51 protein-coding genes, 1 tRNA gene and 1 riboswitch (1 of these 53 only partly in view) are annotated in these 56205 nt (G+C 68.7%); of the genes, 26 read left to right on the top strand and 26 right to left on the bottom strand.

From position 1 onward, the window contains the following. Positions 1 to 27: 27 nt before the first annotated feature. Complete coding sequence (locus ACIBW9_RS13320) at positions 28 to 2691, top strand: transglycosylase domain-containing protein (RefSeq protein ID WP_398954364.1); 2664 nt, start codon at positions 28 to 30, stop codon at positions 2689 to 2691. Positions 2692 to 2822: 131 nt separating this feature from the next. Next, complete coding sequence (locus ACIBW9_RS13315; protein ID WP_398954362.1) at positions 2823 to 4331, top strand: glycosyltransferase family 87 protein; 1509 nt, start codon at positions 2823 to 2825, stop codon at positions 4329 to 4331. A gap of 114 nt (positions 4332 to 4445) precedes the next feature. Here the strand turns inward: ACIBW9_RS13315 and ACIBW9_RS13310 are convergent, their stop codons facing one another. From ACIBW9_RS13310 to ACIBW9_RS13300, 3 genes are all read right to left on the bottom strand, one after another. Beyond that, entirely contained in the window at positions 4446 to 5477 is a 1032-nt protein-coding gene (locus ACIBW9_RS13310; RefSeq protein WP_398954360.1) for an alanine racemase, read from the bottom strand. Between the two features lie 74 nt (positions 5478 to 5551). After that, positions 5552 to 6673, bottom strand: coding sequence for a peptidoglycan bridge formation glycyltransferase FemX (femX, locus tag ACIBW9_RS13305; RefSeq protein WP_115907084.1), 1122 nt, complete (start codon positions 6671 to 6673; stop codon positions 5552 to 5554). 179 nt (positions 6674 to 6852) lie between these two features. Then, on the bottom strand, positions 6853 to 7167 hold the full coding sequence (locus tag ACIBW9_RS13300) for a hypothetical protein (RefSeq protein WP_398954356.1): 315 nt from the start codon (positions 7165 to 7167) through the stop codon (positions 6853 to 6855). A gap of 285 nt (positions 7168 to 7452) precedes the next feature. On the opposite strand from ACIBW9_RS13300, the gene rpsF reads away from it, so the two are divergent. The 4 genes from rpsF (at position 7453) to rplI (ending at position 9171) form a co-directional block, all read left to right on the top strand. After that, positions 7453 to 7743 (top strand): 30S ribosomal protein S6, encoded by a 291-nt coding sequence (rpsF, locus tag ACIBW9_RS13295; RefSeq protein WP_115907086.1) that lies wholly within the window; start codon positions 7453 to 7455, stop codon positions 7741 to 7743. An 81-nt stretch (positions 7744 to 7824) separates the two neighbouring features. Continuing rightward, on the top strand, positions 7825 to 8412 hold the full coding sequence (locus ACIBW9_RS13290) for a single-stranded DNA-binding protein (RefSeq protein WP_398954354.1): 588 nt from the start codon (positions 7825 to 7827) through the stop codon (positions 8410 to 8412). 57 nt (positions 8413 to 8469) lie between these two features. Then, a complete protein-coding gene (gene rpsR, locus ACIBW9_RS13285) occupies positions 8470 to 8706 on the top strand; it encodes a 30S ribosomal protein S18 (RefSeq protein WP_003949403.1) in 237 nt (78 codons plus the stop codon). Positions 8707 to 8724: 18 nt separating this feature from the next. Then, positions 8725 to 9171, top strand: coding sequence for a 50S ribosomal protein L9 (gene rplI / locus ACIBW9_RS13280; protein WP_189984877.1), 447 nt, complete (start codon positions 8725 to 8727; stop codon positions 9169 to 9171). 129 nt (positions 9172 to 9300) lie between these two features. On the opposite strand, the gene ACIBW9_RS13275 is transcribed toward rplI, so the two are convergent. Beyond that, complete coding sequence (locus ACIBW9_RS13275) at positions 9301 to 10638, bottom strand: MATE family efflux transporter (protein WP_398954351.1); 1338 nt, start codon at positions 10636 to 10638, stop codon at positions 9301 to 9303. A 461-nt stretch (positions 10639 to 11099) separates the two neighbouring features. Between ACIBW9_RS13275 and dnaB the strand changes: the two genes are divergently transcribed. Beyond that, positions 11100 to 12578 carry a replicative DNA helicase gene (dnaB, locus tag ACIBW9_RS13270; protein WP_398954349.1) on the top strand — a complete coding sequence of 493 codons (1479 nt, stop codon included), beginning with the start codon at positions 11100 to 11102 and terminating at the stop codon, positions 12576 to 12578. A 68-nt stretch (positions 12579 to 12646) separates the two neighbouring features. Then, positions 12647 to 14029, top strand: a complete 1383-nt coding sequence (locus tag ACIBW9_RS13265; protein WP_398954347.1) for a serine hydrolase domain-containing protein — start codon at positions 12647 to 12649, stop codon at positions 14027 to 14029. A gap of 59 nt (positions 14030 to 14088) precedes the next feature. Here ACIBW9_RS13265 and ACIBW9_RS13260 read toward each other — a convergent pair whose 3' ends face one another. After that, entirely contained in the window at positions 14089 to 14541 is a 453-nt protein-coding gene (locus ACIBW9_RS13260) for a GNAT family N-acetyltransferase (RefSeq protein WP_398954345.1), read from the bottom strand. 37 nt (positions 14542 to 14578) lie between these two features. Then, complete coding sequence (locus ACIBW9_RS13255) at positions 14579 to 15445, bottom strand: GNAT family N-acetyltransferase (RefSeq protein WP_398954343.1); 867 nt, start codon at positions 15443 to 15445, stop codon at positions 14579 to 14581. Between the two features lie 196 nt (positions 15446 to 15641). On the opposite strand from ACIBW9_RS13255, the gene ACIBW9_RS13250 reads away from it, so the two are divergent. Both ACIBW9_RS13250 and ACIBW9_RS13245 read left to right on the top strand, forming a co-directional pair. After that, positions 15642 to 16274, top strand: a complete 633-nt coding sequence (locus ACIBW9_RS13250) for an HAD family hydrolase (protein ID WP_398954341.1) — start codon at positions 15642 to 15644, stop codon at positions 16272 to 16274. A 391-nt stretch (positions 16275 to 16665) separates the two neighbouring features. Further along, positions 16666 to 18066, top strand: a complete 1401-nt coding sequence (locus ACIBW9_RS13245) for a globin domain-containing protein (RefSeq protein WP_398954339.1) — start codon at positions 16666 to 16668, stop codon at positions 18064 to 18066. Between the two features lie 14 nt (positions 18067 to 18080). Here ACIBW9_RS13245 and ACIBW9_RS13240 read toward each other — a convergent pair whose 3' ends face one another. From ACIBW9_RS13240 to ACIBW9_RS13220, 5 genes are all read right to left on the bottom strand, one after another. Beyond that, positions 18081 to 18563 (bottom strand): NUDIX domain-containing protein, encoded by a 483-nt coding sequence (locus tag ACIBW9_RS13240; protein WP_398954337.1) that lies wholly within the window; start codon positions 18561 to 18563, stop codon positions 18081 to 18083. An 88-nt stretch (positions 18564 to 18651) separates the two neighbouring features. Beyond that, positions 18652 to 19557 carry a LysR family transcriptional regulator gene (locus ACIBW9_RS13235; RefSeq protein WP_398954335.1) on the bottom strand — a complete coding sequence of 302 codons (906 nt, stop codon included), beginning with the start codon at positions 19555 to 19557 and terminating at the stop codon, positions 18652 to 18654. Between the two features lie 242 nt (positions 19558 to 19799). Continuing rightward, on the bottom strand, positions 19800 to 20951 hold the full coding sequence (locus tag ACIBW9_RS13230; protein ID WP_398954333.1) for a cystathionine gamma-lyase: 1152 nt from the start codon (positions 20949 to 20951) through the stop codon (positions 19800 to 19802). Continuing rightward, positions 20948 to 21439 (bottom strand): low molecular weight protein-tyrosine-phosphatase, encoded by a 492-nt coding sequence (locus tag ACIBW9_RS13225; protein ID WP_398954331.1) that lies wholly within the window; start codon positions 21437 to 21439, stop codon positions 20948 to 20950. Before ACIBW9_RS13225 ends, ACIBW9_RS13230 begins: the two co-directional genes overlap by 4 nt. A gap of 7 nt (positions 21440 to 21446) precedes the next feature. After that, positions 21447 to 21824: a phage holin family protein gene (locus tag ACIBW9_RS13220; protein ID WP_398954329.1), complete on the bottom strand. Its 378-nt coding sequence runs from the start codon at positions 21822 to 21824 to the stop codon at positions 21447 to 21449. A gap of 59 nt (positions 21825 to 21883) precedes the next feature. On the opposite strand from ACIBW9_RS13220, the gene ACIBW9_RS13215 reads away from it, so the two are divergent. From ACIBW9_RS13215 to ACIBW9_RS13200, 4 genes are all read left to right on the top strand, one after another. Continuing rightward, entirely contained in the window at positions 21884 to 22201 is a 318-nt protein-coding gene (locus ACIBW9_RS13215) for a cupin domain-containing protein (protein WP_016437004.1), read from the top strand. A gap of 149 nt (positions 22202 to 22350) precedes the next feature. Further along, the gene (locus ACIBW9_RS13210; RefSeq protein ID WP_030938815.1) at positions 22351 to 22563 is read left to right on the top strand and encodes a DUF5326 family protein; all 213 of its coding nucleotides are present in this window, start codon (positions 22351 to 22353) and stop codon (positions 22561 to 22563) included. A gap of 306 nt (positions 22564 to 22869) precedes the next feature. Then, on the top strand, positions 22870 to 23697 hold the full coding sequence (locus ACIBW9_RS13205; RefSeq protein ID WP_398954326.1) for an IclR family transcriptional regulator: 828 nt from the start codon (positions 22870 to 22872) through the stop codon (positions 23695 to 23697). Between the two features lie 98 nt (positions 23698 to 23795). Further along, positions 23796 to 24233: an SsgA family sporulation/cell division regulator gene (locus tag ACIBW9_RS13200; protein ID WP_398954324.1), complete on the top strand. Its 438-nt coding sequence runs from the start codon at positions 23796 to 23798 to the stop codon at positions 24231 to 24233. A gap of 143 nt (positions 24234 to 24376) precedes the next feature. Here ACIBW9_RS13200 and ACIBW9_RS13195 read toward each other — a convergent pair whose 3' ends face one another. Then, positions 24377 to 25801 carry a YibE/F family protein gene (locus ACIBW9_RS13195; protein WP_398954322.1) on the bottom strand — a complete coding sequence of 475 codons (1425 nt, stop codon included), beginning with the start codon at positions 25799 to 25801 and terminating at the stop codon, positions 24377 to 24379. A 71-nt stretch (positions 25802 to 25872) separates the two neighbouring features. Next, positions 25873 to 26062: riboswitch (TPP riboswitch) on the top strand. On the opposite strand from ACIBW9_RS13195, the gene thiC reads away from it, so the two are divergent. Continuing rightward, entirely contained in the window at positions 26055 to 27857 is a 1803-nt protein-coding gene (gene thiC, locus ACIBW9_RS13190; protein ID WP_398954320.1) for a phosphomethylpyrimidine synthase ThiC, read from the top strand. It overlaps the preceding riboswitch by 8 nt. A 157-nt stretch (positions 27858 to 28014) precedes the next feature. On the opposite strand, the gene ACIBW9_RS13185 is transcribed toward thiC, so the two are convergent. From ACIBW9_RS13185 to ACIBW9_RS13175, 3 genes are all read right to left on the bottom strand, one after another. Beyond that, a complete protein-coding gene (locus ACIBW9_RS13185) occupies positions 28015 to 28884 on the bottom strand; it encodes a hypothetical protein (RefSeq protein WP_398954318.1) in 870 nt (289 codons plus the stop codon). Positions 28885 to 29077: 193 nt separating this feature from the next. After that, positions 29078 to 30160 carry a metallophosphoesterase gene (locus ACIBW9_RS13180; RefSeq protein WP_398954316.1) on the bottom strand — a complete coding sequence of 361 codons (1083 nt, stop codon included), beginning with the start codon at positions 30158 to 30160 and terminating at the stop codon, positions 29078 to 29080. Between the two features lie 201 nt (positions 30161 to 30361). Beyond that, on the bottom strand, positions 30362 to 31474 hold the full coding sequence (locus ACIBW9_RS13175) for a LacI family DNA-binding transcriptional regulator (RefSeq protein ID WP_115907106.1): 1113 nt from the start codon (positions 31472 to 31474) through the stop codon (positions 30362 to 30364). A 397-nt stretch (positions 31475 to 31871) separates the two neighbouring features. On the opposite strand from ACIBW9_RS13175, the gene hisC reads away from it, so the two are divergent. After that, a complete protein-coding gene (gene hisC / locus ACIBW9_RS13170) occupies positions 31872 to 32951 on the top strand; it encodes a histidinol-phosphate transaminase (RefSeq protein WP_398954313.1) in 1080 nt (359 codons plus the stop codon). 7 nt (positions 32952 to 32958) lie between these two features. Here the strand turns inward: hisC and ACIBW9_RS13165 are convergent, their stop codons facing one another. After that, positions 32959 to 33333 (bottom strand): cyclophilin-like fold protein, encoded by a 375-nt coding sequence (locus tag ACIBW9_RS13165; RefSeq protein WP_398954311.1) that lies wholly within the window; start codon positions 33331 to 33333, stop codon positions 32959 to 32961. Positions 33334 to 33479: 146 nt separating this feature from the next. Here ACIBW9_RS13165 and ACIBW9_RS13160 point away from each other — a divergent pair, with 146 nt between their 5' ends. The 4 genes from ACIBW9_RS13160 to ACIBW9_RS13145 all read left to right on the top strand — a co-directional run bounded on the left by ACIBW9_RS13160 (position 33480) and on the right by ACIBW9_RS13145 (position 40783). Then, complete coding sequence (locus ACIBW9_RS13160) at positions 33480 to 34988, top strand: cytochrome ubiquinol oxidase subunit I (RefSeq protein WP_398954309.1); 1509 nt, start codon at positions 33480 to 33482, stop codon at positions 34986 to 34988. Between the two features lie 18 nt (positions 34989 to 35006). Continuing rightward, positions 35007 to 36011, top strand: coding sequence for a cytochrome d ubiquinol oxidase subunit II (gene cydB / locus ACIBW9_RS13155; RefSeq protein WP_398954307.1), 1005 nt, complete (start codon positions 35007 to 35009; stop codon positions 36009 to 36011). A 59-nt stretch (positions 36012 to 36070) separates the two neighbouring features. Continuing rightward, positions 36071 to 39583: a thiol reductant ABC exporter subunit CydD gene (gene cydD / locus ACIBW9_RS13150; protein WP_398954304.1), complete on the top strand. Its 3513-nt coding sequence runs from the start codon at positions 36071 to 36073 to the stop codon at positions 39581 to 39583. Between the two features lie 141 nt (positions 39584 to 39724). Further along, positions 39725 to 40783 (top strand): peptidoglycan DD-metalloendopeptidase family protein, encoded by a 1059-nt coding sequence (locus ACIBW9_RS13145; protein WP_398954302.1) that lies wholly within the window; start codon positions 39725 to 39727, stop codon positions 40781 to 40783. Between the two features lie 15 nt (positions 40784 to 40798). Here ACIBW9_RS13145 and ACIBW9_RS13140 read toward each other — a convergent pair whose 3' ends face one another. The 6 genes from ACIBW9_RS13140 to ACIBW9_RS13115 all read right to left on the bottom strand — a co-directional run bounded on the left by ACIBW9_RS13140 (position 40799) and on the right by ACIBW9_RS13115 (position 47026). Beyond that, positions 40799 to 41686: an HAD hydrolase family protein gene (locus ACIBW9_RS13140; RefSeq protein ID WP_398954300.1), complete on the bottom strand. Its 888-nt coding sequence runs from the start codon at positions 41684 to 41686 to the stop codon at positions 40799 to 40801. A 75-nt stretch (positions 41687 to 41761) separates the two neighbouring features. Further along, positions 41762 to 42673, bottom strand: coding sequence for an LLM class flavin-dependent oxidoreductase (locus tag ACIBW9_RS13135; RefSeq protein ID WP_398954298.1), 912 nt, complete (start codon positions 42671 to 42673; stop codon positions 41762 to 41764). A gap of 93 nt (positions 42674 to 42766) precedes the next feature. Then, positions 42767 to 43315, bottom strand: coding sequence for an RNA 2'-phosphotransferase (locus ACIBW9_RS13130; RefSeq protein WP_398954296.1), 549 nt, complete (start codon positions 43313 to 43315; stop codon positions 42767 to 42769). 123 nt (positions 43316 to 43438) lie between these two features. Continuing rightward, a complete protein-coding gene (locus tag ACIBW9_RS13125) occupies positions 43439 to 44371 on the bottom strand; it encodes a MerR family transcriptional regulator (protein WP_398954294.1) in 933 nt (310 codons plus the stop codon). Positions 44372 to 44414: 43 nt separating this feature from the next. After that, positions 44415 to 46187 (bottom strand): SDR family oxidoreductase, encoded by a 1773-nt coding sequence (locus ACIBW9_RS13120; RefSeq protein WP_398954292.1) that lies wholly within the window; start codon positions 46185 to 46187, stop codon positions 44415 to 44417. After that, positions 46184 to 47026: a M24 family metallopeptidase gene (locus tag ACIBW9_RS13115; protein WP_398954290.1), complete on the bottom strand. Its 843-nt coding sequence runs from the start codon at positions 47024 to 47026 to the stop codon at positions 46184 to 46186. The genes ACIBW9_RS13120 and ACIBW9_RS13115 overlap by 4 nt, the downstream gene beginning before the upstream one ends. A 234-nt stretch (positions 47027 to 47260) precedes the next feature. On the opposite strand from ACIBW9_RS13115, the gene ACIBW9_RS13110 reads away from it, so the two are divergent. From ACIBW9_RS13110 to ACIBW9_RS13085, 6 genes are all read left to right on the top strand, one after another. Beyond that, positions 47261 to 48226 (top strand): ABC transporter ATP-binding protein, encoded by a 966-nt coding sequence (locus ACIBW9_RS13110; protein ID WP_398955211.1) that lies wholly within the window; start codon positions 47261 to 47263, stop codon positions 48224 to 48226. Then, on the top strand, positions 48216 to 49124 hold the full coding sequence (locus tag ACIBW9_RS13105; RefSeq protein ID WP_398954288.1) for an ABC transporter permease subunit: 909 nt from the start codon (positions 48216 to 48218) through the stop codon (positions 49122 to 49124). Before ACIBW9_RS13110 ends, ACIBW9_RS13105 begins: the two co-directional genes overlap by 11 nt. Beyond that, complete coding sequence (locus ACIBW9_RS13100; protein WP_398954285.1) at positions 49121 to 50032, top strand: ABC transporter ATP-binding protein; 912 nt, start codon at positions 49121 to 49123, stop codon at positions 50030 to 50032. Before ACIBW9_RS13105 ends, ACIBW9_RS13100 begins: the two co-directional genes overlap by 4 nt. An 11-nt stretch (positions 50033 to 50043) precedes the next feature. After that, positions 50044 to 50763 carry an ABC transporter permease subunit gene (locus ACIBW9_RS13095; RefSeq protein ID WP_398954283.1) on the top strand — a complete coding sequence of 240 codons (720 nt, stop codon included), beginning with the start codon at positions 50044 to 50046 and terminating at the stop codon, positions 50761 to 50763. A gap of 103 nt (positions 50764 to 50866) precedes the next feature. Next, positions 50867 to 51067, top strand: coding sequence for a hypothetical protein (locus ACIBW9_RS13090; protein WP_344403250.1), 201 nt, complete (start codon positions 50867 to 50869; stop codon positions 51065 to 51067). A 293-nt stretch (positions 51068 to 51360) separates the two neighbouring features. Further along, positions 51361 to 51463: transfer RNA gene (locus ACIBW9_RS13085), tRNA-OTHER, on the top strand. A gap of 15 nt (positions 51464 to 51478) precedes the next feature. On the opposite strand, the gene ACIBW9_RS13080 is transcribed toward ACIBW9_RS13085, so the two are convergent. The 4 genes from ACIBW9_RS13080 to efeB form a co-directional block, all read right to left on the bottom strand. Next, complete coding sequence (locus tag ACIBW9_RS13080) at positions 51479 to 52297, bottom strand: HAD family hydrolase (RefSeq protein WP_398954280.1); 819 nt, start codon at positions 52295 to 52297, stop codon at positions 51479 to 51481. Further along, a complete protein-coding gene (gene serS, locus ACIBW9_RS13075) occupies positions 52294 to 53571 on the bottom strand; it encodes a serine--tRNA ligase (protein WP_398954278.1) in 1278 nt (425 codons plus the stop codon). The genes ACIBW9_RS13080 and serS overlap by 4 nt, the downstream gene beginning before the upstream one ends. Positions 53572 to 54115: 544 nt before the next feature. After that, complete coding sequence (gene pheA / locus ACIBW9_RS13070; RefSeq protein ID WP_398954276.1) at positions 54116 to 55048, bottom strand: prephenate dehydratase; 933 nt, start codon at positions 55046 to 55048, stop codon at positions 54116 to 54118. A gap of 34 nt (positions 55049 to 55082) precedes the next feature. Further along, a protein-coding gene (efeB, locus tag ACIBW9_RS13065) for an iron uptake transporter deferrochelatase/peroxidase subunit (RefSeq protein WP_398954273.1) crosses the window boundary here: on the bottom strand, positions 55083 to 56205 show its 3' portion. 182 nt of this gene lie beyond the right edge of the window; the window shows 1123 of its 1305 coding nt (coding positions 183–1305); its start codon lies beyond the right edge, outside the window — the gene reads right to left on this strand; it ends in the stop codon at positions 55083 to 55085.

Below are 56205 nucleotides of genomic sequence, written 5' to 3'. Positions count from 1 at the left end.
TGCGCCTGCCCGAGGAGTAGTCCTTCGATGAGCGAGCACCGTCGCAAACCGCCGCAGCCGCAGGGAGGCGGACGTGCCGCGGCCCGACGCGGCCAGTCCGGCTCGTCCTCCGGCCGCCGCGCGGCACCGCGAGGCGCAACCGGGTCCCCGGCCGATTACGGACTGGGCCAGGGGTCGACTGACGAGGAGCGGTCGTACGGCGGCCGCGCCGAAGCCCGCCGCGCGGCACAGAGAAGCGGAGGCGGCCGTCGCAGAGCGGCCGACCCCGGCCGCGGCGGACGACCTGGCGGCCCCAGCGGGCCGGGGCGGGGCAGAGGGCGAGCACCCGATCCCGGCAGGAAGCGTCTGATCGACTATCCGCGCGCGGGCAAGTACGGCGTGGCGCGCTGGGTGCCGTCGTGGAAGCTGGTGGCGGGCCTTTTCATCGGCTTCATCGGAAGCCTGGTGGCCGTGGCGGGCATCGGGTACGCGATGGTGAGCGTCCCGAACGTCGCCGACACCGCGAAGGCGCAGAACAACGTCTTCTACTGGTCCGACAAGACCGAGATGGTCGCCACGGGTGGTGAGACGAACCGCCAGATCGTCAACCTCTCGCAGATCCCCAAGGCGATGCAGTACGCCGTCGTCTCGCAGGAGAACAAGACCTTCTACACCGACAGCGGCATCGACCCGAAGGGCATCGCCCGCGCCGTGTTCAACATGGCTCGGGGCGGCGAGACGCAGGGTGGTTCCACCATCACCCAGCAGTACGTCAAGAACGCACGGCTGGACGACCAGTCACAGACGATCACGCGTAAGTTCAAGGAGATCTTCATCTCCATAAAGGTGGGCGCCACGGTCTCGAAGGACGAGATCATGCAGGGCTACCTGAACTCCGCGTACTACGGGCGCAACGCCTACGGCATCCAGGCGGCCGCCCGTGCGTACTTCAACAAGAACTCCGTCCAGCTGAACCCGGGCGAGTGCGCGTTCCTGGCGGCGATGCTCAAGGGCGCCACGTACTACGACCCGGCGGGCGCCACCTCCATCGACCCGGCGGCCACCCAGGAGGCCAACAGCAAGCGGGCGCTGCGCCAGATGCAGAACACCCTCGACAAGATGGTCCAGTACCACCACCTGGACGCGGCGACCCGAGCGAAGTACACCACGCTCCCCGACGTGAAGAACCCACGGTCGAACACCCAGCTCGCCGGCCAGATCGGCTACCTCGTGGACCTGGCGAAGGCGTATCTGATCAACAACACCAACATCACCGCCAACGACCTGCAGCGGGGCGGCTACTCGATCTACACGACCTTCGACAAGAACAAGGTCAAGGAGCTCGAGACTTCGGTCAAGAACGTCCAGAAGGCCAATATCAAGCCCAAGGATCGCCCCAAGACGGACACCCACGTCCAGTTCGGCGGTGCTTCCGTGGACCCGACGACTGGCGCAATCAAGGCCATCTACGGCGGCGAGGACGCCACCAAGCACTTCACCAACAACGCCGACGTCACCGGCGCCCAGGTCGGTTCGACGTTCAAGCCGTTCGTTCTGGCGGCGGCGATGAAGTGGGGCGTGAGGGACAGGAGCCTCGGACCGGAGCAGGCGCAGGACGAACGCACCCCGGTCTCTCCGAAGAGCCTGTACAGCGGCAAGAACAAGCTCAAGATCGAGGACTACGACAAGACGGTCTGGAAGAACGAGAAGGGCGAGGAGTGGCTGCAGACCAACGACGGCAACGAGTCGTACGGCAGTCCGCCCAAGTACCAGATCGACCTGCGTGAGGCGATGCGGGAGTCGGTGAACTCCGCCTATGTGCAGCTCGGCATGGACGTCGGGCTGGACAAGGTGAAGGAGGCGGCCATGGATGCCGGCCTGAAGGAGAACAGCCTGGCCGGTACCAACTACCCGTCCTTCTCCATCGGTATTTCCGACCCGAGCGCTATCCGCATGGCGGGTGCTTACGCCACCTTCGCGGCCAGCGGCGAGCATCGTGATCCGTTCTCCGTCACGAAGGTCGAGAGCAAGGACGGCACGATCTACACCCATGAGGACAAGCCCAACGAGGCCTTCACGTCCAAGGTCGCCGACAACGTCACCGACGTGCTGAAGACCGTGGTCGACAAGGGCACGGGTACCGCCGCCCAACTGCCCGGGCGGCAGGTGGCCGGCAAGACGGGTACCACCGACGGCAACAAGTCCGCCTGGTTCGTGGGTTACACCCCGCAGCTGTCCACGTCGATCACGATGTTCCGCTACAACGACGACGAGTCGGAGAAGAACCGCACCTTCCTGGAGATGTATGGGACGGGCGGGCAGAAGAAGATCCACGGTGCCTCGTTCCCGGCTGAAATCTGGCACGACTACATGGCGGAGGCGCTGAAGAACGAGCCGGTGAAGGACTTCCCGACGCCGGAGCCGATTGGCACGATCGTCAACGCCGCGCCCAGCCCGACGGCCGTTCCGACGCCCACTGCGACCCTTACGAGCCCGTCGCCGAGTCCGACGCCCAGTGAGACCTTGACGAGCCCGTCTCCCTCACCGAGCCAGTCCTGCAAGTTCAGCTGGCAGTGCACGGACACCGGCGGTACGGACACCGGTGGCACCGACGGGGGCGTGACCCCCACGCCGACGGCCACGGACACGTCCGGGACCGGCAACAGCAGAGGCAACGGCAACGGCGGGCTCTTCGGAGGCCCGGCCGGCTAGTCGTCGCAGCACCCGACACGGGCGTTTCACGTGAAACATGTCGATGTTTCACGTGAAACAGGGGCCGCCGCACCTGAGTGGTTGCGGCGGCCCTCGGCGTATTCCTAGACACGTACGGCAGGATGTGCGGCATGGCCAGCGCAGAATCGACGCAAGCGAGCGTGCACGAGCAGGACCCGGTGCGGCCGACCAAGGAGGACGAGGTCGCCGCGTCCGGCAGCGAGCTGATCGGCGGCCCCCTCGGACGGCGCGCCCTGCTCGGGACGTCCTGGTGGACTCCGGTGCGGGTCGTCGCGCTCGTGGCGATCGGCATGTTCGCCCTCGGACTGATCCAGAAGGCGCCCTGCTACAACGGCGCCTGGTTCTTCGGCGCCAGCTCGCAGTACACGAAGGCGTGCTACTCGGATATTCCGCATCTCTATCAGGGGCGCGGTTTCGCCGACGGGCTTGTGCCCTACTTCGACAAGCTCTCCGGCGACATGCCGTACCTCGAGTACCCCGTGCTGACCGGGGTGTTCATGGAAGTCGCCTCCTGGCTCACGCCGGGCAGCGGCAGCATCCAGGACCAGGAGCAGTGGTACTGGATGGTCAACGCCGGGATGCTGATGGTGTGCGCGGCCGTGATCGCGGTCTGCGTGACCCGTACGCACGCCCGGCGCCCCTGGGACGGACTGCTGGTCGCCCTGGCGCCCGCCTTCGCGCTGACCGCCACCATCAACTGGGACCTGCTGGCGGTCGCTCTCACGGCCGCGGCGATGCTGATGTGGTCCCGGAGCCGCCCACTCGCGTTCGGTGTCCTCCTGGGGCTTGCCACGGCGGCCAAGCTCTATCCCGTGTTCCTGCTCGGCCCGCTGTTCCTGCTGTGCTGGCGTGCGGGAAAGTGGCGGGACTTCGGCAAGGCCGTGGCAGGGACAGTCGTCGCCTGGTTCGTCGTGAACCTGCCGGTGATGCTCTTCGCCTGGGACGGCTGGTCGCAGTTCTACAAGTTCAGCCACGACCGGGGCGTGGACTTCGGGTCGTTCTGGCTGATCATGGCTCAGAACTCGACCGATCCGCTCAGCACCGACACCGTCAACAATCTGGCCACGGCGCTGGTGGTGCTGTGTTTCGTGGGTCTTGCCGTGCTCACGATGACCGCTCCGCGTCGCCCGCGCTTCGCCCAGCTCGCCTTCCTGATCGTCGCGGCGTTCATCCTCACCAACAAGGTCTACTCCCCGCAGTACGTCCTGTGGCTGGTCCCGCTCGCTGTGCTGGCCCGGCCGAAGTGGCGGGACTTCCTGATCTGGCAGGCGTGCGAGGTCGCGTACTTCCTGGGCATCTGGATGTATCTCGCGTACACGACCAGCGGCGACGCTCACAAGGGGCTGCCGCAGGACGGCTACCACTGGGCCATCGGCGTGCACCTGCTGGGGACGCTCTATCTGTGCGGTGTCGTCGTGCGCGACATCCTCATGCCGGAGCGGGATCCGGTGCGCCGGGCCGGGGACGACGACCCGTCTGGGGGTGTGCTCGACGGCGCGGAGGACGTCTTCGCTCTTGGCGCTGCGGCCCATCCGCCGCGGCACGCGGCCCACTTCGACGGGCCGCAGGTGGAGTGGGGCAGCCGAGAAGGGGCACCTTCCACCGACGGTTCGCTCTGAGCGAACAGACGTCGGTGACGGCGGGTGCCCGAAGAGAGACCGCCTCGCTCGATGCGCGAAATGGCCGTACACGGAGCTGCCGTGTACGGCCTTTTGGTTGGCTGACGCCTTCGCTCAGCGGTCGACGAGGCGGTCGAACTGCGTGGTGGTGTGCCGCAGATGGGCCACCAGCTCCTCCCCGACCTTCGGTTCGGGTGCGTCCGCCGGCACGAACAGGATGGAGACCTGCATGTGCGGCGGCTCCGCGAACCAGCGCTGCTTCCCGCCCCAGACGAACGGAGAAAGGTTCCGGTTCACCGTGGCGAGGCCGGCCCGCGCGACGCCCTTCGCACGCGGCATGACGCCGTGCAGCGCCTTCGGGGCCTCCAGACCCACCCCGTGCGACGTGCCGCCCGCCACGACCACCAGGAAGCCGTCGGAGGCGGCCTTCTGCTGGCGATAGCCGAAACGGTCCCCCTTGGCGACCCGCGTGACGTCCAGAACCGCGCCACGGTACTCGGTGGCCTCGTGGTCCCCCAGCCACAGCCGGGTGCCGATGCGGGCTCGGAAGCGCGTCTGCGGGAACTGCTGCTGCAGCCGGTGCAGTTCGTCGGCCTTGAGGTGGCTGACGAACATCGTGTGCAGGGGCAGGCGGGCGGCACGCAGGTGGTCCATCCAACCGATGACCTCCTCGACGGCGTCGGAGCCGTCCGTGCGGTCCAGCGGCAGGTGGATGGCGAAGCCCTCGAGGCGGATGTTCTCAATGGCCGCGTGCAGCTGCGGCAGGTCCTGGGCGCTGATGCCGTGCCGCTTCATCGAGGACATCACCTCGATGACCACACGGGCTCCTACGAGGCCGTACACGCCGTCCACCGACGACACCGAGCGGATGACCCGGTCGGGAAGCGGGACGGGCTCCTCGCCGCGCCGGTACGGCGTCAGCACCAGCAGGTCACCGCCGAAGAAGTCCTTGATGCGCGCGGCCTCGTACGTGGTGCCGACGGCGAGGACGTCCGAGCCCAGCCGGGTGGCCTCCTCCGCCAGCCGCTCGTGCCCGAAGCCGTAGCCGTTGCCCTTACAGACCGGGACAAGGCCTGGGAACTGGTCCTGCACGTGCTTGTGGTGCGCACGCCAGCGCGCGGTGTCGACGTAGAGCGTGAGCGCCATGGCCGGACCTGGAACCTTTCTCGTGGCTGCGGTGTATCAGAGGTATGGGAGCTATTGAAGCGAAGAACGCGACGTCAGCGGCGCGACATGTAGATGTCGAGCGCCTTGTGGAGCAGCTTGTTGAGCGGGAAGTCCCACTCGCCGAGGTACTCGGCGGCCTGGCCGCCCGTGCCCACCTTGAACTGGATCAGGCCGAAGAGGTGGTCGGTCTCGTCCAGGGAGTCGGAGATGCCGCGCAGGTCGTAGACGGTCGCGCCGAGTGCGTATGCGTCGCGCAGCATCCGCCACTGCATCGCGTTCGAGGGCCGGACCTCACGGCCGATGTTGTCGGAGGCGCCGTAGGAGTACCAGACGTGCCCGCCGACGATCAGCATCGTCGCCGCCGACAGATTCACGCCGTTGTGCCGGGCGAAGTACAGCCGCATGCGGTTGGGGTCCTCGGTGTTGAGAGCCGTCCACATGCGCTGGAAGTACGACAGCGGGCGCGGCCGGAAATGGTCACGCACGGCCGTGATCTCGTACAGCCTCTGCCATTCCTCGAGGTCCTGGTAACCGCCCTGGACGACCTCGACGCCGGCCTTCTCGGCCTTTTTGATGTTGCGGCGCCACAGCTGGTTGAAGTTCTTGTGCACCTCTTCGAGGGAGCGGTTGGCCAGCGGCACCTGGAAGACATAGCGGGGCTGTACGTCGCCGAAGCCGGCCCCGCCGTCCTCGCCCTGCTGCCAGCCCATACGGCGCAGCTTGTCGGCGACCTCGAAGGCGCGTGGCTCGATGAAGTCGGCCTCGATGTCACGCAGCCGCTTCACGTCCGGGCTCTGGATGCCCTGCTTGATCGAGCCCGCCTCCCAGCGCCGGATGATCACCGGCGGGCCCATCTTCACGGAGAAGGCACCCTGCTGCTTGAGGTGCGCGAGCATCGGTTCCAGCCATTCGGTCAGGTTCGGTGCGAACCAGTTGATGACCGGGCCTTCGGGCAGATAGGCCAAGTAGCGCTTGATCTTGGGCAGTTGGCGATAGAGGACGAGGCCCGCACCGACCATCTCGCCGGTGCGTTCGTCGAACCAGCCGAGGCTCTCGGAGCGCCACTCCGCCTTGACATCGGCCCAGGCCGGAACCTGCATGTGGCTCGCCGAGGGCAGGCTCTGGATGTACGCCAGATGCTGCTCGCGGCTGATCGTCCTCAGGGTCAGGCTCATTCGGGGCGCTCCTCGGGCTGGTGTGTCCCCATGGGTACAGGGGCTCCGGCTCTCGCGCCGAAGCCTACTGCGCCTTGCGAGCGCCCCGACTGGGCGTACGGAAGCTGCGCCCCGGCTTGTTGGCCGCCGGGGCGTTCAGTGGTGCTTTGTCCGGAGTTGGAGAGCCGGTGTCCCTGGCTTCAGCCGATGACCCCGCCGAAGAGGCCGCCGTGCGCCATGCCGAGGAAGAAGCCGACCGCAGCGGCCCCCAGACCCAGGATGAGTCCGAAGCGCTCGCGGGTCGTTTCCGAGATCCACTGGCCGTACGCACCGGTGAGGATCCCCACCAGACCGGCCCAGGAGCTGAGCAGGTGCAGGTTGTGGAAGAAGCCCGTCACGAACGCCGTCACGCCGACAACCAGGGTCACCGCGAGCAGCGTGTCCTGGAGGGGGTGGGGTTTTCCGTCCGTGGCGAAAAGGCCTCCGACGGTGTTGGGTCGCAATGCCTGTGCCATGGGGCACCTCCTGCGGAAGACGGCGCATCGTAGCGCCATGCACACCCGATGTGTACAGATTGACGGTCCTCGCGGCCGGATTTCAACCGGAAGCAGGTGTGCAGGTAGTCTGTAGCGTCTGCACCGGTGTCTGCCCAGGCAGAGCCAGGGAACCGTCCAGGCCAGACCGGGGATGTCGCTCGCGACCCCCGATTGTCAGTGGCGGCCGATACCGTTGCGTACGCATCACGACCCTCCTGCCACGGAACGACCGTGGCCGCTGAGTCCAAAGGAGGTGGGTTCCACATGCGTCACTACGAGGTGATGGTCATCCTCGACCCCGATCTGGAGGAGCGCGCTGTCGCCCCCCTGATCGAGAACTTCCTCACCGTCGTCCGTGAGGGCAACGGCAAGGTCGAGAAGGTCGACACCTGGGGCCGTCGTCGTCTCTCGTACGAGATCAAGAAGAAGCCCGAGGGCATCTACTCGGTCATCGACCTGCAGGCCGAGCCTGCGGTCGTCAAGGAGCTCGACCGCCAGATGAACCTGAACGAGTCGGTCCTCCGGACCAAGGTCCTCCGCCCCGAGACCCACTGAGCTCTCCCGCTCAGCTGATCTCGGGATCCGAGTAGCAGCACCACAAAGCAGCCAGCAGCAAACCCGCCGAGAGGTTCCCCCATGGCAGGCGAGACCGTCATCACGGTCGTCGGCAATCTTGTCGACGACCCCGAGCTGCGCTTCACCCCTTCCGGTGCGGCGGTCGCGAAGTTCCGTGTCGCGTCCACCCCCCGCACCTTCGACCGTCAGACGAACGAGTGGAAGGACGGCGAAAGCCTCTTCCTGACCTGCTCGGTCTGGCGTCAGGCGGCGGAGAACGTCGCCGAGTCGCTCCAGCGAGGCATGCGCGTCATCGTGCAGGGCCGGCTGAAGCAGCGGTCCTACGAGGACCGTGAGGGCGTCAAGCGCACGGTCTACGAACTGGACGTCGAGGAAGTCGGCGCCAGCCTGCGCAACGCCACGGCCAAGGTCACCAAGACCGCCGGCCGTGGTGGGCAGGGCCAGGGCGGTTACGGCGGCGGTGGCGGCCAGGGTGGCGGCGGCTGGGGTGGAAACTCCGGCGGCGGCCAGCAGGGCGGCGGAGCTCCCGCCGACGACCCGTGGGCGACCGGCGCTCCCGCCGGTGGCAACCAGGGCGGCGGCGGTGGCGGCTGGGGTGGAAACTCCGGCAGCGGTGGCGGCGGCTACTCGGACGAGCCCCCCTTCTAGGCCTTTGGCCGGAGGGCGGGTCGTACCCAAACTTCTTGATCACACAGGAGAAACACCATGGCGAAGCCGCCTGTGCGCAAGCCTAAGAAGAAGGTCTGCGCTTTCTGCAAGGACAAGGTCACGTACGTGGACTACAAGGACACGAACATGCTGCGGAAGTTCATTTCCGACCGCGGCAAGATCCGTGCCCGCCGCGTGACCGGCAACTGCACGCAGCACCAGCGTGACGTCGCCACGGCCGTCAAGAACAGCCGTGAGATGGCGCTGCTGCCCTACACCTCCACCGCGCGATAAGGGAAGGGTGACCGAAACATGAAGATCATCCTCACCCACGAGGTCTCCGGCCTCGGCGCCGCGGGCGACGTCGTCGACGTCAAGGACGGTTACGCTCGCAACTACCTGATCCCGCGGAAGTTCGCCATCCGCTGGACCAAGGGTGGTGAGAAGGACGTCGAGCAGATCCGTCGAGCTCGCAAGATCCACGAGATCCAGACCATCGAGCAGGCCAACCAGGTGAAGGCCCAGCTCGAGGGCGTCAAGGTCCGTCTGGCCGTTCGCTCCGGCGACGCCGGTCGTCTCTTCGGTTCCGTCACCCCGGCCGACATCGCCTCGGCGATCAAGGCCTCCGGTGGCCCCGAGGTCGACAAGCGCCGCATTGAGCTGAGCGCGCCGATCAAGACGCTGGGCGCTCACGAGACGTCGGTGCGTCTGCACCCCGAGGTTGCCGCCAAGGTCAACATCGAGGTTGTCGCGGCCTGATCACCGCGCTCGGCTGAACAGCTGAGAGAAGGGGCGGCACCCATGCAGGGTGCGGCCCCTTCTTCGTGCTCCGGTACGGCGTGGGACCGCCCATGTTTCACGTGAAACGCCGGTTTCACGTGAAACATGTCAGCGGGTGGCGCCTGTGACGATCCAGCGGCCCGAGCGGGTCCGCAGCCAAAGGGTCAGCATGCGCACCGTCATCATCAGTGTCATCGCCGCCCACAGCGTGGTGAGGCCGCCGCCGAGCGCCGGAACCAACAACGCCAACGGGGCGAAGACAGCAAGGGTGAGCACCATGGCCCGAGCCAGATAGGGGCCGTCGCCGGCTCCCATCAGGACGCCGTCCAGGACAAAGACAACGCCGCAGATCGGCTGGGAGAGAGCCACCACGAGCAGTGCGGGCAGCGCGGCGTCCTTGACCACGGTGTCGCTGGTGAACAGTGGCAGGAACACCGGCCGGGCGACTACTACCAGGACACCGAGGACGGCACCCACCGCGATTCCCCACTGCACCATGCGGCGGCAGGCATCGCGAGCACCCCGGCTGTCCTCGGCGCCCAGATGGCGTCCGATGATGGCCTGACCGGCGATGGCGATGGCGTCGAGGGCGAAGGCGAGCAGGCTCCACAGAGACAGGATGATCTGGTGTGCAGCCATGTCGGCGTCGCCGAGTCGGGCGGCGACAGCTGTGGCGATCATCAGGATCGCCCGCAGTGACAGCGTGCGGACCAGGAGGGGAACACCGGCTTGAGCGGAGGCCCGTATCCCAGATGCGTCGGGACGCAGTGAGGCGCCGTGTCTGCGGGCTCCGCGGACGACCACGATGAGGTAGACGGCTGCCATGCCGCACTGCGCGATGACGGTTCCCCAGGCGGAGCCGGCAATGCCGAGCCCGGCGCCGTACACGAGGCCCGCGTTGAGGGCGCCGTTGGCGACAAAGCCGGCGATGGCGACGCGGAGTGGTGTCTTGGTGTCCTGCAACCCGCGCAGCACACCGGTTGCGGCGAGGACGACGAGCATGGCCGGGATGCCGAGGGACGAGATGCGCAGATAGGTGGTCGCGTAGGGGGCCGCACTGTCCGAGGCGCCGAACAGCTCCACCAGGGCCGGTGCTGTGGGCAGTACGGCGGCGATGACGGCGGCGCCGAGCAGAAGCGCCAGCCAGATTCCGTCCATGCCTTGCCGGATGGCGGCCTGGAGGTCGCCGGCGCCGACCCGTCGGGCGACGGCCGCGGTGGTGGCGTACGCGAGGAAGACGAAGATGCTGACTGCTGTCGTGAGAAGGGCCGAGGCGACGCCCAGGCCGGCGAGTTGTGCCGTTCCGAGATGGCCGACGATCGCGCTGTCCGCCATGACGAAGAGGGGCTCGGCGACAAGTGCACCGAAGGCCGGGACGGCCAGCGCGACGATCTCTCGATCGTGCTGTCGCCCGGTGATCTTGGGGGTCGCAGGAGCCTGTGTCATGAGCACCAATCTAATCGTCCACAGGTAAGAGATGCAAAGCTTTTTCAACCCTTACTCCGCTTCAGGGTGCAGGGTCTTTCGTGCGCCGTTCGAAGCGATCTTGGCCCGACTGGGGAAGTTTTTCTTCTGCACAGCCGGTGGATGAGAAAAGTGCAGGTCAAGGCGGTCGTAATGGAAGAGGCTGTCGCTTGTTCACAGGGCTGTCCACCGTGTCGTGCACAGGTTTTGCAGAGTTCTCCACAGCATCCGGGCCGTCGTCCACATGGCCTGTGGATAACCAGATTGGCTGACGGTGCCCGCAGGCCTACGGTGGTCCGGCGCCCGCTCCGTTCGTCGGCAGGGAAAACAGCCCAAAACCGACGTGCACCAACCGGAGTTGGGCCTCTCATTTGTCAGTGCCGTGCCGTAGAACAGAGGGCATGGCTAGGTCCGCCCGGCGGCGGACGGGAGGAGGTGGCTCGGTGAGTATTTCCGAGCCCTTGGACGATCCCTGGGCCAACAGCGGTCCAAGCGATCGCCTGCCTGCCTCCCGCCGACGCGGCGACGGGGGCCGGGGCCGCGACGAGCAGCACGACCGTGGTCGGGACAGCGGCGAATGGGACGGCGGAGGTACGTCCTTCGAGCGAGTGCCGCCCCAGGATCTCGATGCCGAGCAGTCCGTTCTCGGCGGCATGCTCCTGTCCAAGGACGCCATCGCCGACGTCGTGGAGATTCTCAAGGGCCACGACTTCTACAAGCCGGCACACGAGACGATCTTCCAGGCGATCCTCGACGTCTACGCCAAGGGCGAGCCGGCCGACCCCATCACGATCGCCGCCGAACTCACCAAGCGCGGCGAGATCAACAAGGTCGGTGGCGCATCGTATCTGCACACCCTTGTGCAGACCGTGCCGACCGCAGCCAACGCCGAGTACTACGCGGAGATCGTTCACGAACGCGCGGTCCTGCGTCGTCTGGTCGAGGCGGGCACCCGCATCACTCAGATGGGATACGCGGCCGACGACGACGTCGACGAGATCGTCAACCGCGCCCAGGCCGAGATCTATGCGGTCACCGAGCAGCGCACCAGCGAGGACTACCTCCCGCTCGGCGACATCATGGAGGGCGCTCTCGACGAGATCGAGGCGATCGGCTCCCGCAGTGGTGAGATGACCGGTGTGCCCACGGGCTTCACCGACTTCGACTCGCTGACCAACGGCCTGCACCCCGGCCAGATGATCGTCATCGCCGCCCGTCCCGCGATGGGCAAGTCCACGCTCGCGCTCGACTTCGCCCGGGCCGCGTCGATCAAGCACAACCTTCCGAGCGTCATCTTCTCCCTCGAAATGGGGCGCAACGAGATCGCGATGCGTCTGCTGTCCGCCGAGGCCCGGGTGGCCCTGCACCACATGCGCTCCGGCACGATGACCGACGAGGACTGGACGCGGCTGGCCCGCCGGATGCCGGACGTCTCGGCCGCGCCGCTGTTCATCGACGACTCCCCGAACCTGTCGATGATGGAGATCCGCGCCAAGTGCCGCCGCCTCAAGCAGCGCAATGACATCAGACTGGTCGTCATCGACTACCTCCAGCTGATGCAGTCCGGTGGCTCCAAGCGTGCCGAGAACCGACAGCAGGAGGTCTCGGACATGTCCCGTAACCTCAAGCTCCTCGCCAAGGAGCTGGAGATCCCGGTCATCGCGTTGTCCCAGCTGAACCGTGGCCCCGAGCAGCGCACGGACAAGAAACCGATGGTCTCCGATCTGCGTGAGTCCGGCTCCATCGAGCAGGACGCCGACATGGTCATCCTGCTGCACCGCGAGGACGCCTACGAGAAGGAGTCACCGCGTGCGGGCGAGGCCGACCTGATCGTGGCCAAGCACCGTAACGGCCCGACCGCGACGATCACGGTCGCCTTCCAGGGCCACTACTCACGGTTCGTGGACATGGCGCAGACCTGATCCGACAGACCCGGGGTCCCGGACAAATGAACTCGACGGCCGAGTGCCCCGCGGGATGGACTTGGGTCATGACAACACCTCAGGAAGAGCTGCTCCCCGGTACGCGTCGGGCACTGCTGCACCGGATCGCAGCGGCGCAGGCCGAAGGACGTGCCCCGTCGCTGGTTGCGGCGGTCGTGAGGGGCGGGCGGCCCGTGTGGCACGGTGCGCGTACCTCGGTGGACGGGCATGGTCCGGACGAGACGGTGCAGTACCGCATCGGTTCGATCACCAAGACCTTCACTGCGGTTCTGGTGCTCCGGTTGCGCGATGAGGGCCTGCTCGATCTCGGTGACCCCCTGGAGAAGCATCTGCCGGGAACCGGTGCGGGGGAGGCCACCATCGCCGACCTCCTCGCCCATACGGGCGGGTTGGCGGCGGAATCGCCCGCCCCGTGGTGGGAGCGCACTCCGGGATCGCTGCGCCCCGAACTCTCCGACGTCCTGGGGGAGCAGCCTCTCCTGCATCCGGTGGGCCGCCGCTTCCATTACTCCAATCCCGGCTACACCGTGCTGGGGGCGCTGGTCGAGAAGCTGCGTGCAGCACCGTGGGAAGAGGTACTTCGGCGTGAAGTGCTCGAACCTCTGGGCCTCGACCGTACGAGTGGGCACCCTCAGGCTCCCCATGCGGGTGGATGGGCCGTGCACCCCTGGGCCGACGTCATGCTGCCCGAACCCGCAGAGGACCTGGGACGGATGGCCCCCGCGGGTCAACTCTGGTCCGCCACAGGTGACTTGGCGCGCTTCGCTGCCTTCCTGGCACGGGGCGACGACCGGGTACTGAGCGCCGAGACCGTGAGGGAGATGCGGACACCCGCCGCGCCGGCCGAAGCGGCGGATGTCGTGGACAGAGCCACCTACGGGCTGGGGCTGCAGATCCAGCACCGGGACGGCCGGCTGCTCGTGGGGCACTCCGGGTCGCTGCCGGGGTTTCTGGCGAACCTCACCCTCAGTGTTGAGGACGACGTCGCTGCAGTGGTGCTGGCCAACTGTACGTCCGGCCCGCAGCTGTCCACTGTCGCAGCCGATCTCGTACGGATCGTCGCCGAGGCCGAGCCCCGTATTCCTGAGCCCTGGCGGCCACTGCGGGAAGTCGACGCATCGGTGCTGGAGTTGGCGGGACCGTGGTACTGGGGAACGCACCCGTTCGCCCTGCGGCTGGCGGCCGGGGGTGTCTCGCTGGAGCCGCTGTCCGGAAATGGCCGCCGCTCGCGTTTCCGGGCGAACGGCGACGGTACGTGGACCGGACTGGAGGGCTACTACGCCGGAGAGCTCCTGAAGGCCGTACGGCGCCCGGACGGGACCCTGAGCCATCTGGACCTCGGGTCGTTCGTGTTCACGCGTCAGCCGTACGACGAGGAGGCTTCCGTGCCCGGTGGGGTGGATCCGGACGGCTGGCGGGGGATCGGCTAGACGCAAGGGTCCGGCAGACAGGCTGTTTCACGTGAAACACGCCCCTTCAGGTCACGGCCTCACAGGTGGAGCTTGAAGCCCACGTGTGAGGCCGTGAAGCCGAGGCGCTCGTAGAAGCGGTGGGCGTCGCTGCGGGTGTTGTCGGAGGTCAGCTGGACCAACTGGCAGCCCTGTCGCCGGGATTCGTCGATCGCCCACTCGATGAGCTGTGTGCCCAAGCCGCTGCCGCGCTCGTCGGCGTGGATGCGGACTCCCTCGATGATCGATCTGACGGCGCCGCGTCGTGACAGACCGGGGATGACCGTGAGCTGGAGTGTGCCGACGACGCGGCTCTCACGAACGGCCACGACCAGGTGCTGGTTCGGATCGGACGCAAGACGTTCCAGCGCGGCCAGGTACGGGGTCAGGTCGTCCGGTGACTCGCGCTGGGCTCCCAGAGGGTCGTCGGCGAGCATCGCGACGATCGTGGTCACGTCGTCCGCCGTAGCGGGCCGTATTTCAAGATCTCCCATGCCCGCACCTTACGCACCGATGCCTCGAGGGGCGGGCTCAGCCCGCGGCCACCGTGAGTGGAGCAAATCGTCTGGTCCAGTCGCCAGGCAGTTCCGGGATCCCGTACGTCATGACAGCGTTGAAAGCGACGGACGCCAGCCCCCGCTCCTTCACCCACGCCAGCAGTTCTTCATGCCGTACGTCGATGTCGGTGCGCAGGGGACGGTCGGTGTGCGCGGCGAGCGAGGCGATGAGCGCCTTTGCCGTCTCCGTGTCCCTGGCGATCAGCGGGCCCACGACATGGGTCTCCATGTTGGGCCAGGCGGCCGCGTAGCCGATGAGCCGGCCGTCCTCCTCGGCGACGCGCAGTCGGTCGGCGAAGGCGGGCAGCCGCGTGATGAAAGGTGTGCGGTCGGCGCCGAACACCTCCTCGTCGAGCCGGAGGATCGCAGGGAGGTCCTCGGCGGTGGCTGCCCGTGTGACCACCTCGGGCTCGGGCCCGTCGGGCATGAAATGCCCGCGCACCATCTCGGCCCGGCCGGTGGCCTTGAAGCCGAGCTCCTCGTAGAGGGGACGGCCGTTCGGAGTCGCGTGCAGCGTCAGCGGGGTGGTGCCCATGGCCGAGACGATGTGTCGCATCAGGTGGCGTCCGACACCCCGGCGGGCATGGCGTTCGGCGACCAGCACCATACCGATGGCCGCGAGAGCGGGGCGGTGCTGCGGCCCGTACTCGGTGACGACGCAGGCGCTGACAAGGCCACTGTCGGGGTCGTCAATGCCATATCCCTTCCCGGCTGTGAGGAGCAGGCCCCACTTGTGCTCCTCGCGCGGCCACCCCCGGTCTTCGGACAGGTCGGCGCAGGCGGTGAGATCGCGAAGCGTCAGACGGCGGACGGCGAGAGGGGGGAGAGAAGGAGTCGGCACGCAGGTCAGGCTGTCTGACGGCTGCCCTCGACGTCCACCTCTTTCCGGTGAGCAGCAGGAGCTTTTGGCCATGTCACGGGCAAGTGCACAGGGGCCCACAGCAGTTCGGTGTTTCACGTGAAACACGGGCGAACGCCGAGCATCGGGTGGTCTCACTGGAAGGGGTCCGCCGCGGGCCCCGTTAGCCTCGGATCCCATGGCAAGACTTCATCTCTTCGATCTCGACGGCACGCTGCTGCAGGGCACTTCGGCGCCCGTGGAGATCTCCCGGCAGCTGGGGCTGGAAGCCGAGACGGTAGCGCTCGATCAGGCGATCTCGGCGGGACTGATAGGGCCGCCGGAGTATGCGGCGCAGGTGTACGGGCTTTGGTCGGAGCTCACCGAGATGCATGTGTCGGCCGCCTTCGAACGTGCCCCGTGGCTGGAGCGCATCCGGGAGGTCTGGGAGGAGATCCGGCGGGTGGGCGACTACTGTGCCGTCGTATCGCTCTCGCCCTCCTTCTTCGTGGAGCGGCTCATCGGGTGGGGCGCGCATGCGGCGTTCGGGTCCCGTTTTCCGGCCGTGCCGTTCACCGAGCCCGTCGATCCGTCCGGAGTTCTCACTGCCGCGGCCAAGGTCGAGATCGCCGACCGACTCTGCGGGGAGTTCGGCGTGGCCCGGGAGGACTGCATCGCCTATGGCGACTCGCTGTCGGACACGGAGCTGTTCGCTGTGGTGCGGGTCTCGGTGGCGGTCAATGCGGACCGTCATCTGTCCGGTCTTGCGACACACTCGTACATGGGCGGGGATCTGTGGGAAGCCTATGAATTGGTGCGTCACGCCCGGTAATTGAAGGAATTGCTGGTTCGCCCGCTCTCCCATTCGTGGCGGAGGAAGGGGGGACTTGTGATCGGAGCGTCGGCCGGTATGGTCGACTCCGGTTCGTTGCGGGGCGAGTCGTACACATCCTGTGCGGACCGAGGACAGGGCGATGCAGCGTAACGGGACGGAGAGATCGAAGACTCGCATTTGCGGTTATACGGCCGGAGTCTCCATGCGGGATGGGATGCTGCGGTGAGAGCACTGCGGTCAATGTCACACTCTCGCCTTACTTGTCCGTACAGAACGTGAATCCAGGTTGAATGTGGCCGCATTGGCCGCGGCATGAAACGGGGAAAGCAAGCCGTCTGCGGGGGAAAAGGCACCTTCCGACCGAGGAAGTGCGCAGACCGACCGAAAGATGTTCGAGGCGAGGCACACCATGGAGGCTCCGACCACCGCGTCGGCCGACAACGGCACATCCGGCGACGGGAGCGGCGGTTGGTTCACGCCGCGCAAGCAGCCGGCGGAGGATGCGCCGCAGTCGGCGCCCCCCTCCGAACCTGCTCCGGAGGCTGCTGCCCCACAGCCCTCGGCAGAGCCCTCTTCCCCCGAGACACTCCCCGCTGACCTGCGCGTGCCCACCCAGCGCTCCACTCCTGCAGCACAGCCGCAGGAGCCCGCCGTTCAGTCCGGCGCCCAGAGCGCGTCACCGGATGCCCTCCTGATCCGTCGGAGCCTGGCCGAGGTGGCGCCGATCGCCGACAAGGTCACCTCGTACTTCTACGCGCTGCTCTTCGTCCGGCACCCCGAACTGCGGTCGCTGTTCCCGGCCGCGATGGACACCCAGCGCGACCGGCTGCTCAAGGCGCTGCTGACCGCGGCCGAGCACATCGACAACACCGAGGTCCTCGTCGCGTATCTGCAGAACCTCGGCCGTGGTCACCGCAAGTACGGCACCAGGGCCGAGCACTACCCGGCCGTCGGTGAGTGTCTCATCGGTGCGCTGAGCAAGTACGCCTCCGACATCTGGGACGCGGAGACGGAGGCGGCCTGGATCCGGGCGTACACGACCATCTCGCAGGTCATGATCGACGCAGCGGCCGCAGACGAACTGCGCGCCCCGGCCTGGTGGTACGCCGAGATCGTCGCGCACGACCTCAGGACCCCGGACGTGGCGATCGTCACGGTCCGTCCCGACCAGCCCTATCCGTTCCTCGCCGGGCAGTACACAAGCCTGGAGACGCCGTGGTGGCCGCGGATCTGGCGGCACTACTCCTTCGCGTCGGCACCCCGTTCCGATGGTCTGCTGACGTTCCATGTGAAGGCCGTCCCGGCGGGCTGGGTCTCCAACGCCCTGGTGCACCGCGCCCGCCCCGGCGACATCATCCGCCTCGGCCCGCCGGCCGGTTCGATGACCGTCGACCACACCACCGACAGCGGACTGCTGTGTCTGGGCGGCGGCACCGGCATAGCCCCCATCAAGGCACTGGTGGAGGACGTGGCCGAGCACGGCGAACGGCGGACGGTCGAGGTGTTCTACGGCGCCCGCACCGACCACGACCTCTACGACATCGACACGATGCTCAGGCTCCAGCAGTCCCACCCCTGGCTCTCGGTCCGCGCCGTCATCGACCAGCAGGCCCATCTCCAGCTCCCGGACGCCATACGCGAGTACGGGCCGTGGAACGAGTTCGACGCCTATCTCTCGGGCCCGCCCGGAATGATCCGCAGCGGGGTGGACGCACTGAGGAACATCGGTATCCCGTCGGAGCGAATACGGCACGACTCGGTGGAGGAGCTCGTCGCCATCGGAGACTGATCCGGCGCCGAAGATCAGCCCAGGTCCGGCGCGTGCATGGCGCGTACGCCCTCGATGTTCCCGTCCAGATAGTGCCGCAGGGACAGCGGTACGAGATGCACGGAGGCGATCCCGACGCGGGTGAACGGCACCCGCACGATCTCGTACTCGCCGGCGGGCTCGTCCACCTCGGGGCCGTGTCGCAGGGAGGTGTCCATCGACTCCAGCCGGCACACGAAGAAGTGCTGCACCTTCACGCCGGTCGCGCCGCCGTCCTCGCCGATGTGTTCCACGGTGTCGACGAAGCAGGGCACCACGTCGGTGATCTTGGCGCCGAGTTCCTCGTACACCTCTCGGTGCAGGGCGTCGACGACGGTTGTGTCGCCGGGCTCGACGCCACCACCGGGAGTGATCCAGTAGGGATCGACACCGGGCTTGGTGCGCTTGATCAGGATCAGGTCGTCGCCGTCCAGAAGAACGGCACGTGCGGTGCGCTTGACCACGGGTCGGACGGTCATGGGAGAAATGTGGCCCGGTTGGTTCCACGTGAAACATCGCGGGATGTCACCGGTCGAGCTCACCCCGTGACTATCGGAAAAGTGCTGGTCAGCACCAGTCGGCGGCCGCTCGCAGCAGCCATTCGTGAGCCCGCGCGATGTGTGGCATCGCGAGGGTGCCGGTGCGGACCACCAGGAAGTACGTGCGCAGCGGCGGCACCGCGGGTTCGTGGAGGGCAACGATCTCACCGCGCTCCAGGGCGTCCCTGCACAGATAGCGGGGCAGTACCGCGAGCCCCGCGCCCGCGACGGCGCAGGCCAGGACCGCACGCAGGTCGGGAACGATGACGGTGCCCGGTGCCGCAGGGCGGGAGTCGAAGACGGAGGCCCAGTAGCGGGAGACGAAGGGCAGCGACTCGTGCACCTCGATCACGGGAACGTCTTCCAGGGCGGGCGCTCCCTTGCGGCGCGGCTTCCCGGCGCCTATCCGTTCGGCCCGCGCCGGGTTGGCGACAAGGACGTGCTCTTCGTCGCAGAGCGGAGTCGCCGTGAGCAGGGCACCGCGTGGGCGGGCCGTACAAATGGCCAGATCGTGATGTCCGGCGGCGAGTCCCTCCAGGGCTTCCTCGGCGTTCCCGAAGGAAGCACGCAGCGCGAAGCCCTGGCCGTCCTCACCGGTCAGCTCCGTGAGAGCGGGCACCGCCCGTTCCGCCGTGAACTCCGGAGGACCGGCGAGATGCAGGGTCCGTAAGGAGGACTCGTCGTCGAGGCCGGTCTCGGCGATCTCCACCAGGGCATCGAGATGCGGAGCGGCCTTGTGGGCGAGTTCGTCCCCGATGGTCGTCGGGGTGACTCCGCGCGCCTGCCGCAGGAACAGGGGGCGGCCTAGTTGCCGCTCCAGCGTGCGGATCTGCGAGGTCACGGCCGGTTGCGACAGCCCGAGCAGGGCGGCGGCGCGGGTGAAGGAGCCGGCCCGGTGCACGGTCACGAAAGTGCGCAGCAAGGCCAGATCCATGGTTCGCCCTCCCCAGTTCCCTGCCCTTCTCCCGGCCCCCAGGCAGGGCCCAACTATAAATAAGTCGATAGGTCTCTGTCGCTACTGTGATTGGACACTGACACAGAGTCAACTAGCCTTGTTCGCGCGGTTCTTCGCGCGCGGAACCGAGGACGGTCCGAGCCACGAGGGGGGAGGCTCGGACCGTCCGTTGTGCGTAGCCGGGCATCGACCCGGCGCCCGTAAGGCAGTCGCCGACCCCGTCATTGCGCCGACGCGTCCAGCGCGCGGAGCACATCCGCCACCAGGTCCTCGGGGTCCTCGGCGCCCACCGAGAAGCGAATGAAGCCCTCCGGAACGGCGTCCCCGCCCCAGCGCCCGCGCCGCTCGGCCGTCGACCGCACCCCGCCGAAGCTCGTCGCGTCGTCCACGAGCCGCAGGGCATCGAGAAAGCGGTCGGCACGCGCGCGCGTGGGCAGCGTGAAGGAGAGCACGCATCCAAAGCGGCGCATCTGCTGCGAGGCGATCTTGTGCGAAGGGTCGTCGGGCAGACCCGGGTAGCGCAGGCCGGTCACCTCGGGCCGCCTTTGCAGCGCCTCGGCGACGGTGAGGGCCGTCGCGCACTGCCGGTCGACGCGCAACTGGAGCGTGGCGATCGAACGGTGTGCGAGCCAGGCCTCCATGGGCCCCGGAATCGCGCCGATGATCTTGCGCCAGCGGCGTACGGCGGCCATGGCCTCGGCGTCGCGGCCCACGACGTAGCCGAGCAGGACGTCCCCGTGCCCGGTGAGCTGTTTGGTGCCACTGGCCACGGCGAAGTCCGCGCCGAGTTCCAGCGGACGCTGCCCGAGCGGCGTGGCGAGGGTGTTGTCGACGGCGACGAGGGCGCCACGCGCGTGTGCCGCCTCTACGAGCCGGCGGATGTCGCACACGTCGAGCCCGGGGTTGGAGGGCGACTCGATCCACAGCAGCTTCGCGCCGTCGAGGACATCGAGCTGGGCGTCGCCGCCGGTGGGCGCGGTGCGCACCTCGATGCCGTACGCCTCCAGTTGCTCGCGGACCATGGGCAGCACCTGGTAGCCGTCGCTCGGCAGGACGAGCATGTCCCCGGCCCGCAGTTGAGAGAAGACCACCGCTGAGACGGCGGCCATCCCGGAGGCGAAGGTGAGCGTCTCGACGCCCTCCTGCCCGGGCGCCTCCAGCTCGCCGATGGCCCCCTCCAGCAGGCTCCAGGTCGGGTTCTGGTCGCGTCCGTAGGTGTACGGGCCGTCGACGTCACCCGGCAGGTGGTAGTGGGCGGCGAACGCCGGTCCGGGCAGGTGCGGCTGGTTCTTGGCCGGCTCGGGCAGCCCGGCCCGCACCGCGCGGGTGCCGTCACCGCTGCCCGTCGACGGGCCCGTACCGGAGTCGCTCATACCGCCTCCACCTCCACCTGCTCGCGTACTTCGGCGAGCAGACCCTCGCTCGCCGCCTCCACCATCTCAAGGCACTCCTCGAAGCCGTCCATGCCCCCGTAGTACGGGTCCGGTACGTCGAGGTCGTCGCCGGCGGCCGGGTCGTAGGAGCGGAGCAGCCGCACTTTCGCCGCGTCCTCCGGAGTGCGGGCGAGGCGGCGCAGGGCCTTGAGGTGGCCGGTGTCCAGCGCGATCACGAGGTCCAGGCGGGAGAACCACGACGGCTGGAACTGGCGTGCCGTGTGGCTGCCGTCGTAGCCGTTCTCCTCCAGGACGGAGACGGTGCGCGGGTCGGCGCCGTCGCCCTCGTGCCAGCCACCGGTGCCGGCGCTGTCGACCGCGACCAGACCGTCGAGTCCCGCCTCCGCTATGCGGGCCCGGAAGACGGACTCCGCCATCGGGGAGCGGCAGATGTTCCCGGTGCAGACGAAGCAGACGCGATAGCTCATCGCGTGCTCAGTCGTTGTCGGGCAGGGCGACGTGCAGCGCCCAGGACACGATGGAGATGATCAGGCCGCCCAGGACCGCCGTCCAGAAGCCCTCGACATGGAAACTCAGGTCGAGCTTGTCGGCCAGCCACGAGGTGAGCAGCAGCATCAGTGCGTTGACCACGAGGGTGATCAGGCCCAGCGTCAGGATGAACAGGGGGAAGGTCAGCACCTTCACGATCGGCTTGACCAGGAAGTTCACCAATCCGAAGATCAGCGCGACGATGATCAGGGTGCCGGCCTTCTTGCCCGTGCTGTCACCGGTCAGGGTGATCTTGTCGAGCAGCCATACGGCGACCGCCAGGGCACCCGCGTTGGCGATCGTCTTGACTACGAAATTCTTCATGTGTCTGATCGTGGCAGACGAGATCGGTCACGAGCACTGGGACGAGGGCGACAAGGGCGATGAAGGCATTCCGGCTGGACGAACTGGAGGCGGAACGTGCCGCCAACGAGGGTGCCTACCTGCAGTTTCTGCGTGAGCGGAACATGTCCGTCGGTCTGTATGCGCTCAATGCCGGCGAACATGATCCACAGAAGCCGCACAACCAGGACGAGGTCTACTTCGTCGTGAGCGGCCGCGCCTCGATCACCGTCGGTCTGGAGACCACCGAGGTCGCCCGCGGCAGCGTGGTCTACGTGCCGGCCGGCGTCGCCCACAAGTTCCACCACATCAGCGAGGACCTGCGGGTGCTCGTTGTGTTCTCTCCGCCGGAAAGCTGACCCGCCGTCTCGGGGTTCCCTAGGGGATCAGTCAGGGGAGGACAAGGGATGCGAGGCCCCCGCGGGGGCGCCTGTCGGCCCTAGCATCGAGTGCAGGACATCAAGGGGCCCCTGCACAGCAGTCGGGCGGAGAGGTAAGGACGAGCGCAATGGGTGAGATCTTCGGCGGACTGCCGTGGTGGGTGAAGTGGATTGCGGTGCCGGTCATCGCCCTCGTCGTCTTCGGCGGGCTGATAGCCAGCGTCGTCGGCTTCGTCATCGGGCTGCTGTTCAAGCTTCTGGTCTTCGTGGCACTGGTCGGCGGACTGATCTACGTCGTGCGGAAGTTCACGTCGAGCTCCTCGTCGCGCAGCGACTGGTGAGGGCCCTGGGACACCGGTGATCGGTAACAGGAATCACCGGTTCCCTCGCGCGAGGGAAGTTTTCCGGACAGGGCGCATCAAGGCGCGACCTGGCCATTAGAGTCCGGAATTCGACGCGGGGGCGACCCCGCGAGCGGCGTACACCCCTCCCGTGTTCCCCACGGCACGGGCAGCCCCCTCGCGCTTCGGGAGTGACCCTTGGCCACGGTAGACACCGCACCCACGGATCCCCACGTACCCCCCACCCCAGCACCCGGACATCGCATCAGGCCCCCCGAACAGCCGGGCCCCGCCACGCAGGAGCGCGTGCCGGCACCCCGCGCATCCTCGCGCCTGACCGCACCACCGGTGCAGCCGTCCCCGGAAACCGCTCCGGCGCAGCCGCAGTCCGCAACCCTCATCGGATCCGTCCAGCGCGCGATGCGCCTGCTGGAATGCGTCGCCGGGCACGAGCACGGAGCCCCCGCCAAACAGCTCGCCCGCGAGACCGGTCTGGCGCTCCCGACGGCGTACCACCTGTTGCGGACCCTCGTCCACGAGGGCTATCTGCGCCGGGACAAAGGCCTGTTCTTCCTCGGTGACGCGGCGGTGCGACTGAGCAGCAGCGGAGCCCAGCAGAAACGTCGCAGCACGATCGTCGACGCGCTCGCCGGCTGGCGGGACGCGATCGGTGTGCCCGTGTACTACGCCGTCTACAGGGACGGCGAGGTCGAGGTCATGTGCGTCTCGGACACCCCGGGCAACCCGGCCGTCGAGGAGTGGGCCGACTTCCGCGAGACCGCACACGCGCATGCGATCGGCCAGTGCCTGCTGTCCCAGCTGGACGACGCGGCCCGCCGCGACCACCTCGACCGCTACCCCGTGCAGTCCATCACCCCGTACACCGTCCGTGACAGCCACACCCTGCTGCGGCGGCTCGAGCGGACGCAGCGGATGGAGCCGGTGACGGAGCGGCAGGAGTACGCGCTGGGGACGGTCTGCGCCGCGATCCCGATCACGGTGGGCGCGACGGCCGCGACGATGGCCATTTCTCTGCCCTCGAATCAGGCCGACCGGCTGATGTCCGCGGCCCGGCAACTGCAGAGCGAAATCGGAAAGCTGATGGGGTCACTCGCGCTCTCTATCAGTATCTGAAAACTCACTCCTTGTGATCTGTCGTGTACGTTCAGCAAGATTCCACCAGTGTCAGGGGATCACTCCCAGCCGGTCGGCTTCACATGACGGGGTAGGCGATGCGCGAGTCCGTACAGGCAGAGGTCATGATGAGCTTTCTCGTGTCCGAGGAGCTCTCCTTCCGCATCCCGGTGGAGCTGAGCTACGAGAGCTGTGATCCCTATGCCGTGAGGCTTACCTTCCACCTGCCCGGAGATGCGCCGGTGACCTGGGCGTTCGGTCGTGAGCTCCTCATCGACGGGGTGTGCCGGCCGTGTGGGGAAGGGGATGTGCGCGTCTCACCGGCCGAACCCGACTCCCTGGCAGAGGTCCTGATCCGGCTTCAGGTCGGCCGCGACCAGGCGCTGTTCCGTGCGTCCACGGCGTCGCTCATCGCGTTCCTCGACCGCACCGACAAGCTGGTGCCCCTCGGTCAGGAGGGCTCCCTCGCCGACTTCGACGCCCACCTCGACGAGGCCCTGGACCGCATCCTGGCGGAGGAGCAGAGCGCGGGCTGAGACGGGACGGCGGGGGCCGGCCGGAACGCTTCTGCGTGGGACGCGGAGGACGCAGTAACGCTTCTCCGTGTCTCCATGTGCACGGCAGCTGGAGTCCGTCCCGCCCCGACCGTCTGTTCATGCGTGCCCGAGTGGCCCTCGCCTCACCGCTTGCGCCGTCGGCCCCGTCCGGCGCGCGCCGCGGCAGGTGCTGCGCCCGCGGTGCCCGCGACCTGCTCCGGTCCGGGACGGTCGGCCGCGACCACCAGTGCCGCGAGGAGGGTCGTGACCGGCACGGAGGCGACCAGGCCGATCGAGCCCACCAGCGTGCGTACGATCTCCTCTGCCACCAGTTCGCTGTTGGCGACCGTCCCCACGCCGCTCTGTGCGATGGAGAAGAGCAGCAGCAGGGGCAGCGCGGCGCCCGCGTAGGCGAGGACGAGGGTGTTGACGACGGATGCGATGTGGTCGCGGCCGATGCGGATGCCCGCCCGGTACAGCCCCCGCCAGCCCATCGACGGATTCGCCTCGTGCAGCTCCCAGACCGCCGACGTCTGAGTGACCGTCACGTCGTCGAGGACACCGAGCGAACCGATGATGACACCGGCCAGCAGCAGGCCGCTCATGTCGATCGACGGGTACAGGCCGTGGATCAGACCGGTGTTGTCGTCCGTGTTGCCGGTCAGGGCGGCCCAGCCGATGAACTCGGAGCCGAGCAGGCCGATCAGGACGAGCGAGAGCAGCGTGCCCAGCACCGCCACGGAGGTGCGGGCCGACAGACCGTGACACATGTAGAGCGCGATCAGCATGATGGCGCTCGATCCGATCACGGCCACGAGCAGCGGATCCGAGCCCTGCAGGATCGCGGGCAGGATGAAGAAGGTCAGCACCATGAAGCTGACGGCCAGCGCGATCAGGGCCATCACTCCGCGCATCCGGCCCACCACCACGACGGCGAGCGCGAAGATGCCGGCCAGCAGCGCCATGGGAAAGCGGCGGTTCACATCCGCGACCGAGTACTGCAGGTCCTTCGGCGCGGAGGGCTCGTAGGCGGCGACGACCTTCTCACCCTCGTGCAGTTGCCGAGACTGGTCCGGCTGCACGATCTCGGTGAACGTACGGCCCTTGTCCTTGCCTGTGTCGACGCGGATCGTCGCCTTCTTGCAGGTGCCCTTCGCCTGCTGTTGGGCGGAGGAGCCCTCGGCAGTGGAGGTGTCCCCTGTCGGAGTCTCGCCCGAGGCGTTCACCGACTTGCAGCTCACGCTCACGACCTCGACGACCGTCGCCTGCTGGGTCTGCCGGTCGAAACCCACACCGGTGCGCTGGTGCGGCGGGGCGCCGCCGGGCCACAGGACCACGAGCCCGACCGCCACGGCCGCGGCAAACGGGATGAGGATGGCGGCGATGACCTTGCGCAGGTGCTTGGAGACGGGGGCCGCAGGACCGTGGCTGTGCGAGTGACCGTGCCCGCCACCGGAACCATGGCCGTGCCCGTGCCCCCCACCGGAACCATGGCCCCCGCCGTCTCCGGAGCGGTGTCCGCGGGGCGGCTCCGGAGGAGGGTAGGAGGGCTGATGTGTCGTGGTCACCGCCAGATCATCGCAAGAACGACAGGGGCCCTCTGTTCAGCGCGCCCGAATTGACGCTAGCGTGGAGGCACCTTTGCACACGCGGGAGCTCGGAGCACCGGGCTGAGAGGGCGCTGACCTCCGTCCCAGCGATGTTTCACGTGGAACATCACCGAAGTCGAGTGATGTTCCCCACGAAACGTCGACAGACGGAAGCCGCTGCGTCGACCGCCGAACCTGTTACCGGGTAATGCCGGCGTAGGGAGTAGGTCTCATGACCAACAAGGACGCACGCACGCCTGCCTCCAACCAGGACGAACAGCCCCTTCAGGGCGAATCGTCCCAGGAGGCCGGGAAGTCCATCGGCTGGCACAAGGCGTATGTCGAGGGCTCACGCCCTGATCTGCGGGTGCCGGTCCGTCAGGTGCATCTCACCAACGGGCAGTCGGTCACGCTGTACGACACCTCGGGCCCGTACACCGATCCGCTCGTCGACACCGATGTGCGCAGGGGACTCGCTCCGCTGCGCGAGAACTGGATCATCGCGCGCGGTGACACCGAGGAGTACGCGGGCCGTCCCGCCCGTCCCGAGGACGACGGGATCAAGCACACCTCTCCACGAGGCGGTCTGCGCAACCTCGATGCGGTCTTCCCGGGTCGGCCGCGCCAGCCGCGCCGCAGTCGCGACGGCCAGGCGGTCACGCAGCTCGCGTACGCCCGCCGCGGAGAGATCACGCCGGAGATGGAGTACGTGGCTATCCGGGAGAACGTCTCGCCCGAGGTGGTCCGCGAGGAGATCGAGGCGGGCCGCGCGGTACTGCCGGCCAACGTCAATCACCCGGAGATCGAGCCGATGATCATCGGCAAGCGGTTCCTGGTGAAGGTCAACGCCAACATCGGCAACTCCGCGGTGACGTCCTCCATTGAGGAGGAGGTCGAGAAGATGACCTGGGCGACCCGCTGGGGCGCCGACACGGTCATGGACCTTTCCACGGGCCGCAACATCCACACCACGCGTGAATGGGTGCTGCGCAACTCCCCCGTCCCCATCGGCACGGTGCCGCTCTATCAGGCCCTGGAGAAGGTGGACGGCCGCGCCGAGGAGCTCACCTGGGAGATCTACAAGGACACCGTCATCGAGCAGGCCGAGCAGGGCGTGGACTACATGACGGTCCACGCGGGCGTCCGTCTGCCGTACGTCCCGCTCACGGCGAACCGCAAGACCGGCATCGTCTCGCGTGGCGGTTCCATCATGGCCGCGTGGTGCCTCGCGCACCACAAGGAGTCGTTCCTGTACGAGAACTTCGAGGAACTCTGCGAGATCCTGGCCGCCTACGACGTAACGTACTCGCTGGGCGACGGCCTCAGGCCGGGGTCGATCGCGGACGCCAATGACGAGGCGCAGTTCGCGGAGTTGCGCACGCTCGGGGAACTCAACCGGATCGCCAAGCGTTTCAACGTACAGACCATGATCGAGGGCCCGGGACACGTCCCGATGCACAAGATCAAGGAGAACATCGACCTTCAGCAGGAGATCTGCGATGAAGCTCCGTTCTATACGCTCGGCCCGCTGACCACGGACGTCGCACCGGCGTACGACCACATCACCTCCGGCATAGGTGCCGCGATGATCGCCTGGTGGGGCACGGCCATGCTCTGCTACGTCACGCCCAAGGAGCACCTGGGCCTGCCCAACCGTGACGACGTCAAGACCGGTGTCATCACCTACAAGATCGCCGCCCATGCAGCCGACCTCGCCAAGGGGCACCCCGGGGCGCAGGAATGGGACGACGCGCTGTCCGACGCCCGCTTCGAGTTCCGGTGGGAGGATCAGTTCAACCTCGCCCTGGACCCCGAGACGGCACGGGAGTTCCATGACGAGACCCTCCCGGCGGAGCCGGCCAAGACCGCCCACTTCTGCTCGATGTGCGGGCCGAAGTTCTGCTCGATGAAGATTTCCCAGGACATCCGCCGCGAACACGGCGGAAGCCGTGCCGAGATCGAGCAGGGCATGGCCGAGAAGTCGAAGGAGTTCGCGGCCGCGGGCAACAGGGTGTACCTGCCGATCGCGGACTGACGTATGCCGGGGTGAGTCGCTTCCCTGACGTGGAAGACGGTCCCGCTCCTCGGTGTGAGGTGCCGTGCGGCGGAGCCGTCGGCGCTGTCGGTGTTCGGCTTGCGCTCCCCCTGCGGGCCCTGACGGGCCTTCTGATGCGGGGGGCGCAAGCCGACGGTTACTCCGGCTGGTGTTCCGGGCCTCCGAAGTCCGGGCTGGTGTAGTCCGGGCTGGTGAAGCTCGGGCGCGGGCTGGGGGTCGAGCCGTCGTCCGGGCTGCTGAAGCCCGGCCGGTCGTAGCCGAGGTGAGGCATGCGGCTGGTCGACGTCGGCGGAGTCGCGGTGTGCAGCGCCGCGGCGGTGCCGGGGTCGGCGAGTGCCTCCCTGAGGAACGGCATGATGCCGCGCTCCAGGAGCGCTTCGCGCCAGGCTTCTTTGGCCGCGGCCACTTCCCCGCTCAGCTCGCCGTACGGTCCGGACTCGAGCGAGGGCTGGTTGCGCAGGGCGGTGAGCAGCAGCCCGACAGCGGCGACGAGGATCGCGGCCGCGGTCATGGCACCGAACACCCAACCGGCGGTGATCATGGTTTTGCCAAACACCTGTTTGGGTTCCAGTGACTTGATGATGTACCCGACGAGCAGGAAGATCACCGCAGCTGTTCCGGCGAGGACGGGGGTGAGGACGGCGGCGACGGCGACGGCGCCCGCGCCGGCCGGCTCGGCGGCCTCGCCGAGGGTGGTGGCGAGCCCCGCTGCCGCCGCGCCCGGCTCCGCAGAGCCGGATTCACGGGTGGACGGCGGGGTGGACGACGCCGGCTGGCGCAGTTCCTCGCGGACCTTCACGTAGTGCTGGTACTCGGCCGCAGCGGCCACCGTGATGAGTGCGGTGGCGTTGAGCGCCATCGTGCGCAGCTGTTCGGGGTTGAGCCGCTTGCCGACAGCGGCCAGTTCCGGGCGGTTTGGGGCGGAGCGCAGCGCCTCATCGAGGACCCGCTCGTACTCCTGGCGGTCCTCGCTCAGCAGGTGCTGCGGAACGCTGTTCATGTGCATCCCCCGATGCTCCGTAGGGCTTGGGGCTCGCATGCCAACGAGCCGTCGGGCAGAAACGGAGGGGAGCCTGCTACGGATAAGCCGATGGTAGAGCGGTGACGGCACACGGTGACAGGGGGTTTGAAGAAATTGGGCCCTGGCCTGCGCCGTTTGTCGCGGTTCCGCCCTGGGGGGACACCTGCCCTGTGAAGGGTCAGATATCCAGCGGCAGTTGCTGGACCAGCAGCTTTCCGGCCATGGTCACTCCGCCGTCCATCGCGATGGCGAGTCCCTCGGCGTAGACGTGCGGTCCTTCGACCACAGGCCCTGCGCTGTCCTCGCCCTCCTCGGAGCCGACCTCGCCCAGCAGATACGGAATGGGGCTGTGACCGTGAACAATCCGCGTGCCGCCGTACGTATCCAGCAGGGAGCGTACGGCGTCTGCACCGCCCTCGTCGCGGAAGGAGAACCGCTTGGTGAACTTGCGGAACAGATCCCAGCATTCGTCGGCGTCGTTGCGCGTGAGCGTTTCGCGGACGGTGTCGTTGACCGCCTCGATCGAATCGCCGTAATCCAGGTAGGCGGTGGTGTCCGAGTGGACGAGCAGATAGCCGTCGACCTCCTCGACGGCGTCCAGGCGGGCCATCCACTGCAGGTGATGGTCCTGGAGACGGTCCATGTCGGTCTTCTGGCCGCCGTTGAGCAGCCAGGCCGCCTGGAAGGTGGCGGTGCCCGCACCGGAGTTGACGGGGGTGTCGCCGAACCGCTTGGCGCCCAGCAGCAGCAGTTCGTGGTTGCCCATGAGGGCCTTGCAGTAGCCACCGGCCGCGGCCGCCTCCGCGGACAGCCGCATCACGAGGTCGATGACGCCGATGCCGTCCGGGCCGCGGTCGGTGAAGTCGCCGAGGAACCACAGCCGGGAGGTGCCCGCGCACCAGTTGCCCGCGGCGTCGACGAGGCCCTGCTCCTGGAGGGCGGCCACCAACTCGTCGAGGTAGCCGTGCACATCACCGACGACGTACAGCGGGCCCGCGCCGTCCGTCTGCTGCGGGATGGGGAGGGGCGCGGGGTCGACGGGCACCTGAAGCGTGTCACCCCGGTTGATGACCGGCAGGTCGCGCTGCGTCGGGGTGTACCCCTCCGGGTGGTCGGCCGGCTCCTCGACGGGTCTGGCGACGTCGCCGGGGTATGTGCTGTGGCCGTACGGACCGGTCTCGTGGACATACGCCGGTACCCGGAAGTCGCGCAACGTCGCCGTCCGCTCCGTCTCGGGTCCCTGACCGGCCCCCTGAGTCATCAGACCCCTCCACCATCGCGCCGCATCTGCACCGCTTCGGACTGCCTGGTCGCAGCGGCCCGCGGTGTCGTGGGCCCATCATAGGAATGCCGATCGCGCCATGTGATGACCCAGGGGTGGTGAATCGGAGGAAGAGTCCAGTTCACCGCGGCTTTCGCCCCGATTGGGCAGGGCTTCGACCGCCTGCTGACGGCCTTGGTTCTACTTCTCTTCGGGCGACCGCGGCGCGCTGACGGTCGTACGCGGCGGACGTCGCTGGGACGAGGTACGCACGATCAGCTCCGTCGGTATCACCTGCTCGACCGGTTGGTCCGATTCGACCCCCTCGATCGCGTCGATGAGGAGCTGCACCACGGCCGTGCCGATGCGGCGCGGCTTCAGGGAGAGCGTGGTGATGGGCGGTTCGGTGTTGGCGTACACGGTGGACTCGCTGCAGCAGACCAGAAGCAGGTCGTCCGGTACCCGCAGGCCGTAGCGGCGGGCCGCGGCGAGCAGGTCGGTGCCGTTCGGGTCGAACAGGCCGTAGACGGCGTCGGGCCGGTCGGGGCGGGCGAGCAGCCGGTCGGCGGCGACGGCGCCCGCGCACGGGTCGTGCGCCGGGTAGGCCTCGTACACCGGGTCCTGTCCGACGCGTTCGCACCAGCGCAGATACGCCGTGGTCGACAGGTGGGTGTACGTGTCGGTCGAGGTTCCCGTCAGCAGTCCGATGCGGCGCGCTCCGGCGTCGGCCAGGTGGTCGAGGATGCCGAGTACGGCGGCTTCGTGGTCGTTGTCGACCCAGGCGGTGACCGGGAGGGAGCCGGCCGGGCGGCCGTCGGAGACGACGGGCAGGCCCTGCCGGACCAGTTCGCTGACCACCGGGTCCTGGTCGGAGGGGTCGATGACGACCGTGCCGTCCAGTGCGACGTTCGACCACACGTCGTGGCGGGAGGTGGCGGGCAGGATGACCAGGGCGTAGCCACGGGCGAGCGCGGCCGAGGTGGCGGCGCGGGCCATCTCCGCGAAGTAGGCGAACTCGGTGAAGGTGAAAGGTTCATCCCCGTACGTCGTCACGGTCAGGCCGATGAGGCCCGACTTGCCGGTACGGAGGGTTCGGGCCGCTGCCGACGGGCGATAACCCAGCCGGTCGGCGACCTCTCGGACATGACGCCGGGTGGCGTCCGGGAGCCGGCCCTTGCCGTTGAGGGCGTCGGAGACGGTCGTGATGGAGACTCCGGCGGCGGCGGCAACGTCTCTGATACCCGCCCGGCCCGGCCGGCTGCCTCGGCGTGAGGTTTCCGCGCGGCTCACCTGGTGCTTCCCTGCTGCTGTCATGGCGAGCCGATAGTAGGGCTCATGGAGCGGGGTAGGGCGGACGCATATGCACGCGTTGACAGGCACGTTTCTGCAAGGTCATATATCGTCAACTACCTTTGAAACAAAGGCGGTTGAACGATCCAATAGAACTACGTAACTTGTCGGCGCGCATGGGCCTGCCAAGCCCCCGATGTTTCGAAGAGGTCTCAACTCACCTTGATGGGCGATGCGCGCCAGGGCGCGAGCCACCGGCGCATAGATATATGTGGCCGCGCCCCCTGGTTCGTCTGCCTACGGGTGGTGATGCCCCTGATGTGCATGTGACGGATGAGGTTCGTCCTCGGCTGTACGCAGCGGCGCCTAATCCTCATAAGGTGAGCAGTATTGGAAGCCGGTGGTCATGAGGAGGACTGCGGTGAGCGAGACGAGCCCCAAGCTGCGCGCCGAGCTGGAGGGTATCCCCACCTACAAGCCGGGCAAGCCTGCCGCGGCCGGCGGTCCGGTGGCCTACAAGCTGTCCTCCAACGAGAACCCGTATCCGCCGCTGCCCGGTGTGATGGAGACGGTGACGGCCGCGGTCTCGTCCTTCAACCGCTACCCCGACATGGCCTGTACCGGCCTGATCAGCGAGCTGTCGGACCGCTTCGGCGTCCCGCTCTCCCACCTGGCCACCGGCACGGGTTCGGTCGGTGTCGCCCAGCAGCTGATCCAGGCGACCAGCGGCCCCGGTGACGAGGTCATCTACGCCTGGCGGTCGTTCGAGGCGTACCCGATCATCACTCAGATCAGCGGCGCGACCTCGGTACAGGTGCCGCTGACCCCGGGCGATGTGCACGACCTGGACGCGATGGCGGACGCCATCACCGACCGGACGCGCCTCATCTTCGTCTGCAACCCCAACAACCCGACCGGCACGGTGGTACGGCGCGCCGAGCTGGAGCGGTTCCTCGACCGTGTGCCCGGCGATGTGCTGGTCGTGCTGGACGAGGCGTACCGCGAGTTCATCCGCGACACCGAGGTGCCGGACGGCGTGGAGCTGTACCGCGAGCGGCCGAACGTCTGCGTGCTGCGCACGTTCTCCAAGGCGTACGGTCTCGCGGGCCTGCGCGTCGGCTTCGCGATCGCCCATGAGCCGGTGGCGGCTGCGCTGCGCAAGACGGCGGTGCCGTTCGGTGTGAGCCAGCTTGCGCAGGAGGCGGCCGTTGCCTCGCTCCGCGCCGAGGACGAACTGCTCGGCCGGGTGGGCTCGCTGGTCTGTGAGCGCAACCGCGTGGTCGACGGGCTGCGCGCTCAGGGCTGGACCGTGCCCGAGACCCAGGCCAACTTCGTGTGGCTGCGGCTGGGGGAGAGCACGGTCGCGTTCGCGGCGGCGTGCGAGCAGCACGGCGTGGTGGTCCGGCCGTTCCCGGGCGAGGGTGTGCGGGTGACGGTCGGGGAGACCGAGGCGAACGACATCTTCCTGAAGGTGGCGGAAGGGTTCCGCAAGGAGCTCTGAGTCGGCGTTACTCGTCTACGAGTTCCACGCGCACCGGATCGCCGTCCCGGACCGTGGCGAGGAGTACGGGGTCGCCGTCGACGCGGCCCAGGACGTTGCACGGGCTCGCGAGGCGGCATTCGTCGCCTCGCGAGATCGGGGTGGGCCCGTAGGGGAGTGCGAGGGCGTCTCCGTCGGTCCAGAAGGCGACGGTGCCCGGGTCCACGACCTGCCTGGCCGATGTTTCACGTGGAACCGAGACGCCCGTGTCGAAGTAGACCTCCTCGCCCCAGGTACGGGCGGTGGAGGCGAGCGGCAGCGCCTTGCTGAGGGCCTGCACGGTCGGGGTGTCGTCGAGGGTTGCGGTGAGGTGGCCGGCAGGCCACGAGATCCGTATCTGCACGGCAGGCAATTCAACAAGGTGTTGAACCTGCCGCCAAGGGGTTGACGTGACACAGAAGACACGACCCCCCTGCTGATCGGCGAAAACGGGTGCGTCATAATTGCTTGTGAATGTGAACGCTTTCACAAGCGGTAAGGAGCGGCGACGTGAACCTGGCTTTGGCGCCTGAGACCCTGGCGCGATGGCAGTTCGGTATCACCACCGTCTACCACTTCCTGTTCGTCCCCCTGACGATCTCGCTGGCCGCTCTCACGGCCGGCCTGCAGACCGCCTGGGTGCGCACGGAGAAGGAGAAGTACCTCAGGGCGACCAAGTTCTGGGGCAAGCTGTTCCTGATCAACATCGCGATGGGTGTGGTCACCGGCATCGTGCAGGAGTTCCAGTTCGGCATGAACTGGTCCGACTACTCGCGCTTCGTCGGTGACGTCTTCGGCGCTCCGCTGGCCTTCGAGGCCCTGATCGCGTTCTTCTTCGAGTCGACCTTCATCGGCCTGTGGATCTTCGGCTGGGACAAGCTGCCCAAGCGGATCCATCTGGCCTGCATCTGGATGGTCTCTATCGGCACGATCCTGTCGGCGTACTTCATCCTCGCGGCCAACTCCTGGATGCAGCACCCCGTCGGCTACCGGATCAACAAGGCGAAGGGGCGCGCCGAGCTCACCGACTTCTGGCATGTGCTCACCCAGAACACCGCGCTGGCCCAGGCGTTCCACACCCTTTCCGCGTCCTTCCTGACCGGAGGCGCGTTCATGGTCGGCATCGCCGCCTTCCACCTGTTCCGCAAGAAGCACGTCCGGGTGATGAAGACCTCGCTGCGGCTGGGCCTGGTCACCGTCGTCATCGCCGGTCTGCTCACCGCGATCAGCGGCGACACCCTCGGCAAGGTCATGTTCAAGCAGCAGCCGATGAAGATGGCCGCCGCCGAGGCGCTGTGGGACGGCCAGAAGTCCGCGCCGTTCTCGATCTTCGCGTACGGCGACGTGAGCAAGGGCCACAACACCGTCGAACTGTCGGTCCCCGGCCTGCTGTCGTTCCTCGCCGACGACAACTTGCACTCGTACGTCCCCGGCATCAACGACACCAACAAGGCCGAGCAGGAGAAGTACGGTCCCGGTGACTACCGGCCCATCATCCCGGTCACCTTCTGGGCGTTCCGCTGGATGATCGGCTTCGGCATGGCCTCCTTCGCCATCGGCCTGGCCGGACTCTGGCTGACCCGTAAGAAGTTCATGCTGCCGCAGCATCTGAGGGTCGGTGACGACGAGGTGCCGCATCTGGTCCTCTTCAGGAACAAGGCACTCAGCCCCAAGCTCAGCAGGCTGTACTGGCTGGTGGCGATCTGGACCCTGGGCTTCCCGCTGATCGCCAACTCCTGGGGCTGGATCTTCACCGAGATGGGCCGCCAGCCGTGGGTCGTCTACGGCGTCCTGCAGACCCGGCATGCGGTCTCCCCCGGCGTCTCCCAGGCCGAGGTGCTCACCTCGATGATCGTCTTCACCACGCTCTACGCCATCCTCGCCGTCGTCGAGGTCAAGCTGCTGGTGAAGTACGTCAAGGCAGGCCCGCCCGAGCTCACCGAGGCCGACCTCAACCCGCCCACGAAGATCGGCGGCGACACCCGTGACGCCGACAAGCCGATGGCCTTCTCGTACTAGGCCGAGGGAGATCGAGTCATGGAACTTCACGACGTCTGGTTCGTCCTGATCGCCGTCCTGTGGACCGGCTACTTCTTCCTGGAGGGCTTCGACTTCGGGGTCGGCATCCTCACCAAGCTGCTGGCGCGGAACCGGCCCGAGAAGCGGGTGCTGATCAACACGATCGGTCCCGTGTGGGACGGCAATGAGGTCTGGCTCCTCTCGGCCGGCGGTGCGACCTTCGCCGCCTTCCCCGATTGGTACGCCACGCTCTTCTCCGGCTTCTATCTGCCGTTGCTGATCATTCTGGTCAGCCTGATCGTGCGCGGTGTCGCCTTCGAGTACCGGGCGAAGCGGCCCGAGGAGAGCTGGCAGCGCAACTGGGAGACCGCGATCTTCTGGACCTCGCTGATCCCGGCGTTCCTGTGGGGCGTCGCCTTCGGCAACATCGTGCAGGGCGTGAAGATCGACAAGAACTTCGAGTACGTCGGCACCGTCTGGGATCTGCTCAACCCGTACGCACTGCTCGGCGGGCTCGTGACCCTCACGCTGTTCACCTTCCACGGGGCCGTGTTCACGGCGCTCAAGACGGTCGGGGACATCCGGGAGCGGGCACGGAAGCTGGCGACGGTGGTCGGTCTCGTCACCGCCGTGGTGGCGCTGATCTTCCTGCTGTGGACGCAGGTCGACAGCGGTGACGGCAAGAGCCTGGTCGCGCTCGTCGTGGCCGTGGCCGCGCTGGTCGCCGCCCTGGTGGCGAACCAGGCCGGGCGCGAAGGCTGGTCGTTCGCGCTGTCCGGGATCACGATCGTGGCCGCCGTGGCGATGCTCTTCCTGTCGCTCTTCCCGAACGTCATGCCGTCGTCGCTCAATGGGGACTGGAGCCTCACGGTCACCAACGCCTCGTCGAGCCCCTACACCCTGAAGATCATGACCTGGTGTGCGGCGATCGCCACGCCGATCGTCCTGCTCTACCAGGGGTGGACCTACTGGGTGTTCCGCAAGCGGATCGGTACGCAGCACATCGCTGACGCCGTGCACTGAGTCCGAGGTGGGCATGTTTCACGTGAAACATGCCCCTTGAGGAAGAGGGTGTGTTTCACGTGAAACCGATCGACCCGCGGCTGCTCCGCTACGCCCGCGCCACCCGCCTCTTCATAGTGGCGGTCGTCGGCCTGGGCGTGGTCGGTGCGGCGCTGGTCATCGCTCAGGCGATGCTCATCGCCGAGGTGGTGGTGGGTGCCTTCCAGCACGGGAAGACGGTGGGCGACCTATGCGCTCCCCTGCTGCTGTTGGCCGCCGTCGCCGGTGGCCGAGCACTGCTCTCATGGCTCACCGAACTCGCGGCGCACCGGGCGAGCGCGGCGGTGAAGTCGGAGCTGCGGGGCCGGCTGCTGAAGCGTGCTGTCGAGCTGGGGCCGGGATGGCTGAGCGGGCAGCGGACCGGCTCGCTCGTTGCCCTCGCCACCCGTGGGGTCGACGCCCTCGACGACTACTTCTCGCGTTATCTGCCGCAGCTGGGACTCGCGGTGGTCGTACCGGTGGCGGTGCTGGCCCGGATCGTCACCGAGGACTGGGTCTCGGCGGCGATCATCGTGGGGACCCTGCCGCTCATTCCGGTCTTCATGGTCCTGATCGGCTGGGCCACCCAGTCGCGGATGGACGGTCAGTGGCGGCTGCTGTCCCGGCTGTCCGGACACTTCCTGGATGTCGTCGCCGGGCTGCCGACGCTGAAGGTGTTCGGGCGGGCCAAGGCCCAGGCCGAGTCGATCAAGCGCATCACCGGCGAGTACCGGCAGGCGACCATGCGGACGCTGCGGATCGCCTTCATCTCGTCCTTCGCGCTGGAGCTGCTCTCCACGCTGTCGGTCGCGCTGGTCGCCGTGACGATCGGCATGCGGCTCGTGCACGGTGAGATGGACCTGTACATCGGCCTTGTCATCCTCGTCCTCGCGCCCGAGGCCTATCTGCCCTTGCGGCAGGTCGGGGCGCAGTACCACGCGGCGGCGGAGGGGCTTGCGGCGGCCGAGGAGATCTTCGCGGTCCTGGAGACGCCTGTTCCGGCAGCGGGTACGGGGGCAGTGCCGACGGGCGGTATCGCCTTCGAGGGGGTGACGGTTCGGTATCCCGGAAGGTCCGAGGACGCCGTGTCGGATGTGTCCTTCGCCGTCGAGCCCGGCGAGACCGTCGCGCTCGTCGGGCCGAGCGGGGCGGGCAAGTCGACGCTGCTGAACGCCCTGCTGGGGTTCGTGCGGCCGGCCGCGGGGCGGGTGCGGGTCGGGGGAGCCGATCTCGCCGAGGTCGATCTCGAGCAGTGGCGGTCGAGGATCGCCTGGGTGCCGCAGCGGCCGCACCTGTTCGCCGGGACGATCGCCGAGAACGTACGGCTGGCCCGGCCCGACGCCGACGACACCGCCGTACGCAAAGCGCTGGGCGATGCCGGGGCACTGGAATTCGTGGACGGGTTGCCCGGGGGCGCCCAGACCGTGCTCGGGGAGGACGGGGCCGGGCTTTCCGCCGGGCAGCGGCAGCGGCTCGCGCTGGCTCGCGCGTTCCTCGCGGACCGGCCTGTACTGCTGCTCGACGAGCCGACGGCCGCCCTGGACGGCGCCACCGAGGCCGAGGTCGTGGAGGCGGTACGGCGGCTGGCGGTGGGGCGGACGGTGCTGCTGGTGGTGCACCGGCCGGCGCTGCTGAGCGTGGCGGGCCGGGTGGTACGGCTGGATGCGTCGGACGCGGCAGCGCCGCTGGAGCGGCCTGTGTCCCCCGCCCCTTCCGCGCAGTCCGCAGCTACGACGTCCGAGGTTCTCCCCGTCGAGGCCCCTCCGGAGGAGACCGGGACAAGCGGTCCCACGACGGGCACGCGCGCTGTCCTCGCCCGCGTCCGGGCCATGTCCGGCCCCCGGCGCGGTCGTCTCGCCCTCGCCCTGCTGCTCGGCAGCCTTGCACTCGGCAGTGCCGTCGGGCTCATGGCCACCTCCGGGTGGCTGATCTCGCGGGCCTCGCAGCAGCCGCCCGTGCTGTATCTGATGGTGGCCGTGACCGCGACGCGGGCCTTCGGTATCGGGCGGGCCGTCTTCCGGTACGCCGAGCGGCTCGTGTCGCACGACGCGGTGCTGCGGATGCTCGCCGACACGAGGGTCGCCGTCTACCGGCGGCTGGAGCGACTGGCGCCCGCCGGGCTGCGCCGCGCCCGCCGGGGCGACCTGCTCTCACGGCTCGTCGCCGATGTGGACGCCCTGCAGGACTACTGGCTGCGCTGGCTGCTGCCCGCAGGGTCCGCGGCGATCGTGTCCGCCGCGTCCGTCGGCTTCACCGCCTGGCTGCTGCCCCAGGCCGGCCTCGCACTCGCCGTCGGACTGGTGGCGGCCGGAGCCGGGGTCCCGCTCGTCACCGGTGCCGTGGCGCGCCGCGCCGAACGCAGGCTGGCCCCCGCCCGAGGGGTCCTTGCGACCCGCGTGACCGATCTGCTCACCGGCACCGCGGAGTTGACCGTCGCCGGCGCCCTGCCGACTCGTACCGCCGAGGCACGGCGCGCCGACGGCACGCTCACCCGGATCGCCTCGCGCGCCGCCACCGCCACCGCGCTCGGCGACGGTCTCACCGCGCTGCTCTCCGGGCTCACGGTCGCCGCCACGGCCCTCGTCGGCGCCCAGGCGGTCGCCGACGGGCGGCTGAGCGGCGTGGCGTTGGCCGTCGTCGTCCTCACCCCGCTGGCTGCCTTCGAGGCGGTCCTCGGGTTGCCGCTCGCCGTGCAGTACCGGCAACGGGTGCGCAGAAGCGCGGAGCGCGTGTACGAGGTCCTGGACGCGCCCGAGCCGGTACGGGAGCCGGAGCAGCCCCGGCAGGCCCCCAGCTCCCCCTTCCCGGTCGTCCTGAAGGATCTGACCACCCGGTACGAAGCGCAGGACCGGGATGCGCTCGGCGGTCTCGACCTCACCCTCCACCAGGGACGCCGGATCGCCGTGGTCGGGCCGTCGGGCTCCGGCAAGACGACGCTGGCGCAGGTGCTGCTGCGCTTCCTGGACCCGGTCGCGGGCTCGTACACGCTGGCCGGCGTGGACGCCCAGGCGCTCGACGGCGACGACGTACGACGGCTCGTCGGGCTGTGTGCCCAGGACGCGCACCTCTTCGACAGCTCGGTACGCGAGAACCTGCTGCTGGCGAAGAAGGACGCCACCGAGGGCGACCTGCGCGACGCGCTGGCCCGGGCCCGGCTGCTGGACTGGGCGGACAGCCTGCCCGACGGGCTCGACACACTGGTCGGCGAACACGGGGCACGGCTGTCGGGGGGACAGCGGCAGCGCCTCGCGCTGGCCCGTGCACTCCTCGCCGACTTCCCGGTTCTCGTGCTCGACGAACCCGCCGAACACCTGGACCTGCCGACGGCCGACGCCCTCACCGCCGACCTACTGGCAGCCACCGAGGGCCGCACGACCCTGCTCATCACACACCGGCTGGCCGGCCTGGAGGCGGTCGACGAGGTCGTCGTCCTGGACGACGGACGGATGGTGCAGCACGGGTCGTACGCCGAACTGGCCGCCGTGCCAGGGCCGTTGCGGGCGATGGTGCAGCGGGAGGCGGAGACGGAGCTGCCAGCCGGAGCGACGTCGTAGCACGAGCCCAGCGCCCATGGTGCGGCAGACGCCTACCGATCGCGTCGCGGGCGTCCGTACTGAGCCATCCGGGGTGCTGCTTCCCCCAGGCGTAGGACTTGAACATGACCGGTCCCTGCCGGTCGGGTCACGATCGCTGACATGCGCTCATTCCGCCGTCGTCCGCAGCTCTTTCTGGCCCTGTTGTGGGCGCTCGTCCTGCTGGTGGCCCGGCCCCCGGAGGCGATGGGCGTGGGCGACGGGGACGAGATCGGCAGCGGCATCAGCGCCCAGGTCCAGCAGCTCTACGAGGATGCAGCACTGGCCACGCAACAGTACGAAGCGGGTCGCCAGGAGGCCGACGTGCGGCGGGCGGAGGCCGAGCAGGCCCAGGCGCTGCTGGACGGTGAACGGCAGGAGATCGCCCGGCTGCACGAGGACCTCGGCCGGATGGCGCGCGCCCAGTACCGCACCGGCGGCGGCCTCCCGACGGCCGCGCAGCTGATCCTCGCGGACAGCCCGGAAGCGCTGATGCGCAGTCAGCACGTCCTGGTGCAGGCGAATCTGGCTCTGGCCGGGTCGGTCGCCAGGAGCCGCCGGGCCGAGGCACGCTTCGCCGCCGACGAGGCCAAGGCCAGGGCGGCATGGCAGGCGCTGGAGCAACGGGACATCGAACTCGCCGCCGTGAAGGACACCATCGAACGGAAACTGGAGGAGGCGCGTGGGCAGTTGCAGGGGCAGGCGGCGGCTTCCGTCGCGGCAGGCAGCTGCCCCGGCTCCGTCCGGCTCCACCAGCCGTCGGCGAAGTTCACGAGGCCATGGGTTGCGCCCGTGGAGACGTACGTACTGTCCGCCGGCTTCGGCAGCGGTGGCGACCGGTGGGTGAACCGGCACACCGGGCAGGACTTCGCGGTACCGATCGGCACGCCCGTGCGGGCGGTGGGCGCGGGACGCGTGGTGAGCGTGTCGTGCGGAGGCGCCTTCGGCATCGAGATCGTGATTCAGCACCCGGGCGGCTACTACACGCAGTACGCCCATCTCGCCGCCGTCGCCGTCGACCAGGGCCAGCGGGTGGACACCGGGCAGTGGATCGGTCAGTCGGGCACCACCGGCAACTCCACCGGCCCGCATCTGCACTTCGAGGTGCGCGTCACCCCTGAGATGGGCTCCGCGGTGGACCCGGTGCCTTGGCTCGCGGCACGAGGCGTCCGCCTCGCATGACGTGGAGGACCAGGCCTAAGCCCGCTCTGCCAGCATCCGCTCGATGACCAGCGCCACCCCGTCGTCGTTGTTGGCGACCGTGCGGCCCGAGGCCGCGGCGATGACGTCCGGATGCGCGTTGCCCATCGCATAGGACCGGCCGGCCCAGGTGAGCATCTCCACATCGTTCGGCATGTCCCCGAAGGCGACGACCTCCTCGTGCGAGATGCCGCGCTCCGCGCAGCACAGGGCGAGCGTGCTCGCCTTGGAGACGCCGGGGCCGCTGATCTCCAGCAGGGCGCTGGGACTTGAGCGGGTGACGTTCGCCCGGTCGCCGATGGCGAGACGGGCCGTGGTGAGGAAACCGTCCGGATCGAGGGACGGGTGATAGGCAAGGATCTTCAGCACCGGCTCGGCGGCACCGGGCCCGTCCGGCGCCAGCAGGTCCTCGGCCGGCATGAGGTTGTCCGGGATCTCCATGTGCAGCTTCGGATAGTCCGGCTCCTGATGGAAGCCGTATGTCTGCTCCACGGCGTACACCGTGCCCGGCGCCGCGTCGCGCAGCAGCGTTACGGCGTCCAGGGCGTTGTCCCGGGCCAGCTCCCGCACCTTCACGAACCGGTGGGCGCCCGGGCCGCCGTGCAGGTCGACCACGGCCGCGCCGTTGCCGCAGATCGCCAGGCCGTGGCCGTGGACATGGTCGCTGACGACGTCCATCCAGCGGGCCGGGCGGCCGGTGACGAAGAAGACCTCGATGCCCGCGTCCTCGGCGGCGGCGAGGGCGGCGACCGTGCGCGGGGAGACCGACTTGTCGTCCCGCAGGAGGGTGCCGTCGAGATCGGTGGCTATGAGCCGCGGCGCGGCGGCGGCGGCCGGGGTCTCGGGCTGTCGAGTCGCTGAGGTCACCCGCCCATTCTCCCGCATATGCCCGCACGGCCGTGCGGGAGGCCGCACAGGTGAGTGGTTACCGTCCTGATCAGCACTGTCACAGCCGTCCGCTCAGTCGAGTTGCGCCGCGGCCTCCATGGCTATCTGCTCGAAGACCTTCTCGTCGGCGGCGAAGTCGGAGTCCGGTATGGGCCAGTGGAGCACGATCTCGGTGAAGCCCAGCTCCCGGTGGCGGCCCGCGAAGTCCACGAACGCGTCGAGCGACTCCAGCGGCCGACCGCGGTCCGGGGTGAAACCGGTGAGCAGGACCTTGTCGAGCTCGGTCACGTCCCGGCCGATCTCGGCGCAGGCCTCGGCAAGCTTTGTGACCTGACCGCGAATGGCTTGAATCGACTGTTCAGACGTGCCGCGCTCGTACAACTTGGGGTCGCCCGTGGTCACCCACGCCTGCCCGTACCGCGCGGCGAGCCTCAGCCCGCGGGGGCCGGTCGCCGCCACCGCGAAAGGCAGCCGGGGCCGCTGCACACAGCCCGGTATGTTGCGCGCCTCGTGCGCCGAGTAGAAGTCGCCCTCGTACGACAGCCCCTCCTTGCCGTCCTCGGTCAGCAACCGGTCCAGGAGCTGGACGAACTCGGCGAACCGGTCCGCGCGCTCCCGCGGGGTCCAGGGCTCCTGCCCCAGCGCCGTGGCGTCGAAGCCGTTGCCACCCGCGCCGACACCGAGGGTGAGCCGGCCCGAGGAGAAGTCGTCGAGGGAGATCAGCTCCTTCGCGAACGGCACCGGGTGGCGGAAGTTCGGCGAGGTCACCAGGGTGCCCAGCCGCATCCGCTCGGTGACGGCCGCCGCCGCGGTCAGGGTCGGTACGGCACCGAACCACGGGCCGTCCCGGAAGCTGCGCCAGGACAGGTGGTCGTAGGTGTAGGCGGTGTGGAAGCCGAGCTGCTCCGCGCGCTGCCATGCCGAACGGCCGCCCTCGTGCCAGCGGCGGTACGGGAGGATCACAGTGCTCAGATGCAGACTCATGCCCCCGAGACTAAGCGGCCGCACTGACAACGGACGAAACGGTCACCGTGCGCAGTCACATCGATACGCACCGAGCCGGGCGGGAGCCGGGCGTCAGTGCGTCTGGGGGAAGCGGAGGTACTGAGGCGGCACGGCCTTGGTGAGCCACACCCCGTTCTCACTGACGTGGAAGACATGCCCGTCGCGGTGCATGGCGGCCGCGTCCACGGACAGCACGACGGGCCGGCCGCGGCGGGCGCCGACACGGGTGGCGGTCTCGCGGTCCGGCGAGAGGTGCACGGCGTGCCGGTTCATGGGCCGCAGCCCCTCGGCGCGGATCGCGTCCAGGTTGCGGGCCACGGTCCCGTGGTAGAGGTACGGCGGCGGGGTGGCCGGGGCGAGTCCGAGGTCGATCTCGACGCTGTGGCCCTGGCTGGCGCGGATCCGGATGCCCTCGACGGCGAAGCGTTTCTTGTCGTTGACGGCGACGACGTGGTCCAGCTCCTCGCGGGTGAAGCGGAAACCGTGCGCGGCGGCCGCGGCGATCAGCACGTCGATCTCGGCCCAGCCGGCCTCGTCGAGCGTCAGCCCGATCCGCTCGGGCTGGTGGCGCAGGTGTTTCGAGAGGTACTTCGACAGCTTTACGGTGCGTCTTTCTTCCATCCGTTCAGCATGACGGGAGAGACGCGGATCACGCAGATTATTTTGGCGGGCAGGTTTGATCCACAGCCAACTAGTGTTATCCACAGGCCAGTTGGCCGTTCTGTGGACAACTTGGCATACATGTCAGTCCCGTTCGTCAAGATCGCCTGGGGGCACCTCCCTTGACGTGAGCGCGTCCAACGCCCGTGCGTGCACCTCCCGTTCAGCCGCCAGACGCACGAACTCCGCCGCCCCCTCCACTCCAACCAGCCCTTCCACCGCCCGCATCGTCTCCGCGGGCAGCGACACGAAGCGTGCCGCGGGACGGCCCGGTGCGGTGTCCCCGGCGCCGAGCTGCTGCCGCAGTTGCCGTACCGCCAACAATCGCATGGCCCGCGCGAGTTCCGCATCCACCGTCTGCTGTGCGAGGGGCCGCAGTCGCCGTACGAGCGAGGCGGCTTCTGCCGCGTCCGCGTCCGTCGGGCGGTGCGGTCCTTCGAGGTAGCGGGCGAAGACGTGCTCGGTGGTGAACTCCAGGAAACGGGCCGCGATGTGCTCGATCTGGCCCCTCAACTCCCGCAGATGGCCCGAGATCGCCGCCAGCGGGACGCCCGCGGCATGCAACTCGACGGCCACGACGAGCTCTTGGGGGCTCGGGACGAGGAAGGTGTTCTCGTCGCCGGGAACCGGCTCCAGGACTCCCAGCTCCACGGCGTCGGCGACAGCCGCGTCGTCGGGGTCGCCGCCGAAGCGCTCGTCCAGTTCGGCACGCGAGATCCGTACCGCCTCCTCGTCGGTCCACGGGCCGTCGACCTCGGCCACCAGCCCGAGCACCCCGCTCAGGCCGCGGCCCGCGTCCCAGGCCTCCAGGAGCTCCTTGATGGAGGCCAGGGTGTAGCCGCGGCCCAGGAGGTCGGCGATCTGGCGCAGGCGGGCGAGATGCGCGTCCGAGTAGAGATTGGCGCGGCCGCGACGCTCGGGACGGGGGAGGAGGCCGCGGTCCTGGTAGGCGCGGATGGTGCGGACGGTGGCGCCGCTGTGGTGCGCCAAGTCCTCTATCCGGTACGGCGACTGCATGCCGAGTGCCTCCGTCCGCCGGCGCTTTCGAGCAACTGCCCCCTCACAGCGGCGGTTCCATGCGGGCGATCGCCCGCAACGCGCGCGGGGTGAACCGGGACATGAAGTGCGCGCCCCGGGCCTCCGGAGTGACCGGCACGACCGCCTCGTTGCGCACGACCGCCCGCAGGATCGCGTCGGCGACCTTCTCCGGGGGGTAGTTGCGCAGGCCGTACAGCCGTGCCGCCTTCTTCTGGCGCCGCTTCTCCTCCTCGGCGTCCACGCCCGCGAACCGTGCCGTCGAGGTGATGCCGGTGTTGACGAAGCCCGGGCAGACCGCGCTCACGCCGATTCCCCGGCCCGCCAGTTCCGCGCGCAGGCACTCGCTGAGCATCAGCACGGCCGCCTTGGAGGTGCTGTAGGCGGGCAGCGACTTGGACGGCTGGTACGCGGCCGCCGACGCGGTGTTGACGATGTGGCCGCCCTGTCCGCGCTCGGCCATCTGCCTGCCGAAGAGCCGGCAGCCGTGGATCACGCCCCACAGGTTGACGTCGAGTACCTTCTTCCAGTCCTCCGGGCTGGTGTCGAAGAAGGAGCCGGACAGGCCGATCCCGGCGTTGTTCACCAGGACGTCCACCACTCCGTACGCGGTGGCGACCTTCTCGGCGAGCTTCTCCATGGCCTGTTCGTCGGAGACGTCGGCCGTCTCCGCCCAGGCTTCGGGGGCGCCGAGCAGGCGGGAGAGCTCGGCGGTGCGGGCGGCGGCCTCGGCGTCCCGGTCGACGGCCACCACGCGTGCGCCGGCCTCCGCGAAGGCGAACGCCGTGGCCCGCCCGATGCCGCTGCCCGCGCCGGTGACCAGGACCAGCTGCCCGCCGAAGCGCTCGGCGTACCTGCCGGTCGCCGTCACCTTCGTCTTTCCGCCCTCGATGGTGGTCACGAACTCGGTGATCCAGGCCGCCAGTTGGTCGGGTCGGGTGCGCGGTATCCAGTGCTTGGCCGGGAGTGTGCGGCGAGTCAACTGCGGAACCCACAGCGCCAGTTCGTCGTAGAGCTTCTCCGACAGGAACGCGTCCCCCAGGGGCGTGATGAGCTGCACGGGCGCGTGCGCATAGGCGTCCGGGCGGGGCCTGCGCAGTCTGGCGCGGACGTTGTCCCGGTACAGCCAGGCGCCGTGCGCCGCGTCGGTGGGGAGTGAGGAGGTCGGGTAGTCGCCGCCGGGCACCTTCTCGAAGCGTTCCAGGATGCGCGGCCAGCGCTTGCCGAGCGGGCCGCGCCAGGCGAGTTCGGGCAGTACGGGCGTGTGCAGCAGGTACACGTACCAGGACTTGGCGCCCTGGCCGAGGAGCTGGCCGACACGGCGCGGGGTGGGCTTCTTGAGGCGTTTGTTGATCCAGTGCCCGAAGTGGTCGAGGGACGGGCCGGACATCGAAGTGAAGGACGCGATGCGTCCTTCGGTGCGCTGGACGGTGACGAACTCCCAGGACTGCACCGATCCCCAGTCGTGTCCGACCACGTGCACCGGCCGGTCCGGGCTGACGGCGTCGATCACCGCCAGGAAGTCGTCCGTCAGCTTCTCCAGCGTGAAGCCGCCGCGCAGCGGCTGCGGTGCCGTCGACCGGCCGTGTCCGCGGACGTCGTAGAGGACGACATGGAAGCGCTCGGCGAGCCGCGGGGCGACCTCGGACCACACTTCCTTGCTGTCGGGGTATCCGTGCACGAGGACCACCGTCGGCTGCCCGGAGTCCCCGAGCTCCGCCACGCACAGCTCCACGCCACCGGTGTGCACCCGGCGCTCCCGCGCGCCCTTCAGCCCCGACTGGGAAAAGCCCGTCACTTGTCCTCCGCCCAGCGCCGCACGTGCGGCAGATCGTCGTCCAGCCAGAAGGCGCTCTGCTCGGGGTCCCTGGAGTCGGTGACGACCAGGATCTCCTCGAACTTCGCGCCCGTACCCCGGAAGCCGAGATGGGGTTCGACCGCCCACAGGCCCGGCTGGGGAGGGTGGTCGGAGAAGCGGTACGGCGACCACAGCGGGGACCAGCCGACGCGGTGGCCGTGCAGCGCGTCGGAGGCGAGCCCCTTCAGGGACTGGATGCCGAACCCGAACAGATGCGGTGACCAGCCGCGCTGCTGCACGCGGTCGACCTTGTGCGCGATCACACCGAAGGGATAGGCGCGGTGCCGGTTGGCATAGCCCTGGCGGACCATGAGGCGGTCCACGTCCTCGTAGATCGCCCGCAGTGGGCGCCGCTCGCGGACCTCGCGCAGGATCAGCTCGCGGTGCGCCTGCAGGTCGGCCATGAGCTTGTCCTGCACGGGGTTGATCCCGAGGGAGCCCGAATAGCCGATGTCGGCCGTGTAACCGTCGTACACGGGGGCCATGTCGAGGATGAACGGCATCCCGGGCTCGAGCCGCCGGTCGGTCGGGAAGAACTGGAGCGGGACGCGGAAGTTCACGAACGCCGTGCGGTCGCCGAACCAGGCGAAGGGCAGATGGAACCAGTCCCGCACGCCCCGCTCGCGCAGCCAGGTGCGCTGCATGCGGGCCGCCTCGCGCTCGGTCACTCCCGGCTGCAGCTGTGCGGCGACCGCCTCCGCGCACTCGTAGGCGAGGCGTTGCACCTGCCTGAACCCCCGCAGCCGCGCGGAGAGTTCCTCTGTCACTGCCGTCGTCATGCCACCGCTCACCTCGTCCACGCCGACTGCGGTACGTGCCCGTAACTTGACACCGGTGAATGTGACAGTTGTTAGAGGCTGCGTCAATAGGAGGGTTCCGGGCTGTGGATAACTCTGCGTAGCTCTCAGGTAGGGGAATCCCCTACGGACCCGTACGCCTGGAGGCTGATGCCAGGACAGCTCTGCGGTCTGACGACCCGCGTGGTCCGCGTCACTATCGTCGAAGCCGTGACTGTGATCGCGACCGAAAGCCTGAGCAAGCGGTTCCCCCGGGTGACCGCGCTTGACCGGCTCTCCGTCGACGTCGGGCCCGGGGTGACCGGACTCGTCGGAGCGAACGGAGCCGGCAAGTCCACACTGATCAAGATCCTCCTGGGTCTGTCCCCCGCCTCCGAGGGCCGCGCCGAAGTGCTCGGGCTCGACGTCGCGACCAAGGGTGGCGACATCCGTGAGCGGGTCGGCTACATGCCGGAGCACGACTGCCTGCCGCCCGACGTCTCGGCCACCGAGTTCGTCGTCCACATGGCGCGCATGTCGGGGCTGCCGCCCACGGCCGCGCGCGAGCGCACCGCGGACACGCTGCGCCATGTCGGTCTGTACGAGGAGCGCTACCGCCCCATCGGCGGCTACTCGACCGGTATGAAGCAGCGCGTCAAGCTGGCGCAGGCGCTGGTCCACGACCCCCAGCTGGTCTTCCTGGACGAGCCGACCAACGGCCTCGACCCGGTCGGCCGCGACGAGATGCTCGGGCTGATCCGCCGCATCCACACCGACTTCGGCATCTCGGTCCTGGTCACCTCGCACCTGCTGGGCGAGCTCGAACGCACCTGTGACCATGTGGTCGTCATCGACGGCGGCAAGCTCCTGCGTTCCAGCTCCACCACGGACTTCACGCAGACCACGACCACCCTCGCGATCGAGGTCACCGACAGCGACGAGCACCCGGACGGCACGCGCGCGGTGCGCGAGGCGCTGCACGCGCGCGGGGTGGAGGTCGCCGACGGCAGCGACGGCCTGCCGGGCGCCGGGCACATCCTGCTGCTCACGGCACAGGGCGATCAGACGTACGACCTCGTGCGCGACGTGGTCGCGGATCTCGGTCTCGGCCTGGTGCGCATGGAGCAGCGCAGGCACCACATCTCGGAGGTCTTCAAGAGCGAGGAAGAGCAGCGGAAGGAGGCGGTCGGCCATGGCAGTTGAGCACTCTTCGGCGGCTGCGCCGGGTGACCAGACCCGCATCCACAACATCGGCTACCGCAGCTACGACGGCCCCCGCCTCGGCCGCTCCTACGCCACCCGCTCCCTGTACTCGCAGTCCCTGCGCGGCGCCTACGGCCTCGGCCGTTCGATCAAGTCCAAGGTGCTGCCGATGCTGCTGTTCACGGTGATGTGCGTGCCGGCGGCCATCATGGTGGCCGTCGCCGTCGCCACCAAGGCGCACGCGCTGCCGGTCGAGTACACCCGCTACGCGATCATCATGCAGTCCGTCATCTGTCTGTACGTCGCCTCGCAGGCGCCCCAGTCCGTCTCGCGCGACCTGCGCTTCAAGACCGTACCGCTGTACTTCTCGCGGCCGATCGAGACCGCCGACTACGTGCGCGCGAAGTACGCGGCGCTGGCCTCGGCGATGTTCATCCTGACCGCGGCCCCGCTGATCGTGCTCTATGTGGGCGCGCTGCTTGCCAAGCTCGACTTCGCCGACCAGACCAAGGGATTCGCCGAGGGACTCGTGTCCGTGGCACTGCTCTCACTGCTCTTCGCCGGGATCGGCCTGGTCATCGCGTCGGTCACCCCGCGCCGCGGCTTCGGCATCGCGGCCGTGATCGCCGTCCTGATCGTCTCCTACGGCGCCGTCTCGACGCTCCAGGCGATCGCCGACAACCAGGGCAGCACGAGCGCCATCCCCTGGATCGGTCTCTTCTCGCCGGTCACGCTCATCGACGGCGTGCAGTCCGCCTTCCTCGGCGCGACCCCGGCACTCCCGGGAGGCCACGGACCCTCGACCGGTCAGGGCGTGGTGTACGTCCTGCTCACGCTGGGCCTGATCGCCGCCAGCTACGGCCTGCTGCTGCGCCGCTACAAGAAGGTGGGACTGTGACCACGCTCCAGATCGACCATGTCTCCCGCTGGTTCGGCAACGTGGTCGCCGTCAACGACATCACCATGACGATCGGCCCCGGCGTCACCGGCCTGCTCGGCCCGAACGGCGCCGGAAAGTCCACCCTCATCAACATGATGGCCGGTTTCCTGGCCCCCTCCACCGGCACCGTCACCCTCGACGGCCGGCAGGTGTGGCGCAACGAGTCGATCTACCAGCACATCGGCATCGTCCCCGAACGCGAGGCCATGTACGACTTCCTCACCGGGCGCGAATTCGTCGTCGCCAACGCCGAGTTGCACGGCCTCGGCGCCAAGGCCGCCCAGAAGGCGCTGGCCACGGTCGAGATGGAGTACGCGCAGGACCGCAAGATCTCCACGTACTCCAAGGGCATGCGCCAGCGCGTCAAGATGGCGAGCGCCCTGGTCCACGACCCCTCGCTGCTCCTGCTGGACGAGCCCTTCAACGGCATGGACCCGCGCCAGCGCATGCAGCTCATGGACCTGCTGCGGCGCATGGGCAACGAGGGCCGCACGGTGCTGTTCTCGTCGCACATCCTCGAAGAGGTCGAGCAGCTCGCCTGGCACATCGAGGTCGTCGTCGCCGGACGCCACGCGGCCAGCGGCGACTTCCGCAAGATCCGCCGTCTGATGACCGACCGCCCGCACCGCTACCTGGTGCGTTCCAGCGACGACCGCGCCCTTGCGGCCGCACTGATCGCCGATCCGTCGACATCGGGCATCGAAGTCGACCTCGCCGAGGGCGCGTTGCGCATCCAGGCCGTCGACTTCGGCCGTTTCACGACGCTGCTGCCCAGGGTCGCCCGCGACCACGGCATCCGGCTGCTCACGGTCTCGCCGTCCGACGAGTCCCTCGAGTCCGTCTTCTCGTACCTGGTCGCGGTGTAGGAGGCCGAAAGATGTACGACCCCACAGTCGCCCGGCTCACCTACCGGGCCCTGCTCGGCCGTCGCCGGGCCCTCATCCTGGGCGCACTGCCCTTGCTGCTGATCACGATCTCCGTCGTCGTACGCGCCCTCACCGGGGCCGACGACCAGACGGCCTCCGACCTGCTGGGCAAGCTCGCGCTCGCCACGATGGTGCCGATCATCGGCGTCATCGCCGGCACGGGCGCGATCGGACCGGAGATCGACGACGGCTCGGTGGTGTACCTGCTGTCCAAGCCGCTGAAGCGGCCGACGATCATCTTCACCAAGCTGATCGTGGCGATCGCGGTGACGATGGTGTTCTCCGCGCTGCCCACCCTCATCGCCGGCTTCATCCTCAACGGCAACGGGCAGCAGATCGCCGTCGCCTACACGGTCGCCGCGCTGGTCTCCTCCATCGCCTACGCGGCGCTGTTCCTGCTGCTGGGCACGGTCTCCCGGCACGCGGTGGTCTTCGGGCTCGTGTACGCACTCGTCTGGGAGGCCCTGTTCGGCTCCCTGGTGCCCGGTGCGCGCACGCTGAGCGTCCAGCAGTGGTCGCTGGCGGTCGCCCACAAGGTCGCCGGCGGTGACCTGGTCACCTCGGACGTCGGCCTGACCACGGCCACGGTGTTCCTGGTCGCGGTGACCGTGCTGGCCACCTGGTACGCCGGGCAGAAGCTGCGCACGCTGACGCTCGCCGGTGAGGAGTGACAGGTCCTCACCTTGACGGGGACTTCACCTCTGTCCGGGCAGACTGGGCAAATCGGGATGTACGACTGACGCACCTGGGGACGTACGACTGAGAGGAAAGGGAATGGCAGACGACTGGGACGAGCTGGTCCTGGACGAGGACTTCATACGTGGCGCCGAGACCTCCGAGCCGTCTGCCCGTGCCCGCATGCTCGCCGCCCGCTGGCGCAACGAGGAGCCCGAGCCGCAGCCCTGGCGCTCCGACGAGCCGCCCGCGGGCTGGTTCTTCAGCAAGGCACGCCGGCGCAAGTGGCGGCGGCGCTGATCCCCTACGGCCGTTGTCCGGTCGTTTTATTCAGTGGCGTCCAACTCGTCCTACAGGCACAGTGGTTGTGTCCACACCGCCGGACGCCCGCACTTTTCGGAGCTGCGCCGGCGCCACGTTCTGGGAGAGGAGCCGGGCGATGTCCATGCACGACAGTACGTCCAGCTCCCGACAGGGCAGCCCGCGGCGGGTTCCGGTGTAGTTACCCCACCGTCGAACCCGCTCCGCACGGGGAGCTGCCCGGGGCGGCCGCTTCGAGCACGCGATGTCGCTCTCGCGTGGGCCGCCCACCCGGAGGATTGGCCGAGTGGTAAGGCACTGGCTTGCGCTGTGTTCGATCAGAAGTGAGTCATGGTCGGGGTCATCCCCGCGCACGTTCGATCCGTGCATCCTCCGCAAGAAGCCGAAGAACTAGCCCAGCAACCGCTCCAGCACCACCGCGACCCCGTCCTCCTCGTTGGAGGACGTCACCTCGTCCGCCACCGCCCTCAGCTCCTCATGGGCGTTGGCCATCGCCACGCCCCGTGCCGCCCAGGCGAACATCGGGATGTCGTTGGGCATGTCGCCGAAGGCGATCGTGTCCGCCGCCTTGATGCCCAGACGGCGGGCCGCCAGCGACAGTCCCGTCGCCTTGGACAGACCCAGCGGCAGCAGCTCCACGATGCCCTCGCCCGCCATGGCGACCGTGACGAAGCCGCCCGCGGCCTCGCGTGCCGCCGCGGCGAGCTCGTCGTCGGACAGCTCCGGGTGCTGTATGTAGATCTTGTTCAGCGGGGCCGACCAGAGGTCGGACGCGTCCGTGAACGGCGTCACGGGAAGCTCGCCGGTGAGCGCGTACCCCGGCCCCACCAGCACGTCGCCTTCCAGGCCGTCGCGGCTCGCCGCCAGATGCAGCGGGCCGACCTCCGCCTCGATCTTCGCCAGGGCCACGCCCGCCAGCTGCCGGTCCAGAGTCACCGACGTCAGCAGACGGTGCGCCCCGGCGTCGTACACCTGCGCGCCCTGGCCGCAGACCGCGAGGCCCTCATAGCCGAGGTCGTCGAGGATGTGCCGGGTCCAGGGGACCGCGCGGCCGGTGACGACGATGTGCGCGGCGCCCGCCCCGGTGGCCGAGGCGAGCGCGTCACGGGTGCGCTGCGAGACCGACTCGTCGGAGCGCAGGAGCGTTCCGTCGAGGTCGGTCGCGATGAGTCTGTACGGGAACACCGGGGGCGCGGACGCGTCGCTCACTTGGCGACCGGCTCCAGGACCTCCCGGCCGCCCAGGAACGGGCGCAGCACCGGTGGCACATACACCGAGCCGTCGGCCTGCTGGTGGTTCTCCAGGATCGCCACGATCGTGCGCGGAACGGCGCACAGCGTGCCGTTGAGCGTCGCGAGCGGCTTGACCTGCTTGCCGTCACGCACGCGGATCGACAGGCGGCGGGACTGGAACTCGGTGCAGTCCGAGGTCGAGGTCAGCTCGCGGTACTTGCCCTGCGTGGGGATCCACGCCTCGCAGTCGAACTTGCGGGCCGCCGAGGAGCCCAGGTCGGCCGAGGCGACGTCGATGACGCGGAACGGCAGCTCCAGCGAGGTCAGCCACTCCTTCTCCCACTGCAGCAGACGCTGGTGCTCGGCCTCCGAGTCCTCCGGGGCGACGTAGGAGAACATCTCGACCTTGTCGAACTGGTGGACGCGGAAGATGCCCCGGGTGTCCTTGCCGTGCGAGCCGGCCTCACGGCGGAAGCAGGGCGAGAAGCCTGCGTAACGCAGGGGCAGCCGGTCCGCGTCGAGGATCTCGTCCATGTGGTACGCGGCGAGGGGGACCTCGGAGGTGCCGACCAGGTAGAGGTCGTCCTTGTCGAGGTGGTAGACGTCCTGGGCCGCCTGGCCGAGGAAGCCCGTGCCCGCCATCGACTGGGGGCGGACCAGGGCGGGCGTCAGCATCGGTGTGAAGCCGGCCGCGGTGGCCTGCGCGATCGCCGCGTTGACCATGGCGAGCTCGAGCAGGGCGCCGATCCCCGTCAGGAAGTAGAAGCGCGAGCCGGAGACCTTCGCGCCGCGCTCCACGTCGATCGCGCCGAGCAGCGTGCCGAGCTCCAGGTGGTCCTTGGGCTCGAAGCCCTCGGCGCCGAAGTCGCGGATCGTGCCGTGCGTCTCGAGGGTGACGAAGTCCTCCTCGCCGCCGACGGGCACGTCGGGGTGGACGAGGTTGCCGAGCTGGAGGAGCAGCTCCTGCGTCTCGGTGTCGGCGGCGTCGCGCTCGGCGTCGGCGGCCTTGACGTCGGCGGCGAGCTGGCTCGCCTTCTTCAGCAGCTCCGCCTTCTCGTCCGCGGAGGCCTTGGGGATGAGCTTGCCGAGCTGTTTCTGCTCGGCGCGCAGCTCGTCGAAGCGGACGCCGGACGACCTGCGCCGCTCGTCGGCAGACAGGAGAGCGTCGACGAGCGCGACGTCCTCTCCACGGGCGCGCTGGGACGCGCGCACACGGTCGGGGTCCTCACGGAGCAGGCGAAGGTCAATCACGCGGTCAAGGCTACCGGTGCCGGGATACGGCCCACGACTCACCATTCCTCACAGTCGTCAATTGCGGCTTACGTTCAGTTATGAGCGAATTGCCCACAGTGTCAACAAAAGGCATCTCACTCCCTGGAACGGGGCAGCCGCTTGGTGGCCGGTTGACCCGATTCCCTTGTGGGGAGCGGGACTTGGGCTTTGGTTGTCCACAGCGATCCACACCTCCGAAGAAAGTTATCCACAGGCTGTGCGGGGGGTCTGTGGATTTCGGAATTGATCACTCCGAAACCGGTGGGTCACGCCGAGGAATCATGCCCCAGACCCCGATTTACCACCACTTTCGAGTGGAAAGCGGTCGCCCCGAAGGATTACCTAAAGGAAACAGGTGGACGAACGGTGACATGCGAGCCGATGGACAGGGGAAGGCTCCACAGGCGGATTTGTCGACAGAGTCATGGTTCCGTGTCGACTTGTCCCCAGGTCGAGAACCTGGCCTGTGGATAACTTCTGTGGACAACGAAAATCTGCAGGTAGGACCGGGCGGCCGAACCGACTAGAAGCGGCCGTCCTGGCAGCGCGCGACCCAGTCCGACGCCGCGAGGAACTCCTCGTCGGACGTGCCCTGGCGCGGTGCGCGCACGTCGTCGATGCCGATGTCCGCACGCGGGTACGAGCCCAGGAAGCGCACTTCCAGGCAGATCCGCTTGAGTCCCATCAGGGCCTCGGCGACCCGGCGGTCGGAGATGTGGCCCTCGGCGTCGATGCAGAAGCAGTAGTTGCCGATGCCGGCACCGGTGGGCCGGGACTGCAGCAGCATCAGGTTGATGCCGCGGGTGGCGAACTCGCCCAGTAGGTCGCGCAGACCACCGGGGTGGTCGTCGCGCTGCCACAGCACGACGGACGTCTTGTCGGCGCCGGTGGGTGCGGCGGGCCGGGCGGGCCGGCCGACCAGCACGAACCGGGTCTGTGCGTTCTCGGCGTCGTGGATCCCGGTCTCCAGGGCCTCCAGGCCGTACCGGGCGGCCGCGAACTCGCCCGCGAAGGCGGCGTCGTACTGGCCCTCCTGGACCAGGCGGGCGGCGTCCGCGTTCGAGGCGGCGGACTCCCAGTGGGCGTCCGGGAGGTTGTTCTTCAGCCAGTTGCGCACCTGCGGCTGGGCAGCCGGGTGGGCGGAGACCGTCTTGATGTCGGAGAGCTTCGTACCCGGCCTGACCAGCAGCGCGAAGGTGATCGACAGCAGCACCTCGCGGTAGATCATCAGCGGGGCGCCCGCGACCAGCTCGTCGAGGGTGGTGGTGATGCCGCCCTCGACGGAGTTCTCGATCGGCACGAAGGCGGCCTCGGCCTCGCCCGCGCGGACCGCGTCCAGCGCGGACTGCACCGACACGTACGGGATCAGTTCCCGGGTGGCCGCTTCGGGAAGGGTGCGCAGGGCGACTTCGGTGAAGGTGCCCTCGGGGCCGAGATACGCGTAGCTCGCTGGCATGACCTCACCCTAATGGGCCTTACGCACCCGCGGCTCACCCCTCCAGCAGCCGCTGTCCCACGTACTCGCCCTGGGCCGCCCCGCCCGGCACCGCGAACAGGCCGCTCGCCTCGTGGCGGATGTACTTCGACAGGGCGTCGCCGCGGTCGAGCTTGCGCTGGATGGTGACGAAGCCGCGCAGCGGGTCGGCCTGCCAGCAGACGAAGAGGAGGCCCGCGTCGGGGACGCCGTCCGCGTCGAACCCGTCGTGGTACGAGAACGGGCGGCGCAGGATGGCCGCTCCGCCGTTCTGGTCGGGGCGGGAGATACGGGCGTGGGCGTTGCCGGGGACGACGTAGTCGCCCTGTGCGTCGGTCTTCTCCAGGTCCATCGCGGTCGTCTCGGTGCCCCCGGACAGGGGGGCTCCGTCGGACTTGCGGCGCCCGATGACGTTCTCCTGGTCCTTGAGGGAGAGCTTCTCCCAGTCGTCGAGGAGCATGCGGATGCGGCGTACGACGGCGTAGGAGCCGTTCGCCATCCACGCGGGGTCGTGGGAGCCCGAGGACGGGACGAAGATCCGCTTGTCGAAGTCGGGCTCGGTCGGCTTGGGATTGCGCGTGCCGTCCAGCTGGCCCATGAGGTTGCGGGCCGTCATGGGGTGGGCGGTGGCGCCCGGAGTGCGGTTGAAGCCGTTCATCTGCCAGCGGATACGGGCCGCGCTGCCCGCGTCCTTCTGGATCGCCCGCAGGGCGTGGAAGGCGACCAGGGAGTCGTCGGCACCGATCTGCACCCACAGGTCGCCGTCGCTGCGGGCCTTGTCGAGCTGGTCGGAGGAGAAGTCGGGCAGGGGGTCGAGAGAGACCGGGCGCTGCTTCTCCAGACCGGTGCGGGAGAAGAAGCTGTGGCCGAAGCCGAAGGTGATCGTCAGGGACGACGGGCCCGCGTCCCGTGCGACATCCGTGTCGTCGCTCGCCGCCGCCTCGCCCGCCATAAGCCGCTCGGCCGTCGCCGACCAGCGGCGCAGCAGTGCGGCAGCCTCCTTGCGGCCCGCGCCCGCCCTCAGGTCGAAGGCGACGAGATGGCCGCGGGCCTGAAGGCCCTCGGTGATGCCGGGCTGGTGTTTCACGTGAAACATCACCCGATTGGCGCCGATTGAGCTGAGGGGGGTGGCCTCGGAG

Source organism: Streptomyces sp. NPDC049541 (genome assembly GCF_044465725.1).
Taxonomy (GTDB): Bacteria; Actinomycetota; Actinomycetes; order Streptomycetales; family Streptomycetaceae; genus Streptomyces.
This window is presented reverse-complemented; position numbering and strand designations above follow the sequence as displayed.

Excerpts from the sequence above, each read along its gene's own strand:
- ACIBW9_RS13235 (WP_398954335.1), bottom strand. The coding sequence starts at position 19,557 with ATGGATCTGGCCTTGCTGCGCACTTTCGTGACCGTGCACCGGGCCGGC.
- ACIBW9_RS13310 (WP_398954360.1), bottom strand. The coding sequence starts at position 5,477 with ATGGCGCTCACGCTCTACGTCGACACCGCGCGCTGGCGTGCGCACCAC.
- ACIBW9_RS13145 (WP_398954302.1), top strand. The coding sequence starts at position 39,725 with ATGCGCTCATTCCGCCGTCGTCCGCAGCTCTTTCTGGCCCTGTTGTGG.
- rpsR (WP_003949403.1), top strand. The coding sequence starts at position 8,470 with ATGGCGAAGCCGCCTGTGCGCAAGCCTAAGAAGAAGGTCTGCGCTTTC.
- ACIBW9_RS13230 (WP_398954333.1), bottom strand. The coding sequence starts at position 20,951 with ATGAGCGACTCCGGTACGGGCCCGTCGACGGGCAGCGGTGACGGCACC.
- ACIBW9_RS13260 (WP_398954345.1), bottom strand. The coding sequence starts at position 14,541 with ATGGGAGATCTTGAAATACGGCCCGCTACGGCGGACGACGTGACCACG.
- ACIBW9_RS13320 (WP_398954364.1), top strand. The coding sequence starts at position 28 with ATGAGCGAGCACCGTCGCAAACCGCCGCAGCCGCAGGGAGGCGGACGT.
- ACIBW9_RS13210 (WP_030938815.1), top strand. The coding sequence starts at position 22,351 with ATGGGTGAGATCTTCGGCGGACTGCCGTGGTGGGTGAAGTGGATTGCG.
- ACIBW9_RS13135 (WP_398954298.1), bottom strand. The coding sequence starts at position 42,673 with ATGAGTCTGCATCTGAGCACTGTGATCCTCCCGTACCGCCGCTGGCAC.
- ACIBW9_RS13225 (WP_398954331.1), bottom strand. The coding sequence starts at position 21,439 with ATGAGCTATCGCGTCTGCTTCGTCTGCACCGGGAACATCTGCCGCTCC.
- ACIBW9_RS13315 (WP_398954362.1), top strand. The coding sequence starts at position 2,823 with ATGGCCAGCGCAGAATCGACGCAAGCGAGCGTGCACGAGCAGGACCCG.
- rpsF (WP_115907086.1), top strand. The coding sequence starts at position 7,453 with ATGCGTCACTACGAGGTGATGGTCATCCTCGACCCCGATCTGGAGGAG.
- ACIBW9_RS13215 (WP_016437004.1), top strand. The coding sequence starts at position 21,884 with ATGAAGGCATTCCGGCTGGACGAACTGGAGGCGGAACGTGCCGCCAAC.
- ACIBW9_RS13140 (WP_398954300.1), bottom strand. The coding sequence starts at position 41,686 with ATGCGGGAGAATGGGCGGGTGACCTCAGCGACTCGACAGCCCGAGACC.
- ACIBW9_RS13220 (WP_398954329.1), bottom strand. The coding sequence starts at position 21,824 with ATGAAGAATTTCGTAGTCAAGACGATCGCCAACGCGGGTGCCCTGGCG.
- ACIBW9_RS13095 (WP_398954283.1), top strand. The coding sequence starts at position 50,044 with ATGTACGACCCCACAGTCGCCCGGCTCACCTACCGGGCCCTGCTCGGC.
- pheA (WP_398954276.1), bottom strand. The coding sequence starts at position 55,048 with ATGCCAGCGAGCTACGCGTATCTCGGCCCCGAGGGCACCTTCACCGAA.
- ACIBW9_RS13265 (WP_398954347.1), top strand. The coding sequence starts at position 12,647 with ATGACAACACCTCAGGAAGAGCTGCTCCCCGGTACGCGTCGGGCACTG.
- rplI (WP_189984877.1), top strand. The coding sequence starts at position 8,725 with ATGAAGATCATCCTCACCCACGAGGTCTCCGGCCTCGGCGCCGCGGGC.
- thiC (WP_398954320.1), top strand. The coding sequence starts at position 26,055 with ATGACCAACAAGGACGCACGCACGCCTGCCTCCAACCAGGACGAACAG.
- ACIBW9_RS13185 (WP_398954318.1), bottom strand. The coding sequence starts at position 28,884 with ATGCACATGAACAGCGTTCCGCAGCACCTGCTGAGCGAGGACCGCCAG.
- ACIBW9_RS13245 (WP_398954339.1), top strand. The coding sequence starts at position 16,666 with ATGTTCGAGGCGAGGCACACCATGGAGGCTCCGACCACCGCGTCGGCC.
- ACIBW9_RS13180 (WP_398954316.1), bottom strand. The coding sequence starts at position 30,160 with ATGACTCAGGGGGCCGGTCAGGGACCCGAGACGGAGCGGACGGCGACG.
- ACIBW9_RS13105 (WP_398954288.1), top strand. The coding sequence starts at position 48,216 with ATGGCAGTTGAGCACTCTTCGGCGGCTGCGCCGGGTGACCAGACCCGC.
- ACIBW9_RS13090 (WP_344403250.1), top strand. The coding sequence starts at position 50,867 with ATGGCAGACGACTGGGACGAGCTGGTCCTGGACGAGGACTTCATACGT.
- ACIBW9_RS13130 (WP_398954296.1), bottom strand. The coding sequence starts at position 43,315 with ATGGAAGAAAGACGCACCGTAAAGCTGTCGAAGTACCTCTCGAAACAC.
- ACIBW9_RS13115 (WP_398954290.1), bottom strand. The coding sequence starts at position 47,026 with ATGACGACGGCAGTGACAGAGGAACTCTCCGCGCGGCTGCGGGGGTTC.
- femX (WP_115907084.1), bottom strand. The coding sequence starts at position 6,673 with ATGAGCCTGACCCTGAGGACGATCAGCCGCGAGCAGCATCTGGCGTAC.
- ACIBW9_RS13275 (WP_398954351.1), bottom strand. The coding sequence starts at position 10,638 with ATGACACAGGCTCCTGCGACCCCCAAGATCACCGGGCGACAGCACGAT.
- ACIBW9_RS13240 (WP_398954337.1), bottom strand. The coding sequence starts at position 18,563 with ATGACCGTCCGACCCGTGGTCAAGCGCACCGCACGTGCCGTTCTTCTG.
- ACIBW9_RS13175 (WP_115907106.1), bottom strand. The coding sequence starts at position 31,474 with ATGACAGCAGCAGGGAAGCACCAGGTGAGCCGCGCGGAAACCTCACGC.
- ACIBW9_RS13300 (WP_398954356.1), bottom strand. The coding sequence starts at position 7,167 with ATGGCACAGGCATTGCGACCCAACACCGTCGGAGGCCTTTTCGCCACG.
- ACIBW9_RS13125 (WP_398954294.1), bottom strand. The coding sequence starts at position 44,371 with ATGCAGTCGCCGTACCGGATAGAGGACTTGGCGCACCACAGCGGCGCC.
- ACIBW9_RS13250 (WP_398954341.1), top strand. The coding sequence starts at position 15,642 with ATGGCAAGACTTCATCTCTTCGATCTCGACGGCACGCTGCTGCAGGGC.
- ACIBW9_RS13200 (WP_398954324.1), top strand. The coding sequence starts at position 23,796 with ATGCGCGAGTCCGTACAGGCAGAGGTCATGATGAGCTTTCTCGTGTCC.
- cydB (WP_398954307.1), top strand. The coding sequence starts at position 35,007 with ATGGAACTTCACGACGTCTGGTTCGTCCTGATCGCCGTCCTGTGGACC.
- ACIBW9_RS13290 (WP_398954354.1), top strand. The coding sequence starts at position 7,825 with ATGGCAGGCGAGACCGTCATCACGGTCGTCGGCAATCTTGTCGACGAC.